This window comes from Clostridium sp., from assembly GCF_017888565.1.
Lineage (GTDB): Bacteria > Bacillota > Clostridia > Clostridiales > Clostridiaceae > Clostridium.
The window spans coordinates 1-49412 of the sequence record NZ_JAGHFX010000062.1; the positions used below are offsets into that span (position 1 = coordinate 1).

General features: G+C 27.1%; 35 protein-coding genes, 1 pseudogene and 1 other annotated feature. Of the genes and pseudogenes, 4 read left to right on the forward strand and 32 right to left on the reverse strand.

Going from position 1 to position 49412, the window contains the following annotated elements; all coding sequences use genetic code 11:
• Positions 1–283: 283 nt before the first annotated feature.
• The 3 genes from J7M87_RS12625 to J7M87_RS12635 form a co-directional block, all read right to left on the reverse strand.
• A complete protein-coding gene (locus J7M87_RS12625) occupies positions 284–1069 on the reverse strand; it encodes an HAD family hydrolase (RefSeq protein ID WP_291651402.1) in 786 nt (261 codons plus the stop codon).
• 27 nt (positions 1070–1096) lie between these two features.
• Positions 1097–1855 carry a DeoR/GlpR family DNA-binding transcription regulator gene (locus J7M87_RS12630; RefSeq protein WP_291651403.1) on the reverse strand — a complete coding sequence of 253 codons (759 nt, stop codon included), beginning with the start codon at positions 1853–1855 and terminating at the stop codon, positions 1097–1099.
• 271 nt (positions 1856–2126) lie between these two features.
• A complete protein-coding gene (locus J7M87_RS12635) occupies positions 2127–3008 on the reverse strand; it encodes a CPBP family intramembrane glutamic endopeptidase (RefSeq protein WP_291651404.1) in 882 nt (293 codons plus the stop codon).
• Positions 3009–3617: 609 nt separating this feature from the next.
• Here J7M87_RS12635 and J7M87_RS12640 point away from each other — a divergent pair.
• Positions 3618–5282: pseudogene (locus J7M87_RS12640) on the forward strand (glutamine--tRNA ligase/YqeY domain fusion protein).
• 320 nt (positions 5283–5602) lie between these two features.
• Positions 5603–6205 (forward strand): DUF445 family protein, encoded by a 603-nt coding sequence (locus tag J7M87_RS12645; protein ID WP_291651405.1) that lies wholly within the window; start codon positions 5603–5605, stop codon positions 6203–6205.
• 130 nt (positions 6206–6335) lie between these two features.
• Here J7M87_RS12645 and J7M87_RS12650 read toward each other — a convergent pair whose 3' ends face one another.
• The 8 genes from J7M87_RS12650 to J7M87_RS12685 all read right to left on the reverse strand — a co-directional run bounded on the left by J7M87_RS12650 (position 6336) and on the right by J7M87_RS12685 (position 19007).
• Positions 6336–7760, reverse strand: a complete 1425-nt coding sequence (locus J7M87_RS12650; RefSeq protein ID WP_291651406.1) for a DUF4179 domain-containing protein — start codon at positions 7758–7760, stop codon at positions 6336–6338.
• On the reverse strand, positions 7753–8325 hold the full coding sequence (locus tag J7M87_RS12655; protein ID WP_291651407.1) for a sigma-70 family RNA polymerase sigma factor: 573 nt from the start codon (positions 8323–8325) through the stop codon (positions 7753–7755). Before J7M87_RS12655 ends, J7M87_RS12650 begins: the two co-directional genes overlap by 8 nt.
• A 420-nt stretch (positions 8326–8745) precedes the next feature.
• Positions 8746–9804, reverse strand: coding sequence for a ribosome small subunit-dependent GTPase A (rsgA, locus tag J7M87_RS12660; protein ID WP_291651408.1), 1059 nt, complete (start codon positions 9802–9804; stop codon positions 8746–8748).
• 333 nt (positions 9805–10137) lie between these two features.
• The gene (locus J7M87_RS12665) at positions 10138–14991 is read right to left on the reverse strand and encodes a discoidin domain-containing protein (protein ID WP_291651409.1); all 4854 of its coding nucleotides are present in this window, start codon (positions 14989–14991) and stop codon (positions 10138–10140) included.
• A gap of 339 nt (positions 14992–15330) precedes the next feature.
• Complete coding sequence (locus J7M87_RS12670; protein WP_291651410.1) at positions 15331–15513, reverse strand: MarR family transcriptional regulator; 183 nt, start codon at positions 15511–15513, stop codon at positions 15331–15333.
• A gap of 440 nt (positions 15514–15953) precedes the next feature.
• Positions 15954–17615 carry a glutamate--tRNA ligase gene (gene gltX / locus J7M87_RS12675; protein WP_291651411.1) on the reverse strand — a complete coding sequence of 554 codons (1662 nt, stop codon included), beginning with the start codon at positions 17613–17615 and terminating at the stop codon, positions 15954–15956.
• Between the two features lie 61 nt (positions 17616–17676).
• Positions 17677–17909 (reverse strand) — a binding site (T-box leader).
• Between the two features lie 82 nt (positions 17910–17991).
• Positions 17992–18525: a permease gene (locus J7M87_RS12680; RefSeq protein ID WP_291651412.1), complete on the reverse strand. Its 534-nt coding sequence runs from the start codon at positions 18523–18525 to the stop codon at positions 17992–17994.
• Positions 18519–19007: a permease gene (locus J7M87_RS12685; RefSeq protein ID WP_291651413.1), complete on the reverse strand. Its 489-nt coding sequence runs from the start codon at positions 19005–19007 to the stop codon at positions 18519–18521. Before J7M87_RS12685 ends, J7M87_RS12680 begins: the two co-directional genes overlap by 7 nt.
• A gap of 283 nt (positions 19008–19290) precedes the next feature.
• Between J7M87_RS12685 and J7M87_RS12690 the strand changes: the two genes are divergently transcribed.
• Positions 19291–20478, forward strand: a complete 1188-nt coding sequence (locus tag J7M87_RS12690) for a glycoside hydrolase family 3 N-terminal domain-containing protein (protein ID WP_291651414.1) — start codon at positions 19291–19293, stop codon at positions 20476–20478.
• 166 nt (positions 20479–20644) lie between these two features.
• On the opposite strand, the gene J7M87_RS12695 is transcribed toward J7M87_RS12690, so the two are convergent.
• From J7M87_RS12695 to J7M87_RS12720, 6 genes are all read right to left on the reverse strand, one after another.
• Complete coding sequence (locus J7M87_RS12695; RefSeq protein ID WP_291651415.1) at positions 20645–21325, reverse strand: hypothetical protein; 681 nt, start codon at positions 21323–21325, stop codon at positions 20645–20647.
• Between the two features lie 144 nt (positions 21326–21469).
• Positions 21470–23323: a DUF4173 domain-containing protein gene (locus J7M87_RS12700; protein WP_291651416.1), complete on the reverse strand. Its 1854-nt coding sequence runs from the start codon at positions 23321–23323 to the stop codon at positions 21470–21472.
• Between the two features lie 16 nt (positions 23324–23339).
• Positions 23340–23546: a helix-turn-helix transcriptional regulator gene (locus tag J7M87_RS12705; protein WP_291651417.1), complete on the reverse strand. Its 207-nt coding sequence runs from the start codon at positions 23544–23546 to the stop codon at positions 23340–23342.
• A gap of 14 nt (positions 23547–23560) precedes the next feature.
• A complete protein-coding gene (locus J7M87_RS12710) occupies positions 23561–24055 on the reverse strand; it encodes a DUF2975 domain-containing protein (protein ID WP_291651418.1) in 495 nt (164 codons plus the stop codon).
• Positions 24056–24500: 445 nt separating this feature from the next.
• Positions 24501–25688 (reverse strand): pentapeptide repeat-containing protein, encoded by a 1188-nt coding sequence (locus J7M87_RS12715; protein WP_291651419.1) that lies wholly within the window; start codon positions 25686–25688, stop codon positions 24501–24503.
• Positions 25689–25767: 79 nt separating this feature from the next.
• Complete coding sequence (locus J7M87_RS12720; protein ID WP_291651420.1) at positions 25768–27162, reverse strand: PLP-dependent aminotransferase family protein; 1395 nt, start codon at positions 27160–27162, stop codon at positions 25768–25770.
• 395 nt (positions 27163–27557) lie between these two features.
• On the opposite strand from J7M87_RS12720, the gene alr reads away from it, so the two are divergent.
• Positions 27558–28715: an alanine racemase gene (gene alr / locus J7M87_RS12725; RefSeq protein WP_291651421.1), complete on the forward strand. Its 1158-nt coding sequence runs from the start codon at positions 27558–27560 to the stop codon at positions 28713–28715.
• Positions 28716–28810: 95 nt separating this feature from the next.
• On the opposite strand, the gene asnB is transcribed toward alr, so the two are convergent.
• The 15 genes from asnB to J7M87_RS12800 form a co-directional block, all read right to left on the reverse strand.
• Positions 28811–30649, reverse strand: a complete 1839-nt coding sequence (gene asnB / locus J7M87_RS12730; RefSeq protein ID WP_291651422.1) for an asparagine synthase (glutamine-hydrolyzing) — start codon at positions 30647–30649, stop codon at positions 28811–28813.
• 214 nt (positions 30650–30863) lie between these two features.
• A complete protein-coding gene (gene yidA / locus J7M87_RS12735) occupies positions 30864–31676 on the reverse strand; it encodes a sugar-phosphatase (RefSeq protein ID WP_291651423.1) in 813 nt (270 codons plus the stop codon).
• A gap of 100 nt (positions 31677–31776) precedes the next feature.
• Positions 31777–32046 (reverse strand): ATP cone domain-containing protein, encoded by a 270-nt coding sequence (locus tag J7M87_RS12740; RefSeq protein ID WP_291651424.1) that lies wholly within the window; start codon positions 32044–32046, stop codon positions 31777–31779.
• An 87-nt stretch (positions 32047–32133) separates the two neighbouring features.
• Entirely contained in the window at positions 32134–33915 is a 1782-nt protein-coding gene (locus tag J7M87_RS12745; RefSeq protein ID WP_291651425.1) for a bifunctional diguanylate cyclase/phosphodiesterase, read from the reverse strand.
• Between the two features lie 288 nt (positions 33916–34203).
• Entirely contained in the window at positions 34204–35649 is a 1446-nt protein-coding gene (locus tag J7M87_RS12750) for a DEAD/DEAH box helicase (protein WP_291651426.1), read from the reverse strand.
• Positions 35650–35942: 293 nt separating this feature from the next.
• Positions 35943–36545, reverse strand: a complete 603-nt coding sequence (locus J7M87_RS12755; protein ID WP_291651427.1) for an HAD family phosphatase — start codon at positions 36543–36545, stop codon at positions 35943–35945.
• 100 nt (positions 36546–36645) lie between these two features.
• Positions 36646–38307: a multicopper oxidase gene (locus J7M87_RS12760; RefSeq protein WP_291651428.1), complete on the reverse strand. Its 1662-nt coding sequence runs from the start codon at positions 38305–38307 to the stop codon at positions 36646–36648.
• Positions 38308–38390: 83 nt separating this feature from the next.
• A complete protein-coding gene (locus J7M87_RS12765) occupies positions 38391–38891 on the reverse strand; it encodes a DedA family protein (protein ID WP_291651429.1) in 501 nt (166 codons plus the stop codon).
• Between the two features lie 109 nt (positions 38892–39000).
• Positions 39001–40038 carry a M42 family metallopeptidase gene (locus tag J7M87_RS12770; RefSeq protein WP_291651430.1) on the reverse strand — a complete coding sequence of 346 codons (1038 nt, stop codon included), beginning with the start codon at positions 40036–40038 and terminating at the stop codon, positions 39001–39003.
• Positions 40039–40360: 322 nt separating this feature from the next.
• Complete coding sequence (locus J7M87_RS12775) at positions 40361–41758, reverse strand: glycoside hydrolase family 1 protein (RefSeq protein ID WP_291651431.1); 1398 nt, start codon at positions 41756–41758, stop codon at positions 40361–40363.
• Between the two features lie 223 nt (positions 41759–41981).
• Positions 41982–44291 carry a bifunctional glutamate--cysteine ligase GshA/glutathione synthetase GshB gene (gshAB, locus tag J7M87_RS12780; RefSeq protein ID WP_291651432.1) on the reverse strand — a complete coding sequence of 770 codons (2310 nt, stop codon included), beginning with the start codon at positions 44289–44291 and terminating at the stop codon, positions 41982–41984.
• A complete protein-coding gene (locus J7M87_RS12785) occupies positions 44275–45603 on the reverse strand; it encodes an MATE family efflux transporter (protein WP_291651433.1) in 1329 nt (442 codons plus the stop codon). Before J7M87_RS12785 ends, gshAB begins: the two co-directional genes overlap by 17 nt.
• Positions 45604–45623: 20 nt before the next feature.
• The gene (locus tag J7M87_RS12790) at positions 45624–45947 is read right to left on the reverse strand and encodes a metalloregulator ArsR/SmtB family transcription factor (RefSeq protein WP_291651434.1); all 324 of its coding nucleotides are present in this window, start codon (positions 45945–45947) and stop codon (positions 45624–45626) included.
• Between the two features lie 200 nt (positions 45948–46147).
• Positions 46148–46948 (reverse strand): RelA/SpoT domain-containing protein, encoded by an 801-nt coding sequence (locus tag J7M87_RS12795; RefSeq protein WP_291651435.1) that lies wholly within the window; start codon positions 46946–46948, stop codon positions 46148–46150.
• A gap of 46 nt (positions 46949–46994) precedes the next feature.
• On the reverse strand, positions 46995–49028 hold the full coding sequence (locus tag J7M87_RS12800) for a YgiQ family radical SAM protein (RefSeq protein ID WP_291651436.1): 2034 nt from the start codon (positions 49026–49028) through the stop codon (positions 46995–46997).
• Positions 49029–49412 lie beyond the last annotated feature (384 nt).

A 49412-nucleotide genomic window follows, 5' to 3' on the forward strand; every position in this document is an offset into this window, starting at 1 on the left:
AGATTTCAAAAAAGGTTAAAAAATATGGCTCCAATTAAATATCGAAGCCATTTTTGTAATTCACAATGATATATCCCTTTTAACAATGTCTACTTTTTAGGGGTCAGACCAAAACGCGAGCCCCTTTTAAACCATTGATTTTACTTACTTAAAGGCGTTTTCAAACTTAAATATAAGCTTTTGTCTATTATCTATATATGCCTAAAAAGGGAAGCTCGAATTAGAACTTCCCTTTTTATATGCTAATATCAAAATTAATTTTGATAAAGCCCCTGTGTAAATTTTATATACCTACAACTTCTTTTATAGCTTCTACTACGCCATTATCATTATTACTTCTTGCAATAAATCTTGATACTTTCTTTAAATCATCATGTGCATTTTCCATTGCAAAACTATAATAAGCACTACCCATCATTTCTAAATCATTAAGATAATCTCCAAATACCATTGTTTCTTTATAATCTATATCTAGCATATCTTGAATTTTATTTATTGCAACTCCTTTATTAACGCCTTTAGCAGTTATATCAAGCCAAATTTCTCCTGATACTGTGACTTGGAGCTTGTCTTTATATTCATTATAGTAATTATTGCTATTAAATTCAGATCCTGCAAAATCACATATTGTTACCTTTAATATATCATCTTCTACTTTAGTTAAATCATCAATTATTTCGTATCTCTCATAATATTTCTTTGTTTCTTTAACTAATCTCTCTTCGCTACTTTCTATATAAGCTGATTTTTTACCACACACTATCACATGAGCATTTTCAATAGTTCTACCTATTTTAATAAGTTCTATTGCAACATTTTTATCTAAAGCATTAACAAGAATTTCTTCACCTTTATATACTACAAAAGTTCCATTCTCAGCTATAAACATCATATTATCTTTTATTTTTTCAAATCTTTTTAATAAGTTATAATATTGTCTTCCACTTGCCGCTGCAAATATTATATCCTTTTTAACAAGCTTATGAAAAATATCAAAAAACTCCTTATTTATTTCATTATTCTCATTTAGCAATGTTCCATCCATATCTGATGCTATAAATTTTATCATCTGCTTGATCACTCCTAATTATTATATTTAATATATCACTTTTACATTATACTTTGATAAGCCATCGACTATACTTTCTTCTGGTTTCTTATCTGTAATTATATAATTAACATCTCCTAATTCACAGAATTTATATGATCCATCATTATAAAATTTATCATTAATAGTAATTAAATACTTCTTTTTACTCATCTTTATTATTGCTTCTTTTGTACTCACTTCATCCAGATTAAAGTTGCTAACAAAATTGTCTTCTATGTTAATTCCGCCAACTCCAATAAAAGCTTTATCAATTTTAAATTTTTTAATTTCATCAACGGTAAATGCTCCAACAGTTCCACCTGTTTTCTTATTATACATACCACCTAACTGTATTATATCAACATTAGGTATTGAATCAAATGCCATTGCAATTCTATTCATATTTGTTATTAAAGTTATATTCTTTGTAAATCCTGTCATCATTGTTGCAACTGTGTAATTAGTACTTGAAATATCCATAAATATTACATCATTTTCTTCAATTTCATCCATAACTAATCTTGCGATTTTTTCTTTTTCTTCTATATTACTTATTATTCTTGAAGTAGTGTTATCATTATGAATTATTTTTCTTTCTAAAATCGCACCACCATATGTTCTTTTTATATTTCCATATTGTTCAAGCTTACTTAAATCCTTACGAATCATACCTTCAGAAACATTAAATTTTTCACTTAAGTCCTTTACTCTTACTTTCCCATCTCTCTTAAGCATTTCTAATATATCTTCTAGCCTTTCTTCCATAAACAAAGAAATCACCCTCTTTACCCATAAAATTAATCACGCTTATTATTATTATTTATTATTACTTATTATCTTTTAGTATCATTTTATAACATTTATTATTATTATTCAAGGATAATAAATCGAATTTATAGTTTGTAAGAAAAAAAGACATATATAAATTTGTTTACTACGTGATCTCTACTCACAAATTGATCCTCTTACATAGTCATCCCAAAACTAAGACATAAAATTATAAAAGGAGTTATTTAAAAATAACTCCTAATAAACACTAATTTAAATTTCTATAATCATTAAAATTAATTGTATCACTTTCATAGCTAATATTTTTCTTATTAACAAAATAAAGTGATATTATTATCCCTATAGCTCCAACTATTACAAAACCTATAAGAATACTTGTTAATGATGGAACATTTTTCAAAATATATGGTGATAAAGTAGCTATACTATTATTAACCATATGCATTATTATAGCTGGCCATAGTGATTTTGTTTTATATGTTATATATCCAAACACTAAACCTAATAATGTAGCATAAGTACCTTGAATAAAATTACCATGGAAAATCCCAAAGAATAAAGCTTGAATAATTATTGTCCATAAAACCGATATATTTTTATTTAAAGTCTTAAATATAACACCTCTAAACATAAACTCTTCTGTAAATGGTGCTATTATACCTACTGTTAATAAAGCAATAAATATATTACCTTCACTTAATGGTGCTAGAAGATTTTCCATAATAGAAAAATGATCTTTAAATAATCCTGCTTCTTGAACTAGACTTAATGCACCAGCGTTAAATAACCATGCACTTATCCCTAAAGTTACCCCCATTAAAAGATTTATTTTAACAGTTTTAACTATTTGTAACTCTTCCTTAAAACTCTTCTTTCTTATCTTATATATTAATAAAAATACTAATACTGTTATTATTGACGATGCTAATAAAATATAGTTTGTTGCTCCTAGCATTTGATTAGTTATCTCATCAACATTTGGAGCATTTGTAGATATTTCATCTATGTTTTTAATTGCATATATAACTCCAACTAATATTCCTCCAATCATTGATACTATTAATTGAATTCCAAAGGTTACAAATAAATACCCAATTGCTGCAAAAAAACTTTTTAATTTTCCTTTCATTTTCCTACCCTCTTTCTAGTAAATAATATACCATATTTTCCCTAATATAATTATATATTACATTTGCTTATTTAACTATATATTTATAAAAAATAAAGATTTTGCATAAATTAAAAATCTTATTTTTATAATTTTATACTATTTTTAATACAGTTTTATTTATATATCTTATAAATTCTTTAACTTTTTGGTTAAATACTCATAAAAAACTCTTTTTTACCATACTTATATCTTTATTTTTTTTCATCCTTAGTTTAAAATTAGAAGTAAAACTAGCATATTATTATCTAGATATATACATAAATTTATTAAAATCACGAATATATAAGTTATAGTAAAGATTTAACTTTTTAATAAAATATCTGAGTAATTGATAAAATATAAATAAAGTTAATATTTAAGTAACTTATATAAAAATTACATACTATATATAGTTTCAATTTTTATGCCTTAATTAACTAAAAATATAAAATCTTTAATGCACTTATAATTTCAATTATTTTATTATTAATTGAAACATATATATGATAAATTGATTTAAAAGTAAAAAATAGTATATAACTAATATATAAGCAATAAAAAGATAAATTTATATAGGAGAGTATTCGTATGTCAAATGAAATTAATTCATCTAATTTTATAAGAAATATAATAATTGAAGATTTAGAAAACAAAAAACATAATGAGATTATAACTCGTTTTCCACCTGAGCCAAATGGGTATTTACACATAGGTCATGCTAAATCAATAGTTTTAAATTCAGGTCTTGCAAAAGAATTTAACGGAAAGTTCAACTTAAGATTTGATGATACAAATCCAACTAAAGAAGATACTGAATATGTTGAATCTATTAAAGAAGATGTTAAGTGGCTTGGCGGAGATTGGGATAGTATTTACTTTGCATCAAACTACTTTGATATAATGTATGATAAAGCAAAACTTTTAATAAGAAAAGGATTAGCTTATGTATGTGATTTAACAGCTGAAGAAATAAAAGAATATAGAGGAACTTTAACTGAACCTGGAAAAGAAAGTCCTTATAGAAATAGATCAGTTGATGAAAATCTTGATTTATTAGAAAGAATGAAAAAAGGTTAATTTAAAGATGGAGAAAAAGTATTTAGAGCTAAAATCGATATGACTTCTCCTAATATAAATATGAGAGATCCTATTATATATAGAATTGCACATGCTACTCATCATAATACTGGTGACAATTGGTGTATATATCCTATGTATGATTTTGCTCATCCACTTGAAGATGCAATAGAAGGTATAACTCATTCAATTTGTACTTTAGAATTTGAGGATCATAGACCTCTTTATGATTGGTTTGTAAGAGAATGTGAAATGGAAAGCACTCCAAGACAAATAGAATTTGCTAGACTTAACATTACTAACACTGTTATGAGTAAGAGAAAGCTTAAACAACTAGTAGATGAAAATATAGTTGATGGTTGGGATGATCCAAGAATGCCAACAGTATCTGGTTTAAGAAGAAAGGGCTATACTCCTGAAGCTATCAGAAACTTCTGTAGTGCAATTGGTGTTTCTAAAGCTAATTCAGTTGTAGATTCTCAAATGCTTGAGTATTTTATAAGAGAAGATTTACAACTTAAAGCTAATGCTGCTATGGCTGTTATGAAACCATTAAAGGTTGTTATCACTAACTATCCAGAAGGTCAAACAGAAATGCTACCAGTTCCAAACAATGCCAAAAACGAAGCTGCTGGTACAAGAGAAGTTCCATTCTCAAGAGAAATATATATAGAACAAGATGATTTTATGGAAGTACCTGTTAAAAAGTATTTTAGACTATTCCCTGGAAACGAAGTAAGATTAATCGGTGCTTATTTTATAAAATGTAATGATGTTATAAAAGATGAAAATGGTAATGTTGTAGAATTACATTGCACTTATGATCCTGAAACTAAGAGTGGATCTGGCTTCACTGGAAGAAAAGTTAAAGGAACTATTCACTGGGTAGATGCAAAAACTGCTAAGCCTGCTGAATTTAGACTTTATGAACCATTAATATTAGATGATGCTCCTGAAAATGAAGGTAAGCACTTCTTAGAACAAATAAATCCTAATTCATTAGAGGTACTACAAGGATATATTGAAGATACTACTGCTAATATAGCTAAACCACAAGATAAATTCCAATTAGTAAGAAATGGTTTCTTTAATGTAGATCCTAAGTACACTACTGATGATAAATTAGTATTTAATAGGATAGTATCTTTAAAGAGTTCATTTAAGATTAATAATTAAAGAATTAAAAAATTGTGGATATAATTCAGCCTAGATGAATTACTAGATTTTTAAAGAGTTGCATTGCAACTCTTTTTCTATTTTATATAAATTATATTTAAGTAGCTTCAAAATTATTTTTTCTATTTACAATTCTTTATTCTTAATTTTATGATCTCTATTTTCCTCATACAATTTTATACTAATTAGTCAATTTTCTATTGAAATAATTCTATATTCCCTATAAAATTATTTATGGATTTAAATACTCTTTATATTAAATCTAATGATAAATTTTTATAATATTATGCTATTACAGTTTACATAATTAGGAGGCACTTATGAATAATTTTATTACTATTTTAATATTAACAATTGTTGGCGGGCTTATTGGATGGATAACTAATATCTTGGCAATAAAGCTTTTGTTTAGACCAATTAAACCTATTAAGATTCCTATTTTAAATATTGAAATATTAGGATTAATTCCTAAAAGAAAAAACGAAATTGCTGCTAATATTGGTGAAGTAATTTCTAATGAATTACTTTCAATGGATGACATATTAGATCAAGCTTTAAATAATTCAAATGGAGAAAATTTTAATTCTTACATAACAGATAAAATTAAAAACATTATAAATGAAAAGCTTAATATTATTCCTATACCATTTAGAATGATGGCTACTCCCTATATTGATGAAATTTTAAATAAAGAAGTACCTAATGCAGTTGATGAAATTAGCGTTGATCTATTAGATAAGGCTAAAGAAAATGTTAATATTCAAGAAATTGTTGAAGAAAAAATTAATCAATTAGATTTAGAAAAATTAGAAGATATCATAATTAAGGTTGCTAAAAAGGAGCTAAAACATATTGAAATTTTAGGCCTTGTCCTTGGAGCTATTATTGGAGTACTTCAAGGTGTTTTAGTTATTTTCCTTTAATCTCTAAAAACAGCCTTTAAAACCATATAAATTTACGGATTATTACTAAATAATTCAATAAAAAAATACTGTATTACTTAGCGTTGTAATACAGTATTTTTATCTTAATGCTATTTTATATTAGTAGAATTTATTTATCTAAATTAATGGTTATCTTTTCATCTTCTAATATTTTATCTCCACTACTCATCTTAGTTATAAAGTACTCTTTATTTTTATCCAATGCTGGTAATGTTAGTGTAAAGTTATAGCCATCATCAATTCCGTTAAATTTAGTTTCTAGAATCTCTATATCCTTTGTGTCTTTATACCAATCTTCTTCTTGACCATTATTAGAGTTTTTATATTTATTGATTTTATCTTCATCCCAAATTTCAACTTCTAAATTCTCTAATCTATATATATATTTTTTAACTTTTACCTCTATTACAGTTTTATCTTCTTTGAATTCAATGTTTTTTATAATATATTCTTGTTCATCTCCTATTTTTATAGCTGTTTCACCATTTCTATTTATTTTCTCCATCATTAACTCTCTGCTATAATCACTTTTACTTATAACAGGTATAATAGTCATTGATTTTGTTTCTTCAGGAATACCTTCATATCTCCAATAATAATTACCTTTAACTCTTTCATCATTTACATTTTTCCCTCTACCAGATCCACCTATCATACTTAAAGGAAGCCCTTTATCATCCTGTATAAAAAACTTCAATGTATACTTCTCCCAAAAATTTTCTGAATTATTTTCAGTATCCTTTAAAAGTTCTATATCTGTATCTAAATAAATAATAGTGTTTAATTTTGATGTAATTAACTCATTAATCTTAAACATACTATCATCATATTTTATTTCTTTGTTTACTTTATATTCTTCTTTCCCCATATCCTTAGAATCTATAGAAAACTTAAATTTAAGCTTTTTAGGATAACTTCCTACCCAATTTCCATATAAATCATTAACTATAAATTCTATTTTCGCCTTATCTGATAATTCATTTTCTGTAAATGCATAAGATGCTAATCCAACATAAGTATTTTCATCTATGAACTCACCATCATTTTCTTCATTTTTATAATTTATATTTTTAAAACCACTTTTTATAATAGGAAATATTATAGGTTTATCATCAAATCCACTTTCTGACTTCAGCTCATATGCTATAGCAAGTTCAACTCCATCATAGTAAATATTTTTAATTGTCATTGTAATATCTTCATATTTTTTTGTTATATTTATATCCTTGGCTCCTTTTATATATTGATCTCCAACACCTATAGCATCATTTATACTTTTAAAAGTAGCGCCTATAATCGGTAGACTTTCTGCATATGCAGGCATAAATGTATTTAAAGTTAATATACCAACTATAATTATCGCTGCTACTTTGGATATATTTTTCAGCTTGCTTTTTTTCTTTATTTTTCTTTCAGGTAATTCATCTAAAGTTTTTAATATATTATTCTTCAATGTGTCTGGAATATCTATTTTAATATCATTTACTTTATCTTTAATAACTTTATTAAATTTATCATTTTCATAATTATTCATGATTATCACCCTCACTCATAATATTATAAATTTTTTCTCTACCTCTATTAAGCCTAGACTTTATAGTTCCTTTAGGAATTTTTAAGGCATTACTTATTTCTTCTATTGACATATCATCGAAATAAAATAACCACATAGTTATTCTTAAATCAGAACTCAATGAATCAATAGCCCTAATTAAATCTATATTTTTATATTTATCCTCATAAACCTCATTGTTAATTTGTGAATCTTCAATATAAGTAACCTTTTTATTTTTTCTTATTATATTATTACATTCATTTATCAAAATCCTTGTTAACCATGTTTTAAAAAACTCTTCATTTTTTAAACTCGAAATTTTTTCATAAGCTTTAAGTATAGTATTTTGAAAAGCATCCTCAATATCATATTCACTATTTAGCATGCCTCTAGCTACTATATATAAAGACTTTAAGTTCTCTTGAACTAATATATTAAATGCTTCCTTATCTCCCTCTATAGCTAATCTAACATTATTTTTCTTAAGCTTTCCATCTTTATATTTATTGAATACCCCTATAGGAATAATATTAGACATATTCATTATATTTCTCCTTCCCATCTAACATAGCTATGTTAACTTACCTTCACTTAATTAGACGCATATCTTAATTTAAAGGTTCCATTTATATTCTTTTATTTTATTTTATTAATTATTTTTGTTCGTTTACCTTATTTTCATAATTTTCATTAATCTACTTATAATAGAAAACTTATAATATCCTTTTTCAAGTTTAAGATTATAAGATAGTACTTTTCTAGGCATTCTAATTCATTATATCAAAAAAGATAGTACCCACTTTTTGCGTTTACTATCCTTTTACAACTTTATCTTATATCATATTTACTCTCTTTTATAATTAACTTAATCTATAGTTAATTTAAACAATAATTCATCTTCTATAATTTTTCCTGTATCTTTAAAATCAATTCTTTCATAAAGGCTTTGGGCAATATTATTCTTTTAATTATATTTCTTTCTTTTATCTTCAACTTTACTTCCATGCATATTTTTTAGTTTTTGCTTTTCTTGTTGCTTAGATTTTAATAAATTGTATTGCTCTTCTCTTTTTAGTTTTCTATATCTTTCTAGCCTTTCTGGATCTAAATTTCCAGTTTCTATAGCTTCTCTTACTGCACACTTAGGTTCATTTTTATGAGTACAATCTGAAAATTTACATTGCTTTTCTAAATCTTCAATATTACTAAAAGACTTATCTACATCTGAAGATATTAATCCAAGCTCCCTCATTCCAGGTGTATCAATTATTACTCCACCAGACTCTATAACAAATAGTTCTCTATGTGTTGTAGTATGTCGTCCCTTATCATTTTCACTAATTGAATTAGTTTTTAAAACTTCTTTATCCATTATCTTATTAATAAGAGTTGACTTCCCTACTCCTGATGATCCTATAAATGCTATTGTTACTCCAGTTTTTATATATTTTCTTATTTCATCATATCCGTCTTCATTAATGCTTGATGTTACTACTATATTTATTCCTATAGCTACCTCTTCTATTTGGCTTACCTTGTCATTTATGTCTTCATATAAATCTGATTTAGTCAATATTATGACTGGTGTAGCCATGCTATCCCAAGCTACTGCAATATATCTTTCTAACCTATTTATATTAAAATCATTATTTAATGACATACATATAAAAATAAAATCTATATTAGATGCAACTATTTGCTTATCATATCTATTTCCTGCAACTTTTCGTGAAAAATAACTTTTTCTGCTTAATATATTATGAATTATTGCATCTCCATTTCTATTATTTATCCTATCTAATAGTACCCAATCTCCTACAACAGGATAATCCAATATACTATTTGAAGAATATGATAACTTTCCTGATACCCTCGCAAGTATTTCTCCATCTTCTGTTATTACCTTATACATATCTTTGTATTGTACTGCTACTCTAGCAATATATAAATTACTATCATGCATACTTGCTTCGTTAATATATCTTTGATTTAATCCTAAATTTAATAAGTTATTATTATTCATTTTTCCTCCCAAGATCAAATATATTGGGAAGGATATTTAACTTACTATACTGTAGTCACCTTCCCATTAACAACAATATAGTTTTTATTACTTCTTACTAAACTCATCATAAAACATCACATCCTTTCAGATAATTAATGGTTAATTTTGTATATATACTATATTTATAATATACTAATTCTAATCCAATATCTACAATTATTTTACTTATATTTTATATACTAATCCCAAAATATATTTATCTAGTTATTAAATTCTTAGTAAATTTTATAATAAAAAAGACTTTGAAAATTATCTTTTCAAAGTCTTTTTATTAATCCTTAAACCTATTAGCTATCTCTTTCTTCTTAAAACTACACCTGTACCAGTAATTATTAAGGCTATTACTCCAACAGCCATTGATGAAGTTCCTCCTGTACTTGGTAATCTATTAGAATTATTATCATTTCCAGTACTACCACTTTCATCATCTTTATTGTCATCAACTTCTATTAATTCAAGATTATCTAAAGCTAATTCCAATTCTTTTACTGCTTTATCTACGTCATCTTGGTTAGCTTTCTCATTACTTAAAACATCTTTAGCTTCTTTTAGCTTATCATTAAGCACATCAACACTTTTCTTAGTATATTTAGATATGTCTATTGCTTCTGCCTTATTTATTGCTTCCTCAAGCTTAGACTTATCAACTTCAGAAACTTCTGGCCTATTAACTAGCTTTGATATTGCATCATTTAATTTGCTAATAGCTTCATTTACTTCTTCTTGGTTAGCTTTCTCATTATTTAAAATATCCTTAGCTTCTTTTAGCTTATCATTAAGCACATCAACACTTTCCTTAGTATATTTAGATATGTCTATTGCTTCTGCCTTATTTATTATTTCTTCAAGCTTAGACTTATCAACTTCAGAAACTTCCGGCTTATTAACTAGCTTTGATATTGCATCATTTAATTTGCTAATAGCTTCATTTACTTCTTCTTGTATAGCATCTTCATTTTCTAATACTACTTTTGCATTATCTAATGCAGTCTTAAAGATTTCCCATGATTCAGGTGTATATTCCTCTTCTAATCTATCTTTGTTTGCATTGTAAAGATTTTTAAGTTCTTCCTTATTAACTTCAACTTCTCCGTCTTTAGTAAAGTTAGCCGTTAATGATATATTTCCATCTACATTAAATGTGTATTCATTATTTTCAGAAACCTTATCTCCTGTAGAGCGATACCATCCATCAAATATATATCCTTTATTTGGAGTTGCAGTAACAGTAACTTCTTCCCCTTGCTTTGCTTCTTTTCCACCACTTACTGTTCCACCTTTAGTTGCATCAACATGTACAGTAAATGTTTGTTCTGGTCTATTTGCAATATCAAACTCTGATACTGCTACCCAACCATCATTTGATTCTTTAGCTACAAATTTAATATATTGTACTTCTTGCTCATCAAATGTAAATGTCTTTTTATTTGAATTTGCTTCAAAAGTTTTATTTTCAGCTACCATCTTCCATTCATCAGATTCTTTATTCTTAACATATAAATCTGCTTTAGTAACGTAACCACTAGCATTACCTAATCTAGGTGTAAATGAGAATTGATTAATTTTATATGGCTTACCTAAATTTAATTCTGCATAGAATGAATTTGTTCCATTTAATTTATCAGTTGCACCTTGCCAATTAGAATGCCAAATTGTATTTTGATTATTATCAAATGCATATTCTAATTTACCTTCTGTATCATTATAAATAGTTTCAGTATTAGTTTCACCACTCCAATTTTCCTTATGGTAAACATCTTCTACTTCTTTAGATTCTGAAACTTCTACATTATCAATAATCGCTTCAATAGCATTTGTTTTAGAACCTATTCTTTCTAAAGGCAATGCGAATGTAGCATTTGTAATATTTTCTTTTTTTACTATATCATTATGAATGTATTTCCCATTAGCATCACAAACAAATTCATCATTTACATATAATTTAGTTTTTTGTTGTTCTGTAACAATCTTAATATTTACAGTTTTACCAACTGGTAACTCATAATCAAAGTAGTAATTATATAATTCTCTTGTAAATCCTAACTTTCCATTTTCCATAACCCTTATGTCATGTGTTCCATATGGTGCATCTGCTTCGAATAATATATCTCCTGGCCTTGATGCTTTTTCTAATTTAATATCAAAAGATAATTCATTACCATTACCAAGCTTGTCAATAGGTGAGGTTACATAACTCTCTTTTGACTCTAAATTTAAAACCCCATTTTCTACTTTAGCAGTTCCTTCAATTAAATCCCTATCATTAGTTGAAGTATCTTCTAATCCCTCTTCAAAGTCATAGCTTTCATATACTTCTCCTTCTTTTTCTTCTTGATAGTATGGATTTACATTTGGGCCAATCCCCTTTTCTTTTGCTAGTGTGCTTAATTTCTCTGAACTTCCTTTTTCTTTCCCTGTTGCCGCCCACGTTTTTTCAGCATAGAATGGCATAGCATCAAAGAAACGCCAATACAAATCCGACTCACTTAATCCAGAAGCAGCTTTATCAATATTATCACTCCAAATTGCAAAAGCTGCACCAAGCATTTGCTCATCTCCGGAAGGAATGTATTTATATCCTGATCTTGTTTTTAAACGATTAACTTCAAATTCATTAAAGATACGATTAATATTTAATAAATCGCCATATGCATTTGCACGTCCCATACTTCCATTAGGCACCATATATCCAAAGTCATCAATAGTGTTAATCAATTTGTATCCCATATCATACATTTGTAATCCATCTGCCCAATCACTAGACCATAAATTCATCTCTACGTTTTCTATAGCTTCTTTATTAATTTCAGTTTTATTATCATCAATCCAAGTTAATCCACCCCACATACGTACAGTATTAGTTTCCTTAACATGAGGTACTAACTCATTTAAAAAGTTACGGTATGCTGTATAATCTGATAAGAATTCGTCTGCTCCAATATGCACTATAGTCTGTGAATCAAATGTTGGATTGCTTCCCTTTGTATAATCATCAAATATTTCCTTTATTTTATCCATAGTTTCTTTTTTAGATACATCCAAATGATCTATTAGCGGTCTATTAGCATTTAACGTAGAAACCTTATTTGTAACCATTAACTCTGGCCAAATCTTAGTAAAAGATGTAGCATGAGCTGGCACATCTATTTCTGGAACTATTTTCACTCCAAGCTCTCTTTCACTAGTAATAAAATTATTAAATTCCTCTTTAGAAATCCAGTAGTCTTTTGCTGTAGGCGATTCGCCCTTATCATTTGTCAATCCTGATTCTAAACGGAAAGCTTCATATGCCTTAAATGCTTCATTTTCATTTTCTAATTTTCCATACTGCTCTAAGAAAATATAATTATCAGATAAATGTACTTGTAAATCATTCATTTTGTAATATCTCATAGTTCTTGAAACATCTCTAATCATTTCCATTGAAACAGGTTTACGAGCTACATCAAATAAAAATCCACGAGTTTCAAATCTAGGATAATCTCTCATTATTCCTATATTAAATGAACTTTGATTTTGCTTATACATTTGTAATATAGTTTGCATTCCATACATATTACCTATACTACTTTGTGATTTTACAATAACTTTATCTGATTGGATGTCCATTGTATAGCCTTCATCACCTAATAAATGATCTGGAACTTCCTTTATAAAATTATATGCATTTGCTCTAGTATTACCCTTTTCTTTACTTAATTTTATTCCCGTAAAATCTTCGTAATCATTAATGAATTCGTCTACAACCACCTCTAAAGAATCATCATTGTAAACTACTGTATTTATCGTATTAATATCCAAAGTATTAGTACTATCTGAATACCACTCTGCAATTTCTGGAATAACAACAGGTTTTGAATTCATACCTTCTATTTGAGTATTCTCACCTTTTACAATAAACTCTAAATCACTAGTCTTTTTTGTTTTCTCTGTTGCCTCTTCAGTTACCTCAAAAGAAACTTTTACAACCTTATCTGTTAATGGTCTTACAATAGTTCCATCATCAGCAATAATTTGTTCAAAATCAGCACCATTTAATTTAACTGTATATCCTTCTGGCATTGAAGGCATTGGTAGCTTTTCAACATCATTTTCGATAGTTTGTCCAACTATTCCAGCAACTACACTATCTAATGATACTTCTTGTTTTTGCTCATTTGAGTAAGCCTCTAACTCTGTAATACTTATATTATTATATGAAGTACTATTTGCAACAAACTCACAAACTGTAATATCTTTAGCTATAATAGGATCATCTAGTAAAATAGATATATTGGTACTCCATCCCTTACCAGAACCTAATGAAGTATTTGCAAAATCCTTTTTGATATATTTTTCTTCTCCATTTTCATCTGTATACTTAATACTTAATTTTTCTACATTGGAATCATTAGGAGCTATATCACGATTTAATAAATTAATATTAATTTGTTTTACTTTTGTTAATTTAGGAAACTCTGCCTTTAACCATTGTGTAGAAGGGCTATCATAATTACTTGCCCAACGAGTATCCTTAGAACCATCATTAGCTTTTCCTGCATTTAATCTATCTAGGTTTTCTTCTACACTAGAAGCTGTCATAGTTGAACTACGTACATGATTGATATTTTCTCTTGATTCAACCTCTTTAACAATATCACTATATATTTCAACTTCATTTATTCCAATGTTTTTCCAGTCTATAGTTCCACCATTTGCATCTAAAATAGTTATCTTTACCTTTGAAGCCGTTTTCACCTCATCCAATATTATTTTTTCATTTTGTTTTGCTTTTTCTGTTTTTCTATAGACTTCTGTATATGTTTCGTCATTTTCCAATTCTATCTTATATCCTAAAATATTTTGATTTTCATCAGTTCGTTCAAAATGAATATTAATTTGTCTTATTTGTTCAGGTTTTTCTAAATCTATTTCTATCCATTCATTAGCAGCTTTATTTTGAGCTGTTCCCCAACGTGTTGTGATATCTCCATCTATAGCTTTTTGAGGCGATGTACTATCCACTTCAAAATTACTAGCTGTTACTTTTTTGTTAAGTGCTAAATTTTGATTTTCTATTGCTTGTACAGTTTTTGAGTTAACAGTAATAAAGTTTGCAACCATAGCAGTTGCTAATAAAATACTAATCAATTTTTTTCTTCTCATAATTTTTCCCCCTTTAATACTTTAAAATATACTCCTACCTCTATCCTCCTTTGTTACTTTAAATTTCTCTATATTAAGTATTAACCAGGATGTCATACAGAAATATAAATAAAAAAAGCTCACTTACAAAACTTGTAAGAAAGCTAATGCCCTATTGGTAACACGCAATACAAATTAGTTTATTTATATTCCTAATTTTATACCTACATTATACATTTTTAACTAATAATTGTAAACTTTTTTCAAAAAATTTTTTACTTTTATATCTTAACCCATTATATAATCAACTTTTCTATAAATAAAAAGGACTATTTAATTAAATAGTCCTTTTTAAATCTCTTAGTCATTCTTTATTTGCCAATAGCATCTTTTTGGAGAGTAAATCTTTTCTTCCTTTTTAAGTTTATCCATAACTTTTGAAACTTCTTTTTTGTCTATACCTGTTCCTTCTGAAACTGCAGTAGCATTTAATGGTTTATCATTTTTAGTGAAGAAATCTAAAACTACATCATAATTTTCCATATTTTCATCTCCTTTTATATTTATTAATATAATCTTACATAATAATGTATATTAATTTCAATAATTATTTTTACTTTATTAATTAATATTTAGTATCCATAATTGTGTAATATTATAAAACTAACTATCTATACTTCATTTCGGTTTTTCTAATAACAATTTATATGTTTTATAATAATATTTAAATTATATACGAATTAAAATACTTTTAATCTTCATTATTAAATTATTTTTATTTTTTTATATAATTAATTTTTATTTGATATACTAATTTAAATGTTATGAAAATAATTATGTAATCTTATAATTTCAAGAGTTCTAATAATATTTTCATATCAAATTTAGTCTATACAAAATATTCAAAAGGGGGTCGCGCTACGCGACTCCCTTTTATTATAATAAGGAATCAAAAATATCTTTATTCCTTTTCAAATATTCTACTATATATTTAAAAATGCTTCAAATCTATCTCTTACTTTCTCTTCACCTAATATCTGCATAATAGTATAAAGATCTGGAGTATTGCTTCTATGAGATAAAGCTGCTCTTACAGCTCCAGCTACATCAGATATCATTCCCTTAAAAGCATCTGGATTAGCTTTATATTCTTTTCTGTTTGCACAGTATCCAAGCTCTGCTCCAATAACCTTTAAGTCTTCAAACCAATTTTCTTGACTTCCTGCATTAAAGTTAAATTTATCTTTATATACTTTAATTATTTCTTTTGCATTTTCTAAGCTTAAAGTCTTTGGAAGTTCAACATTTTCTGCTGTTTCCTTATTGAATAATTCATCAAAGAAGTAATCTACTTTTCCTCTTACTTCATCCCATTTAGCAAAGTCTTTTCTTGGCTTTGGACCTTCTTTATCTATATTGAAGATCTCTTTTGACATATTTTCATTAGCTGTTACTAAATCATACATTTCTTTGTCAAATTCCTTAGCCCAAGTTGTATAGTAATCATACACTACATCTGCTTTCATTTTGCAAATAACTTCTTTACTTACATCATTTAGCTTAACTATATCAAATAATGCCCCTGATTTACTCATCTTATCTAAAGCAACTTTAAATTCATGATAATCTACAGTAGGATTCTCAGCTCTCCAATCTTCAAATGTAGAATTTATTATATTTAATAAATATTCTATTACTGATACCATTGGATATCCAACTTCTTTATAATATGAAACTGCTGCTTCAGCATCTTTTCTCTTTGATAATTTTCTCTTAGAACCATTATCATTTTTCATTATTGTTGGAATGTGAGCATAATTTGGTCTATCTAATCCTAATACGTCAAATAATTGAACATGTATTGGAAGTGATGATAACCATTCTTCTCCTCTAATAACATGAGTAGTTCTCATTAAAGCATCATCTACAACGTGTGCAAAATGATATGTTGGAAGTCCATCACCTTTGATAATAACTATATCTTGATTATTTTCTGGGAAACTTATGTCTCCTTTTATTAAATCATGGAACTCTACTCTATTTTCTATATTTCCTGGTGACTTGAATCTAATTATGAAGCTTTCACCATTATTTATTTTTTTCATAGCTTCTTCAGGATTTAAATTTCTATCCTTAGCAAATTCTCCATAATATCCTGGTGTTATTTTAGCTGCTGTTTGCTTTTCTCTAAGTTCTGCTAATTCTTCTGGTGTATCAAATGCTGGATATGCTAATCCTTTTTTAATTAAATCTTTAGCAAAAGCTCTATAAATATCAGCTCTTTCACTTTGTCTATATGGACCATATTCGCCTTTAAATGTTTTATCTCCAGTCATTCCTTCATTGAAGTCCATTCCAAAGTTATGCATTGTTTGAATTGTATCTGCTATAGCACCTTCAACTTCTCTTTTTTGATCAGTATCTTCTATTCTTAAAAAGAAAACTCCTTCAGTTTGACTTGCTAATCTTTCATTTATTAAAGCTGCAAAAACACCTCCAATATGTTGGAAACCGGTTGGTGATGGTGCATATCTAGAAACAACCGCACCTTCTTTTAAATTTCTTTTTGGATACTTTGCAATATAATCCTCTGGTGTCAAATCAACATTTGGAAATATTAATTCTGCTAATTTTTCAAAACTCATATTCATCTTCCTTCCGTAGTATAAAATATTATATAAATAAAAAAGCCCTTCATCCTATAAATATTAGGACGAAAGACAAAATTCCGCGTTACCACCTAAATTGATTAATTAAAAATTAATCCACTCATTCTCTTTAAGGGGAGAATCCCATAAACCTACTTGCAAATTTAAAACTTACTGTTTCAGTTTATAGCTCCAGAGCTTCCTTCAATAGAATCAAATTTTAAGCTTCCACCCACGCTTAAATCTCTGTAAGATGACTATCTATCTACTTTTCTCTTTCATAGCTTATTATGTATAGTTTATCATAAACATTATAACTATACATTTAGCATTTGTAAATAATTTTATACTATTCATTTTTTCACATTAATATTTAATCAATACTTTCACTATAAAGTCTATCTATCTCATCCTTCGGCATCAAAACTTGAACTAAATATCCCATTATTATTACTCCTGGTATATCAATTAAAAGCCTTGCTAAAGTGAATTTATATCCTAATGAGGAAAATTCAAACATTAATGTAGATATTTTAGTAACACACCAAGCATTCATGAATATTATTATATTGCTAAATTTAACACCTTTTTTAAGAAGAACTTTTGTAAATGGAAAAGCGGCATACATAGGTCCTGCTGCTATTGATCCTATTAATATTGCTAGAGAAACACCCTTTACTCCTGAATTGTCTCCCATGTATTTCATCATAGTTTCTCTTGGAATCCAGACATCCATAAGCCCAAGCATTATCATTATTGGAGGTACCACTTCAATCATTTGTCTAAAGCTTGAAAAAGCTATATTAAATGATCTTAGACCTAATTCTTTATTAAAAATTGTTACTATTACTGTTACTATAAGTAATATAATAAAAAAGGAATATCTTTTAACTAAAGCTTTTACCATATCATTGTCACCACCATTTCAACAAAATATGCTACTATGATTGAAAAAACAAAAGCTACTATGTTTCTATAAATAGCTGCTTTTTTACCTATATGCTTAGCTTCTAAAGGAATAGTAATTATACCTATTAAAGTAAGAGTTGATATAAGAGCTGCAACTTGAGCTATACCTGCACCACTTTTTAAAAGCATATCTCCAGTAGAAAATGCGACAAAAGTAGGCATCATTGCAATACTTCCTAAAACTGCAGACAAAAACACTCCAGTTATACCACTATTACCTCCAATTATATTAGATATAGTCTCTGGCTTTAATATTGCAAGGGTCAAACCAACAACTAAGATTATTCCTAAGAATTGAGGAAGTATATTCTCTATTGACTTACAGCCTTTTAACAATGCCATTTTAGTCTTTTTCTTATCCTTTTTATAAGATATTAAAAACAATATAACTACTGCTAAATAAAGTATTAAACTACTCATACTATTTCACTTCTAAAAATTTATTATCAATATTATTATATAAGCTAAAATTAATTAGGTGAGAATTTGATTTTTAATTAAATTTAAAATATAAATTCTATAAAGAGTTTTTTAAATTTATCAAATTATGTATAGATACATATAATATAGTTATAATTAATAATATATAAATTGCTAGAAAAGTAGCTTTAATTAAAAAATTATTGATTTGATATAGTTAAAATAAAGTTAAAATCATTACTACAATTTTATATAAAAACTTTAAAAGCATTGGAGACATACTATGAAAAAATTAATTTCAGTTATTTCTATCATTTTGTTATTTATAGCTTCTTTTATTGTAAGTTATAAATATTTTAATTCTAAAAAAACAAACGAAAGCACAAACGGAGAAGAAGTCTCTAATTCAATTATAGATAATAGTAATTCCAATAATAATTCAAAGGAAGTCCCTACTGAAAACATCAATTTAAAAAAGGCAACAGAATTATTGTCTACTATGACATTAGAAGAAAAAGTTGGACAAATGTTTTTTATTAGATGTAGAAAAGATAATGCACTCGAAGATTTACAAAATTATAAGGTTGGTGGATTTATTCTATTTGATAATAATATAAAGGACGAAACTAAGGAATCCTTAACTAAAACATTATCAAATTATCAAAGCAACTCAAAAATAAAACTTCTAATTGGAATAGATGAAGAAGGTGGTATTGTTAATAGATTAAGTTGGTATCCTGAATTTAGGGCTGTTCCTTTTTATTCTCCTCAAGAATTATATAATGAAGGTGGATATACATTAATAGCTAGCGATACTAAGGAAAAAGCAGAACTATTAAAAAGCATAGGAATTAATATGAATTTAGCACCAGTATGCGATGTATCAGTTGACCCAAATGATTTTATTTATCCTAGAACCTTCGGCATGGATGCTTCAAAAACATCTAAGTATATTGAAACAGTAGTTAACATTATGAATGAAAATAAAATAGGTTCTGCATTAAAACACTTCCCTGGCTATGGAAACAATGTAGATACTCATACCGGGATATCTATTGATGAAAGAAGCTATGAAAGCTTTCAAAATTCCGATTTTCTACCCTTTAAAGCTGGAATAGATGCTGGGGCTAGTAGTATATTAGTATCTCATAATATCGTAAAGTCTATGGATGCAAATCTTCCTGCATCACTTTCTCCGAATGTTAATAAAATCATTAGAGATGAATTAAATTTTGATGGAGTAATTATGACTGATGATTTACAAATGAGTGCTATAAAAGAATATATTGGTGATTCTACCTCCGCAGTATTAGCTATAATTGCTGGTAATGATTTAATAATAGCCTCTGATTTTGATCTACAAATACCATCAGTATTAGAAGCTATAAAAAATGGAGAAATTAAAGAAGAGCGTATAAATAAATCTGTATTAAGAATTCTTAAATTAAAATTTGATTTAGGAATAATATAAGATTATAAATCCATAATTTTAAAACTAATATTTCTGACCACATCACTAAAAGTCATAAATAAAAAATTGGCCATATGTAAGTTTGATTTTATCTCTCTTCTGAGTATAACACAAACTTATATATAGCCACTTAAAACTTAAGAAAAGAAAAATACTTTGTAAATATTTATTCTTCTTTACTATCATCTTTTAAAATTTCTTTATCTTTATAATTATCACTAACTTCTTTGTTAACTTTTCCTACTTCATATAAGATTCTATTTTCTATTCCGCTTATTCCTTTAGTCAATTTAGTGTATTGCTTATCAACAAAAGAGTTTTCTTTTCCAGTAGGTTTTAAGTATCCTCTTTCTACTTCCATTGCTGCTTTAGTTTTACCAAAATCATCTGCATTTCTCAATTTCTGCTTAGCTGAAATTAACCTCTTTAGACTATCTTCAACTATTATTCCATCAATATTATCATTAGAGTTTATTTTATTTTTTGAGTTAATACTTTCATCTTTTTTATTCTTTTCTTCTAACTTACGTTGTTTCTCCAAGGCTTCTTTTTCTTTCTCTATCAATTTCAGTTGTTGTATTTCGGCTTCTACTTCAGCAATTTTTTTATTTAACTCTTCAAGTTTCATTCTCTTTTCTTTAGGATCCATTTCAGTTTCTTGAAGTTCTATTTTTTGTTCTTTAAAATCCTCTTTTAATCGTTGCAAGTTTTTTATTATTTGATTTGAACCTTTTTCTATAGTTATACTTTTTTCCTCTTCAACTTTTTCTTTCTTTTGTCTTTCAGAAGCTTCTTTAAGCTTATTATATATTGGATTATCCCAATTATTTATTTTTTGAATCTGCATAAAGTCTCCCCCCTTAACTTTACTTAGATTATCGTTTCAGTTGGGAAATTCTTTATCATTTGTTCCTAATTTATACACTTCAAATAAACTTTTAATTCATTATATTTAAATAAAACTTATTACATTGAATTTAAAAATTACTTTTTATCTAAATATTCTACTATTAAAGTAGTTATATTCATACCAGTGTTTTGTAATAACCCTTTTATTATACCAATCATAATAATATTTGCTTTCTATTAAGCCTTTATCATAGCCTTCCTTTACTGCATCTTGAGCATCTAATGATAATCTAGTCAAATATCTATCATCCATTTCATGCTTAGTATTAATTATATTTATATTTTGTTTTGCTATATAGTTATCTATATTAATATAATTTAAACATAAATATATAGTTAATCCTACAATTGCTGTTGGCTTAAACAAATACTTTCCTCTCCATATGAACATAAGTAATATAATTAAAGAAATACATAAGAAAACTGTAAATGCTTGAACTAAAATTCTTAATCTAGTATATCCAAATTCATTTATATATAAGCTCATCTTATATATAGCAGAAGCTCCCATGTTCATAGTTAATACCGTTATTATGCTATATAAAGTATTTAAAGTATTTTTAATCCTTATACTATTGGCAGACGTTTTAAAATTCATTATTGTTATCATTGACAAATTTACTATTACTAATGCAACTAGTTGGAAGAACCCCGTTCTAGCATAATCAGCAAAATTAAATCCAGCTGGTAAAGACTTATTTAAATATAGATATGAAATTTGTATTTTAGTAAATACCAAATAAAGTATAGTTATTGAAATTAATATAGTAGTTATTGTTGTTGAATTAAAGTCCTTTTTTACTTTACTATTTTCTATATCTCTTACCTCTGTACAATTTAAACTATAGTATAAACCAAATACTAAAAACATTATTATTATTGCTATAAAGGCTTTTAATATAAAGTCATAAATGTTCTCTATATTAAGGTATCTCCATATATTTGCTAAGTAATAACTAAATATCTCATCTGCACCTGAAAGTAAGATAGCAAGTATTATAATCAGAGGTATTGATATAACTAATCCAATTAATACGGATTTAATATGCTCATTTTCTTTTTTAATGTTCCCTTTTTTTAATGTTTCTCTTAATACTGAAGGCATTTTAGTTGAATTTCCAAGGGAATGCCCTATAATTATTTCTAAAAATGATGTTCCAAAGCCTATTAACTTAAATTCAATATTTTTAAATGTTAATAATAGAAATCCTGAAAACAATGAAATTGGTATAACAAATAAATTTAATACTCTAAAGAATTCATTTGTAAAAATCCCATAGGTAAGCGATAAAAGTATACTAGCTACTACAAAGAAATATCCAAGAAAACTTTTATTTTTTATTCCTACAATTAACCTAAAAATTATTGTCATTAAAATTGTTAAAATAGCAACTGAAATACCTAAATATCCAAAAATAAACTTTGAAAATAATATCCCTACGCCTAAAGAGAAAGCTATAAGAATTAATGATTTATTAGTATCCATGTTTTGTTTTTCAATATCTATCTTAGAATTTCTTATTTTATATTTACTATCCATATTTATAAATTCTTTCAATGCTTCAACTGCAAATGATTCATACTTATTTGCACTACATTGAGTTACAACATTAGTAAGTAATTCAGTTTCTACTTTATTAATATTATTTGCCCATCTACATTCTTCTAAAACTAAATTTTCATCTATCAATTTAACTTCAGAATTTGTTGCATCAATAAACATTAAACTAACATCATAGTCTTCTATATGGATCTTCTTGTTATAATTAATTACTGGAGAATTTTCAAATTCTACTACTCCTTCTTTCCATCTCTCAATACATTCTTCTGGAGTTTCTTCATTTTTCATAACTATTATAGGTAATCGGTTTTTTGATCGTTTTAATAAAAGGATTTTTTCTCCTTTCATTAAAACTAAAGCTACAGTATTGACCATATTTACTCCACCTCCATTATTCATTTACATATTCTAATATATCCCCTGGTTGACAATTAAGTTCTCTACAAATAGCTTCTAAAGTAGAAAATCTAATTGCTTTTGCTTTATTATTTTTTAATATAGAAAGGTTAGCATTAGTAATACCCACTCTTTCTGCTAACTCATTTAATGAAATCTTTCTTTTTGCCATCATAACATCTAAATTTACGATTATTCCCATATTATTCTCCTTCATCATATAGTTAAATCATTTTCTTCTTTGAATGTAACTGCCTTATCAAAAACCCTTGCTAATATAAATATAAAGGCTGATGCAAATAAAAATATAAATACTTCCATATCCGTATGAATACCCATATTATCAACATATATAAATTTAAACTCTTTAAAATTTGAATTTATAAATAAATTAATAAAATAACATAAAGCTATTACTAATGATGCTAATGATATTCTCTTGAAGGCAATTGCATTTGATCTGACAAATGGATCCCCAATTATTAATGTCTTTATTATTCCTTTAAGCTGAAATACTATATAAAATAAACTGCTAATACCAATAATTAACAATACTATAACTAACCCCTTATTTATGACAATATCTTGTATTCCTCTTTTATATAACGTTGTATAGAATACTCCAGCAGTAAGAGCTACTCCAAACAATATAGTAATATTAAGAATAATTGATAATACCTTAGATAAATTCTTTTCGTCTTTTAAATTCATAATAATCTCTCCTTTTCTAATAAATATAGTATCATTCTCCAAATCGTTTTTCAAGCTTTTTTTATCGAAAAACAATATATTGCATCTTATATTATTATTTAGTTGTGAATATCTTTAAATTTAATAGACATACTATTTTATAAAAATGATCTTTAATTTGTGCGTATAAACTGTATTTAAATATATAGATAAAACTATATTAAATAAAAAATATTTATCAACTTTATAAGTTATGTAACTGAAAATGTTAGAAGGTTAATATTAGAAAAATTAGATAATAATTTAGTTTGTTAATTTAAAACTAAAAGAGGTGTATAAAACACCTCTTCTTATTTATATATTTTACTTATTCCAAGTTAAGTAGTTACTTTAAATTTATTTCTAGTACCTACCTAGCTTTTATGTTTTATAATATCCATTACAATAACTTTATCAATATTTATATTTATCTTACTATCTTTTTAACTAATGCTCCAGTTCCTATTCCCATCATTAATACTCCTAATAACATCTCTATATTACTTAACATATATGAAATTGGAGCTGGTTGAGCTTCATTAAGTCCTACTGCTGCAAACATACCTACACTTAAATTCAAACTTTCGTTATAATCCCTTAAAAATTCTCTAAATGTATGACCCTTTTCTAAAAATGAATATCTAACAATTTGTTCATCTACCTTTATTCCAAAAATCAAATACAAAATTGAAAATACGAATATTACAAAAAGTGAAAAATATGCTGCATATAATGGTCTTTCTCCATATCCACAAGTTACAAACCCTAAAAAAGACATTATTCTTGGGATAGGTTTTAAAACCTTTCTTTGTGTTTTTCTACATAAAAAATAATACTCTCCAAAATTATTAACTAAATTATTTTCCTTAAACTTATCTGCTATATTTTCATATACTGTGTATATTCCTTCATATTCATCTCTATTTTTCTTTCTTAATTTTATTTTATCTATAAATGTTTTTTCATCTAACTTACTTTTATATTTATCCCTAAATTCCAAGTCTTCTATATATGAATTTACTATTTTAGCACCAGATAAATCAGTATCTGTTATTATTATTTTCTTTAAATCACAGTTAAATATCATTCCACTTGTCATATCATTTAATTCAAAATTAGTATTTTTTAAATTGCACTTATTAAAAATTATATGTCCTATATCACAGTTTAAGAATTTTGCATATACATTACATTCATTAAATTCACATGATAAATTATCTTCCTTATTTAGATTAGGTGTTGTATCACTTTCTTGCTTAATAAAAATACATTCATCAAAAATTGCACCGCCACCTATGAAATCACAATTTATAAAATAACATCCTATAAACTTACATCCTTTAAATTTTATATTGGAAAATTTACAATTTATAAATTTAGCACAAATTATATCTATATAACTTATCTCTTGAAACTCATCTTCACTTTTAGGATGCCCCCCACCTAAGACACTATCCTTAAACTCTTTAAAACTATATTTTTCATTTGGAGTATACTTACTAGATGAATTTTTATCTTGCTTAATTTGATTAAATAATCTTTCATTATTTTCAGTTCTATTTTCGAATTGTATTTTAGCTTTATATACTTCTTCTTTAAAATTAATATAAGACATAATACATGCTCCTTACAAATGAGTATTTTATTTATATTTATTATTATGTCTATATATTATTTTATTAATTCCTTATTTACTACAGTTTCCACGCTTCCTTTAATAATATTACAGATTCCTCTATTTCTTTATGATTTAAGCTTGCATACCCTAAAAAAACTGTATTTGTATCAGCTTTAATATTAAAATATGAATTAGATAAGCCTAATATCTTTATTTCTTTTTCCTCTGCTTTTTTTATTAGCTCACCTTCTGTCATTCCATTATTAACCTTTAATAATAAATGTAACCCCGAATTAGTCCCTATTATTTCAGTTCCTTTAAGATATTTTTTTATTAATGACACTAAAAGTTCTCTTTTTTTCCTATATATATTTCTCATTTTGTTTAGATGTCTCTCAAAATATCCTTCTTCCATAAATCTGAATAAAGCTTGTTGATCCATTCTTGAAACTGTACAACTAAGAAAGCTAAAGTTTTCTCTATATATTTTAATTAATTCATCAGGTAAAACCATATATCCTATTCTAATTGAAGGCGCAAAGCATTTAGAAAAAGTACCTAAATATATAACCTTTCCCATAGTATCTAAACTCTGAAGTGATGGTATTGGCTTACCTTCAAATCTAAACTCACTATCGTAATCATCTTCAATTATATATCTATTACGTCTTTCATTTGCCCAAGATAAAAGTTGCATTCTTCTACTTATTGGCATTATAGCTCCTGTAGGAAATTGATGAGATGGTGTTATATGAATTATTTCTACATTACTCTTGTTAAGATTCTCTATACTTATACCCCTATCATCTATATTTATAGGATTAGCTTCAATATTATGGGTCTTTAATATCTTTCTTATTTTATAATATCCTGGCTCTTCCATACCATAACTCTTATCACTACCTAAAATATTTATTAATATTTGAACCAAATACTCTGTTCCTGCTCCAATAACTATATTATCTGCACTTGAGTTTACTCCCCTAGAGAATCTTAAATAATTAGAAATAGCTTCTCTTAAATTTCTATCTCCTTGAGAATGTCCTATTTGCAACAAATTTTTATTTTCCTCATTTATTATATCTTTATTTATTTTTCTCCATGTTGCATAAGGAAAGCTTTCTAAATCTACTCTACTTGAAAAAAATTCATATTTATACTTTTTTCTAACTACTTTTTTATTATCATCTTTATCATTAATTTGACTAATATTTATTACGCCTTGAAGCTCTGATACATAATACCCTTTTTTAGGTTTTGATATTATATATCCTTCAGTGATAAGTTGTTCATATGCTGATTCTATTGTGTTTTGACTAATTTCTAAATGCTTAGAAAGCTTTCTCTTTGATGGTAGTTTACTATTAGACTCTAATCTACCACTTTGAATTTCCTTTTTTATAAAATTGTATAATTGTATATATAAAGGAACATTACTATTTGGGTCTAAATTAATATTAATAAATTCCATAATACACCCCCGTAAAAAGTTAATAGTGAATGAGTTAAAAATTAAAAAATTGAGGATTTTTTACACCTTCTTAGCTATTCTAATATTTCACTATCCATTTTATTCTTAGCCATAATTCTCATACGTGAATTATGTCATTAACTTTTTCATTCTTTCATTTATTTATTTTTTATATTCTAATGTTCATTTTAACTCTAGCTTTTAAGGATAAATATAAGTTGACAAAGATAAATAGAATATGCGGAATAAGCATATCTAGTTATCGTAATCTTTATATTATCATCAAAACTGGCATCATTAAATTAATCTAAACTGACACTTATCAAAGATTCAGTTTATGTATATAATAGTATCAGTGGTATTACTAATAAGTCAATGATAGCGAGGATTTAGATATGAATTTATTACATCCAATTTGGGCAGAAATTAATTTAAATAATTTAATATATAACATAAATCAAATCAAGGAGAAATCTATTAATAGTGAAATAATTGGAGTCGTAAAAGCAAATGCATATGGTCATGGTGCAGTAGAAATATCAAAGGTACTACTTAATCATGGCATTAATAGACTTGCGGTTGCTAATATAGTTGAAGCAATTGAACTTAGAGAAAATGAAATTAAAGCTCCTATAATGCTACTTGGAATCAGTGAAGATTATGCAATAGATGCATTACTTGAATATAATGTTGAGCCAACAATATCTACTTATGAATTTGCTATAAATCTTAATAATAAAGCAAAAGCTTTAGATAAGACTATTAATATTCATATAGCTATAGATTCTGGAATGGGTAGAATTGGCTTTAGAAAAAATGATAAAAGCTTAGAAGATATAATAAATATTTCTAAATTAAGTAATCTTAAAATTGAAAGTATTTTTTCTCATTTTTCTACTGCTGATTGTAAGGATAAAAGTTATTCTTTAAGACAACTTGATATTTATAATACTTTCTTAGATAAGCTTCAAGAAGCCGATGTTTATGTTAATAAAAAGAATTTATCTAATAGTGCTGCTATAATTGATTTACCAGAAAGCCATTATGATTGTGTGAGACCAGGAATAATTCAATATGGTTATTATCCTTCAGATGAAGTTGATAAAGATCACTTTGATATAAAGCCAGTTTTAACATGGAAAACTAAAATCATTCATATAAAAGAAGTTGAGGAAAATGAATATATAGGTTATGGCCAAACTTTTAAAACTAGTAGAAAAACTATAGTTGCAACATTACCAGTTGGTTATGCAGATGGTTATTCTAGAGGGCTTTCAAATAAAGGAAAAGTCATTATAAACGGTCAACTAGCCCCTATTATAGGTAATGTTTGTATGGATCAATTTATGGTTGATATTACTGACATAGAAAATGTTCACCTTGGAAATGAAGTTATATTACTAGGCTCTGATGGAAATGTTAAATTTGATGCAGATGATATTGCTAAATTAACAAATACAATAAGCTACGAAGTACTTTGTCTTATTGGTAGAAGAGCTCCAAGAATATATATAAAAGATTATAAAACTATAGGAATTAGATATTTAATGTAAAAATTGGACAGTATTTAGTTTTATTTTTACCTAAAACCAACTACTGTCCAAAGTGTTATTTTAAAATATTTATCTTAATATAGATCATCATAGAACTATATTAACTTTACATTATATGATTTCAACCAATTATTCACTTGTATTAAATATGCTATCATTTGTGGTCCAGTCATTAATTGCCCATACCAAGGTGTCTTATATGATGCACCTTGCGTATCAACTATTTCTTTTACCTTTGTTTTATCTATTATATCTAAAATAGGTGAAGATTTATCATTCAATATTTTAGTCATTTTATTACAAACCATCTCTGTATATATTGGATTATGAGTCTTAGGATATGGACTCTTCTTTCTATATATTATAGATTCAGGTAATATTCCTTCTAATGATTTTCTTAACAAACCTTTTTCCCTACCCTCTAATAATTTTATATTTGATGGTATATTAAATGCATATTCTACTAATCTATAATCCGCAAAAGGAACTCTAACTTCTAAACTATTTGCCATACTCATTCTATCTTTTCTATTTAATAAATTAACCATAAACCATCTTAAATTTAAGTAAAATAGTTCCCTCATTCTATGCTCTAACTTACTTTCTCCACTCAAATGAGGAACTTCTTTTAAAGTGTCATTATAAGCAGTTTGTGCAACTTCTTCTATCTTTAAATTCTTTAAATCTGGACTTAATATTGCTTTTCTTTCGCCTATAAATCTAGACCAAGGGAAGGTATTAGAATTTATCATCTCTTCATTTGTAAACCATGGATATCCTCCAAATAATTCATCAGCACATTCTCCAGATAAGGCTATAACAAAATCTTTTTTAACTTCTTTACAAAATAAATATAAAGACGAATCCACATCTGCCATTCCTGGTAAGTCTCTTCCAAACACTGCATCATCTAATGCATTTACTAAATCTCTATGATTTAATACAACAGTTCTATGGTCACTACCAATATACTCAGCCATTATCTCTGCAAAATGTTGGTCAGATGTTGGTTGGAATAATGATGATTTAAAGTACTTCTCATTATCTTCATAATCTATTGAATAAGTTGTAAGTGTTTTATTTCTCTTCTTATATTCCTTTGCAGCTATTGCTGATATAGCTGAGGAATCTAAACCACCTGATAAGAAAGTACAAAGTGGAACATCCCCAACTAATTGTCTATCAATTGCATCAATAAGTAAACTTCTGACATGTTCTACTGCTTCTTCTTCATTTTCATTAAATTCTTCAGCTTTTAATTCCCAATACATATCTTTCTTAATTCCATCTTCATTTACAATTATATATTGTGCCGGTTTAACTTCTTCAATATTTTTATATACTGTTGTTCCTGGTATTACCGCTGGTCCAAGTGCAAATAATTCTGTTAAACCATCTTTGTCTACTACTGGTTCCACATATGGATGCTTAAATAAAGCTTTTATTTCTGAACCAAATATAAATGTGCCATTTTTCATTGTATAAAATAATGGCTTAACTCCCATAACATCTCTTGCAAGTACAACTCTCTTTTCATTTTCATCATAAATTGCAAATGCAAATATTCCATTAAATTTTTTAATACAATCCAATCCCCATCTAATGTATGAAGTAAGTAATACCTCAGTGTCTGAATACCCTTCAAAAATATATCCATCATTTATTAATTCTTTTCTTAAATCTTCGGTATTATATAGTTCTCCATTATACACAAGTACATATTCTTTTCCATTAACAACCTTTTTCATAGGCTGCTTTCCACCCTCTGGATCAACTACAATAAGTCTTCTATGTCCAAACATTATATTATTGGATATATAAGTACCTTCGGCATTCGGTCCCCTGTGAATTAGTGTATCTGTCATAGCCTTTAAGGTTCCAATATTCTCTTTAATGTTTTCCTTAAAATTCACAAATCCTGTTATTCCACACATAATCATCCTTCTTTCTGTATTTGTCTATTATATATAGTTATATGATTATGTTTTACAATAGTTCGTTAAAAATACGGCTAAAGAATGAAAAAATTAAGGGAATAATTCAGTAACGCTGAATTGTAAAAACAAAAAGTTTCTTGGGGTAAAATCCCAAGAAACTTTTATTTCATAATCTAGCTAATTCTAGATTATTTTAACTCTTTTTTCATTATTAATTATTCTCTAGTATGAACTTTTCTATTACTTTGGCAACTCCATCATTTTCATTTGTGTCTGTAATATAATCTGCAATTTCCTTTATTTCATCAAATGCATTGCCCATAGCTACTCCAAGTCCTGCGTATTCTAGCATATGAATATCATTTCCTGCATCACCTAATGTTATTATCTCTTTTCTCTTTATTCCTAAATGTTTTGCTAATAATTCTACGCCTACGCCTTTATTAGCATCTTTATTTAAGAATTCTAAGAAGTATGGTGTACTTCTTACAACAGTATATTTTTCATACACTTCTTTTGGTAATTTTTCTATAGCTGGTCCTAATATTTCCGGCTCATCTATCATCATAATTTTTATCATAACTTCATCATCTGCTATAGAATCTATATTCATTTCATGAATTTCTATGTCATTAATTTGAGCCTCTACTTCTGTATATTTGCTATTTTTAGGAGTAATTAATCCTTTCTTCTCCCAGAAAGCATGAATATTTACACCTAATTCATCACTTAATTTCTTTAAATAATGTAAATCAGCACCACTTAATGCTACTTTATTTATTGCTTCTTTACTTTTTGTTTTTTGAACTAAAGCTCCATTATAGCTAAGTACATAATCTCTTTCTGTTAACATATCTAATTCTTCTAAATATCTTAAAACACCTTCTATTGGTCTTCCTGTTGCTAAAACTACTGTAACATCCTTATCTCTTGCTGCGTGGATAGCTTTCTTAGTTCTTTCAGATATACTTTTATCTTCTCTAAGTAAAGTCCCATCCATATCCATAGCTACTAACTTATACATTCTTAATCCTCCGTTTATAATTAAAGTTAGTTAAATTATATCATAACAATAACTATAAATGAATTTATTATATTCATCTTAAGTTGTTCTCTATTAAATTTTATTTATCAAATTCAACATAAGCCCTTAATATATTATTAAAACCATCTCTTTTTAAGATTTCAAAAATCGCACCTATTACTTCATAACTAGAAGTCACTAAAGTATCTTTTCTAATTTTTAATAGTAATTTTTCAACATCATCTACTAGTATATTTAAATCTGATTCGTTTAACATTGACTCAGAATCGCCTGCCGCATTTTCTATACTAGTCTTAACTTTTCTAATATTAAATTCTTCAAGCCTTCCATCTTTTTTTATTATATTCATAAAAAACCCCTCTTTCTATAATATGAATTTATTTTAACTTCATTAAAACTTAATTTAATTTGTTACTGCTACTTCTTTAAAACAAGTTTATATATTATTAAAATTTAATATAAAATTATAAAAATCATTTAAATTCAAAGGTTTACTTATATAATACCCTTGTATTTTATCACACTCTATACTTGTAAGTAGTACGAGTTGATTTTTTATTTCAACTCCTTCACAAACCACATCTAAATCTAAAGTATGTGATAAGTTAATTAATGTTTTAATAATAGCAAATGTTTTTTTATCATTTTCTATACTCATCAGTAAACTTCTATCTATTTTTAGAGTATCTAATGGTAAAGTTTTAACATAATTAAAAGAAGAATATCCTACACCAAAGTCATCTAAAGCTATACTAAATCCAAGTTTTCTTAATTGATTTAATACATTTACAGTAGACTCAATATTATCTATTATTTCATCTTCTGTAATTTCTATCTTTATAAAATTAGGATTTACATTACATTCATTTACTATACTCATAACTCTATCTAAAAAGTTATTTTGATTTAAAGCAGCATATGATATATTTACTGAGACTTTAAAATCCTCTTCAGTTAAACTTCTCATTTTTTTACAAAATTCACATGATTCTTTTAGTACAAATTCATCTATCCTAATTATATCATCATTTTTTTTAGCTAATGGTATAAACTTTATAGGTGAAATTATTCCAGTAGGACTAATCCATCTACTTAAAGCTTCAGCTCCTACTATCTTTTTAGATTTAACATCATATATTGGTTGGTAGTATACTTCAAATTCATTATTGTCTATAGCCATGTTCAGTCTACTTTCGAGATTTAAATCTTCTAACATTTCTTCTGAAAATATCTTATATGTATTTCCACCTTCTTGCTTTCCTTGATACATAGATATATCTGCATACTTTAATAAAGTAAATACATCTTCAGCATGATCTGGATAAGAACTTATTCCTATGCTTGCTTTTAAAGTAAAATTGTATCTATTAAATTGAATGTTTTTATTTAATAGCCTTAATATATCTTTTGATAAGTTGTTTATACTATATAAATCACTTTCTCCTCTTTTAACTACTATAAATTCATCTCCACCTAATCTACCAATTGTTATATCATCAGCGTATAACTCAGTTAATCTAGCAGCTATAACTCTTAAAATTTCATCTCCTGTATTATGTCCTAAAGTATCATTTATTTTTTTAAAATCATCAAGATCAATGAAATAAATGCTGAACTTTTCATCTCTACTAATTAGCTTTATTAAATATTGAAGTAAATTATGCCTATTTAATAAATTTGTTAAGGTATCATAATTAGCTAAATAAGTCATATTCTCAGCATATTTTTTTATTTCTGTAACATCGTTTACTATTATTGAAAAATACCCCTCATTAAGTGAGTATATCGATACGACACCCCACTTATCATCCACTATGTTTATCTCCTGTGCAATACACTCTGATTTTGAGTCCTTTATTCTTGCTAGAATTTCTAATATTTTCTTTCCATATACAGAAAAATTTTGATATATATCAGATAATTTATTATTTATTATTTCTTCTTGTGAAAGACCTAATAACTCTGCCCCAGCAAAGTTGACATCTATAATAACTCCATCTATATACTCCCCTTCATTATTCATGATTGCTTTTAAATGAAAGAATGAATTAGACATTGCATTTAATATATTTGTATAATTTTTTTCTTCTTGCTGCAAATAAATTTCTGTATTTGCAAGCTTATTTAATACTATATTGATTTCTTCATCCAGCTTACTTATTTCATCCTCTTCTGAATCATTATTATTTTTATCTGTTGCTCTTATCAATTTTCTCATAGATTTCTCTATTAATTTTAATCTTTTTATTATATTTTTATTGATAAATAAATAAATCCACAGACTCATCATGACTATTAAAGATATTAATAAAATTACTATTAATCTATAATTTATAATAATTTCTACCGAATTACCTTTTGATTTATAGGATATAAATATAAAAATCGCACTAATAACAATAGATATTGCCAATGTAGAATAGAACAACAGTGCTGATATTTTTTTTGAAAGCTTCAATTTGGCTCACCATCCCATATTTACATAACCATCAAAAATTATAACACCTTATCTTTTAGCTTTGCTTAATTTAGCAACTTTTCCTTTTAATTTTATTTCATTATATTTTTTTAATATTAAATTACCTTTACCATTTAGAATATCAACAAAGGAATGCCCATCTTTAACATCTATTATTCCAATATCCTCTCCTGTTAATTCTTCTAAATTACTAAATGCACCTACTATATCTATATTTCTTATTTTTTTCTTTTTCCCTGCTGTTATATGTATCTTAGTAACTTCGTTATGAACATTCTTCTTAATATTTGTTTTGTTACCATAATCATTTTTTTGATTCTCGAAAAACTCTTTTCTTCCCTCTATAATCTCTTCATATTCTGGAAGATTGATTTCTTCTATATGATAATTAATATATTCTTCAATTTCATCTAGGAATCTTTTTTCCCCTTTAGACACTAAAGATATTGCAAGTCCTTTTTTATCTCCTCTTCCGCTTCTTCCTATTCTATGTACATAACTTTCTTTTTCCATTGGAACTTCATAATTAAATACATTAGTTATATGACTTATATGGATTCCCCTAGCTGCAACATCAGTAGCTACAAGTACTTTAAATTCCTTATTTTTAAAACTCTCCATAGTTCCTAATCTATCTTTTTGATCCATATCTCCATGTAATTCCTTAACACTAATTTTTTCTTTCTTTAATTGAAAACTTAAATTTCTCACTGAGTCTTTAGTGTTACAGAAAATTATTGCTGATTCGTCTGTAAATGCATAAAGCGATTTTAATAAATATTTAAACTTTTCTTCTTTATCTACATTTAAATATTTTTCAGAAATTTTATCTCTGTTAAATACCTTTGATTTTATATTAAGTACAGTTGGATCATTCATGTAGTTTGAATATAATCCCTCTATCTCCTTTGGAATTGTAGCTGAAAATAATGCTGTATTTTTTGATTGTGGTAGCTTATCTAATACATCTGTAATTTGATCTATAAATCCCATATTTAGCATTTTATCAGCTTCATCTATTATTACAAAATCTATGTCTTTTGTATTTAGGTTTCCTCTTTCTATATGATCTATAACTCTCCCAGGAGTTCCACATACTATATGTACTCTTTGCTTCAATTCTCTTATTTGCTCATTAAACGGCTGTTTTCCAAAAATAGCTGCACACCTAACCTTTTTCAATCTTCCTATATTTGATATATCTTCTTTTACTTGAATTGCAAGTTCTCTTGTTGGGACTAATATTAAAGCTTTCACCTTATTTTCTTCTATATTCACTAATTCGCATAAGGGAATACCAAAGCTTGCTGTTTTTCCACTTCCTGTTTGAGATTTTACTACTAAATCCTTTTTATCTAATATATATGGAATAACTTCTTGTTGAACTTCAGATGGCTTTTCAAATCCTAAATTCTTTAACGCCTTAAGAATTTCTTCACTCAAATTCATCTTCTCAAATTTATCTATATTCATCAAAATACCTCACTTTTTTAATACTGTTATTTAAATATATTTCCTAATAAACCTATTTAATGTTATTAAATAGTATTATTTATTTTACCCTATAGCACCAATTTTAACAATGCTCGTTATTTATAATAAGATAATTTGAAAGCATTCTTATAAAAAAGTAAGTACATATAATTTTGATTATTTCATTACTTTTATCATATCAACCGTAAAATTATATAATTACTTTAAACTAAAGAAATAAAAAATAGAAACTATATTTAAAATAACTTTAAATATAGTTTCTATCTCTTACCTTAAATATTTATATTCAAATTCTTCAAATCATTTCTTAGCTTTTTTGGAGTTTCAAATAACAAAGTATTAATACTAAGTTTCTCTGCTCCTTCTATGTTTAATTTTGTATCATCAATAAATATAGATTCTTCTGCTTTTAAATTATATCTTTTTAAGATTAGCTTATATATTTCTTCTTCTGGCTTAATAAGTTTTTCTTGGTAAGATACTACTCCACCATCAAATAGCTCAAAAAAATTATTTTTCCTTTTCACCTCTTTAAAAGCTAAATCATGAAAATTAGATAAATAAAATATCTTATAGCTACTATTCTTTAAATCTTTTAGAATTTCTATAGTTTCTTCAATAGGTTTTAATATTTCATACCAATCTTCAAAAACTAATTTAACATCATCTCCGTACTTAGTATTTCTCTCAATTATTTTATTAATTGCTTCATTTTCTGTTATAGTACCTCTATCTAACATAACCCATTCTTCACTTTGAAAAATTTCTCTATATAAATCCTCTATTTTTTCCTCTGTTATCTTTTCTCTTAAATATTCTTTTGGATTAAAACTTAATAATACATTCCCAATATCAAAAATTATATTCTTATACATAAACTCTCCCCATTATTTTATAAAAAGGAGCTGTCGCACCATTTTAAATTAAATAGCTTCTGCGACAGCCTCTATAATTATCTTAGATACAATTATTATATCATTTTATACAATTACATTCTACAACTTTTAAAGGTCTCATCATTTCATGATCTTCATGTTCTAAGAAATGACAATGCCATACATAATTACCTGCATAACCTTTGAATTGCATTATAATTCTAGTTACTTTCCCTGCCTCAGAATCTACTGTATCTTTGAATCCTCTTTCATAATCATGAGGCTCTTCTTTAGGTCCAGTATAAATTAATTCGCCTGTATTATTATAAGCATCAACATCAAAAGGCCTTCTCCAAAGAATCTTAAATTGCACTAAATGGATATGAATTGGATGAGGTACAGGCATTGGGTTTATTAAATTCCATATTTCAATACTATCTAGTTCAGGTTTCTCAGTAACAGGATCACTCCAAGTCATATTATCAATCATAAGCATCGGTCTACCATAACGATCAGTCATAGCTCCAAAGGATACTTTTCTTCTTTTTCTTACTAAATTTTTATTTAGTGGATGTGCTATTCTAAGAGTACTTGGAACAACACTTGTATCTTCACCTTGTAATGGTTCTACAACATTAAATCTCATAATTATATTAGTTCCTGATATATCTGCTGCAGCATCATCATTCATTAGAATTATTCTTTCTCCAACATGTTGTGAAAAATCTATTACTATATCAATTCTTTCAGCTGGCATTAACTTAAATGATGTTAGGTTAACAGGTTCTTCTAATAATCCCCCATCAGTACCTATTTGAATAAATTCTGCTCCATTAGATAATCTCATAATATATTCACGTCTATTCGAAGCATTTAATATTCTAAATCTATATTTACGAGGTTCAACATCTAAATAAGGCCATACTTTACCATTAACTACTATTGTATCTCCAAAGAATCCAGGTACTATTGATGGAGATACACTAACTGGAAATGGTGGATCTACTGGATAAAATAACTCTCCATCCTCTTTAAAGGATTTGTCTTGTACTAAAAGAGGAACTTCATATTTCCCCTTAGGCAAATTTAATCTTTCTTCTAATAAATCTCTAAGAATATAAAAACCTGCAAGACCTGCATATACATTTAACCTTGTTTGACCCATTGCATGATCATGATACCATAGTGTAGTCCCTGATTGATAATTTGTATATTTGTAGGTCTTTCTAGTAAACTCAGGTCCTTTAATTTTAAATCCATTAGTGAACCAAGCTTCTGGATGTCCATCACTACTACTTTCAACCTTTGCTCCATGCAAATGAACAACAGTTTTACCTTCTGGGTCATCTACTGTTCCGTGCAATGTTTTATCATAAGGTAAGAAATGCTTATCAGGCAATTCATTATCCCACAACACATTAGTAGCTATATTCTTAAATGCCTCTATAGTTGGACCAGGATATAATCCATTATATCCCCATATCTTGGTTGGTGGAAAATATGATGAGAAATAATGTTCTGCTTCTTTCATAGAAATTTTATAATATTTTTCATTATCTTCGTATTTAATATCATCTTTTTTTATAGGCTTTGCTATTTCTGGAATTGGTAATTTATCTATGAACTTTGGAATTGTAAAAGGATCAGACGGATTAACTATAAAACATATATTATCATTACAACACTTTACTTCTACTTTATCTTCTGAGTTTTTTTCTAGCTCACTTTTCGAAGTTTTTTCATTTGGTTCACTTAAAACCATACATATCACTCCTTAAGCTAATTTATAATATAATATATTCACTCTTATGTAAAATGTTCTTTTTATAGTTACTTTATATTTATTTAAATAAACCAACTTCCAAAGGCATATCCTGCATATATAAATACTGCGTTCCATATTGCTATACCAATAGTTGAATAAATAGAGAACTTTATTATATTCATTCTAAACATTCCAGCAACAAAAGGAATTAAGGTTCTTCCTACTGGAATTAATCTAGTTATTAAAACTCCCTTATCTCCATAATTTTCTATGTAAAGACATACCTTATCAATAGATTTCCGAGACTTTGGAAATCTATTGTATACCTTAGTTAATATTGGCTTCCCAAACCAATAAGATATGCCAAATAAAACATAACTCGCTAATGCACCTGCTAAAACAGATATTGCTAATGCTACAAAAAAGTTAATTCCTGACTTTGCTACAGCTATTCCTATAGCTGGCATTACTATAGCGGCTCCTAATCCCGGAAAATTTAAGTATTCTAAAAATATAATTATAAATAAAAATATTAAGCCATATCTTGCAAAATACTCTATTATTATTTGAATATTGTCCATTTCATCTACACTCCAAGCTATATATGTTGATGACTTTTATTTTACCCTATCTTTCTTAAAATTAAATATTATTTTCCTTAATTTTTACTTAATTATACTTTTATATTATTTAGTTCATTAGATATGCTATAAGTAACTTTATTGTATTTTCTAATCCTTCATAGTGCGTTCTTTCCATTCCATGTGATGCATGAACCCCTGGTCCTATAAGTGCTCCCCTTATATCATTTCCACCTCTTAATGCAGCCCCCACATCTGACCCATACATTGGATAAATATCTATAGCATATTTTATATTGTTTGCTTTAGCTAGCTCTACAAGTGAAGTTACCATATTATAGTCATAAGGTCCACCAGAGTCCTTCGCACAAATTGATACATCATATTCAGTGCAACTTAAATCATCTCCAATACACCCCATATCTACTGCTATCATTTCAGTTATATCATTTGGAATATATGAAGCTCCGTGGCCAACTTCCTCATATATAGAAATAAATAATTTTGTTGTGTACTTAGGTGTTATTTTTTCTCTATTAAATACTTCTAATAATCCCATTAATGCAGCTACACTGCCCTTATCATCAATAAATCTTGATTTTATAAATCCACTCTCAGTTATTGTTGTTTTAGTATCTATAAAAATAAAATCTCCAGGACATATTCCAAGGTCTTCTACATCCTTCCTTGAAAGTACTCTTTCATCAATTCTAACTTCCATATTTTCTGGATCACGCTTCTTTTCCTTGCTATCTGGATAAACATGAGCTGCTGGACTTGTACTTAAAAATGTTCCTGTATATATTCTTCCATCTCTAGTTCTTATCTTACAATATTCACTATCTAAAGTTGGTGGAATTGGACCTCCAAGCAAAGTGAACTTTAGTGTTCCATTATTAGTAATAGATCTAACCATTGCTCCTAATGTATCTACATGAGCTGCAAGTCCTATAACTTTATCATTACTTTTCCCTGGTATTGTTATTATTCCACATCCCTTGTTTGTTGTTTCAAGCTTGTATCCAAAACTATTTGAAATTTCCTCAATAACCTTAATAATATCGAAACAAAATCCTGTTGGACTATCAAATTCCAATATCCTTTTAGCAGTATTTAATACGTATTCTTTATTAATACTATATTGCATCATTATCACTCCTCATTTCTTTTACCTCACTGAAATCTCGACTTTAGACTTTAGCGATATAAGTAAAATAAATATTCTTTATCAACTTATTTTACTATATTTTCTTATGGTATTTCCATATTTATATAATATTTATACATGCTTTCTATCTCTGATATTACCATAAATTTGTATAATATTATTCTTTAATATATCTATAAAGAATAATTAGTATGCAAAACTATTCTAACAAATCAATTAATAGCTTAACCCTAATTCTCTTTGTACCATTAATCCTTATGTAATTACAAAGGGAATACCTAGACGGTATCCCCCTTATAAATTAAAAGCCATTATTATCAGATACTTCCTTAATCCATCTTCCTGACTTCTTTATTGATTTTTTTAATGTCTTTAAGTCTAACGCAATATATCCATATCTATTCTTATATGCATTGCTCCAAGACCAGCAATCTATAGGTGTCCATGAATGGAATCCAAAACAATTTGCTCCTTCTTCTATTCCTTTATGAAGATATTCTAAATGTTCCTTAAAGAAATCTATTCTATAATCATCTTCAATAGTTCCATTTTCATTAATATATATTTCTTCACCTTCAACACCCATACCATTTTCTGATATATACCATGGAATATTGTTATAGTTATCCCTTATGTTTATTGCTATATCATACATAGCTTTAGGATATATTTCCCATCCTCTATATGGATTCATTCTCTTATTTGGCATATCATAATAATCAAAATATTTATCTGGCATCCATCCATTACTTCCATCAAACTTTGATTCTTTTGCCATTACTCTTCTTGGTTGATAGTAATTTACACCTAGAAAATCTATTGTATTTTCCTTTATTATTTCTAATTCTTCTTCAGTTGAATCCCATAACACATTATCTTTAGTTAATATATCAACTAAAATTTCTGGGAATTCTCCTTTTACAGCCGGATCTAAGAATGAATTATTAAACATGCTATCTGCAATTTTAGCAGCTCTTAAATCCTCTTCGCTATTGCTTCTTGGATATGCAGGAGTTAAATTTAATATGATTCCAATTTTTCCTCCTTCTTTATAACATCCTAGCTCTCTATATTTTTTAATTGCTTTTGCAGAAGCTAAGTTTAGATTATATAAAACTTGCATTGCTTTTTTTCCATCTACAATCTTAGGATAATGGAACTGATATAAATATTCCCCTTCAACTACAACTATTGGTTCGTTAAAGGTTGTCCAATGTTTTACTCTATCTGAAAATAAATTAAATGCTGTTTCTGCAAATTTAACAAATAAATCAACTACATGCTTTGATTCCCAACCACCATATTTATTATATAACTCTACAGGTATATCAAAGTGATGAAGATTCATTACTGGAATCATTCCATTCTTTATAGTTTCATCTATTACATCATTATAAAATCTTACTGCATCATCATCAGGTTCACCTGTTTCTAAATCCTTTATAAGCCTAGTCCATTGAATAGATGTTCTAAAACTATTTAAACCTATTTCTTTAAGCATTGCTAAATCTTCTTTATAGCTGTTATAAAAATTTGATGTTACTGATGGACCTACTTTATCAAAAAAAGCTTCTGGTTCAACTTCGTACCAGTAATCGAATACACTTTTATGAGGTTTGTTAAAATCTCCTTCAGATTGTGGTCCTGAAGTTGCAGATCCCCACCAAAAGTTTTTAGGAAAATTATATTTTATTGTCATGACTATTCCTCCTATAAATATCTTAATTGCCTATATTATTTCTTCAAATATAAAACATTTCACAACACTATTATATATATTATTAAAATACTTGTCTATACTTTTAATTTAAACATTATATCTTTTGTTAATTATTAATATCGAACTTTAATATCTTTTATATAATAAATAAAAGAACTTCTCTTCAACAATTTAGTTAAGAAAAGTTCTTTTTATTTGCTATCTATTTATTTAATAATTCAAGAGTATTTAATATTTCTTTTGCAATTTCTCTTTCTTTTCCTTTATAAGGATATGAATGTATATGAATAGCAGGATTGAAATTAAGTTCAATTATTGCATAGTTTGTGTCTTCATCATTATAATCTTCTAACATCATATCAACTCCACAAATAGTTGCCCCAACAGCCCTTGAAGATTCTACAGCTATATCTTTAAATTTTTGTGGTATTAAATCTGTATAATCTATACTATCTCCACCTGTGCTAATATTTGAGTTCTCTCTTAGATATACAATTTCACCTTCATCGGGAATATAATCAAAGTCTTTACCTTCTTGTTTTAAGAATAACTTAGCATGATCATCTAAATTTATTTTTTCTAATGGAGTTTTATATCCTTTTCCTCTAAGTGAACTTTTATTTTTTTCTTCAACAAGTTCTCTAATTGTACTTTTGCCATTTCCAATAACATTTGCTGGTACTCTATGAAGGATTCCATGTACCTTATCTCCTATTACTAAAAATCTATATTCTTTTCCTTTAATAAATTCTTCAACTAAAACTGTATTGTCATTAGCAAAAGCTATTTCAAAAGCTTCTTTAATATCTTCTTCCTTTGCTCCATCTTTAAATATTGATATACCAATTCCAAAATTAGTTGATTTCGGTTTTACTACTATAGGTTTAGCAATGAATTTATTAATATTTTCCATAGCATCTTCTAAAGTAAAGAATTCAAAGCCACTAGGAACTTTTATATTATTTTTATTTAAAATTTCTTTTGTAACAACTTTATTTTCCATCATTAAAACTGCTATATAGCTATCTTTAGAAGTTTTAGTTGCTTGCTTTACATATTCAATATGATTCCCCTTCTTTAATGAAATAAAGTTTTCACTTCTATCTATTACGTCAACCTTTATTCCTCTTTTCATGGCTTCCTTCATTAATATTTGAGTTGAAAGCTCTAAATCTTCAAAACCTTCTAATTTAAATCTATTTTTATAAGCCTCTTCATGATATGCCTTAGCTAATTTTAAATGACTTTCTATAAATCCTTCTTCTTTTACCATTTCAGAAATTCTAGCAGCATAAGTTAATTTAGGATCTAATACTTTTTCTATCATATTATTTATTATTTCTTCTTTTCCTAAACATAGCTCATTATTCATATCTTTAATTTCATTTAATATTTGCATAGCCCAATCATTTTTTGATATAGTTTTGCCATCTTTATATAATGTTACATCCATTTGACCATACATAGAAATTATATTTTGATTATTTTGAGCTTCCTCTTGCCAGTTCTTATAATCACTTTCTTCCTTAATAAGCAAGTATATAGTAAATATATTTATAAAGTTCAAATCATCTAATGATATACCAGCTTTATTAAATGGATTTATATCTATACTTCTTATCTCAAGGTAATTTATCCCCTCATCTAACAATGAATCTAAAAATCTAGTGTTATCCATTGCTTTTAATCTTATTTGCGTATATAACTCTTTATGACTATCTATAAGTCTATCATCTATAAATCTATATACACTTGAAACGTAATCTTTAACTGAAGTATATTCTGGATATAAATCTATAGGATTCTTGTACCCACATTCACTATTTCTATAAGATATAGCTCCATCATTAGTAAAACTATCAGTTGCTATCTTATTTAAATCTACTACACATTTTTCTCCAAATGTCTTATGCATAATAGTTGTTCCACCTAGAAGGTATATAAGTAACCATCTGTATCTTAAATAATTTCTAACTACCTTTAAATAAATATTATCTCTAAAGTCTCTATACTTTTCTTCCTTCCCAAGAATTTTATATAAATCTTTTATTAACTCTTCATTAAAAGAAAAATTATAATGTATTCCAGATATTAATTGTTTTTTCCCACCATACTTTTTTAAAAGTTTCTTTCTATAGTCACTTGCCCCTTTGCCAGTATCGCACTTACCATAATCTGCAACAGGAATTAAATCATCATCTGGAATATCACATGGCATAGATTGTGGCCAAAGATATTCATCTTTAAGTTCCAGTGCTGTAATATCATAAAGAGAATTTAAAAAGCTATAAACCTCTTCTAAAGTATTTAAAGTTGGTGTTATAAGCTCAATTTGACTTTCTGAAAAATCAGTGGTTATATATGGATGACTTATCTTACATTCAAATACTTCTGGATGCTTAGTTAAAGCTAATTCACCATTTTCATTTACTCTCAATGTCTCACGCTCTACTCCAAAATTTCCTCTTAATAATTTATTTCTATATTCAAGTGATTTAATCACATCTAACATCTTTATACTCCTTCCATATCCTAAATTTATAAATCAAATAGGCTGTCGAACCTTTTAAAATACTTGATATCGATATTCCCCACCATATTCCACTTACCCCTATGTATTTTGTAAGCACTAATGCTAGTGGTATTCTAAGTATAGTAAAAATTATACTTATAAACGCTGGTATTTTAGGCACTCCAAGCCCTGTAAAAACACCGTTAGATATCATTTCTATAGTTGCAAATATTTGTGAAAACCCTATTATTCTTAAATAATCACTTGCAATTACAATAGTATTATTTTCTCTAATAAATATCTTTACTAATACTTCTGGGACAAATATAAATGCTATACTTACAAATAGAGCATATATTATACCTATTCCTATTGCTGTATTATAACCTTTGTTTATTCTATCATACCTCTTAGCTCCATAATTTTGACCGACAAACCCAGAAATAGCTCCATTTAGCCCACCAACAATCATATAAACTATAGATTCTATTTGTAGACCTATTTTTTGAGCTGCTATTGCATCTGAGCCAAATCCTCCTATTATTCTAGCTAAAATAATATTTACTAAAGTGAATAATACTCTTTGAAAAGACATAGGAAGTCCTAAAAGAGTTATTTCTTTAATCTTCTTATAATCCAATCCATTTCTAAAATTAATACTAAATAAGTTCCTTGCCTTTATCATAAATAATATAAACATAATTCCATTTGCTATTAATGTTCCAAGTGCAGCACCTGTAACCCCTAGATCCATAACATATATAAATAGGGGGTCTAGAATCATATTTATGACTACCCCTACTGCACTTATATTAAGAGCGCTTTTGTTAACACCAAAACTATTAAAAATTCTGATATATAACGTATTGAAAAAAGAAAAGAAAAGCATTGGTGAACTTATAGCTAAATAAACATATGATTGTTTTTCAACTATAGTATTACCTAAATTTAAAAACTGTATAAAGTTCTTTCCAAAAAAGATCAATACTAAACAATATATTAAGCTAACAACTCCGTTTAATATTATTCCATTAGATATATACTCTTCTACCGCCTTATTATCTTTTTTCCCTATAGAGTGTGCAACCTTTATTCCTGTCCCTATAACAACAAATGCATTAATTGAATATCCAAGTCCAATAAAAAAGCTAGAAGATCCTATACTTGCTACTGCATCACTACCTAGTCCCCCTACCCATAACATATCTATTAAGTTATAAGTAAATTGTAATAGGGAACTACCTATTATAGGTATTGCTAAAGTAATTAATACCTTTAACACATTACCTTTAGTTAAATCAACTTTTTTCATATTTCTCTCCATATTAAAAATTATTCATTCTTATCAATGCACTTTGAACTACATATACATCTTTGATTATTAGTTAAAATACTATTCAAAAATCTCATAAGCTCATCACATAACTCTATATCTAAACTATAATACATCCATGTACCTTCTTTTCTACATTTCACTATTCCACAATCCATCAAAACCTTCATATGATGGGATAATGTTGGCTGGGTAAAATGAAAATTTTCTAAGATTATACAAGCACATTTTTCCCCTGTAGATAACATATCTACTATCTTAATTCTATTTATTTCACCTAGTGCTTTAAATATTTTTATATTCTTCTCATAGTTTTTAATCATTACACCCTCCTTACATAGATAACTATCTATATATAGTTTATAAAATATATAGATAGTTATCTATTTATAACACATTTAAATATAGATCATTATCTATGTTTAGTCAATACATAAATTGTATTATTTTACGGATATAATTGCGAAGATAAATAGATATGTTCCATAAGCTAGATGGCTGTGAAAAAATGAACCTTGATTTCTCAAGGTTCTAAACTTTTTAATCTTTCTATTTCTTCTTGCTGTTTTTTTATTACATTTAAAAATTCTTCTTCTTTATTAAACCATTCTTTACTTAAATCATTTATCAAAGAAGCCATCTCATCGGCACTTCCTGCAATTCTATTAAATAAAAGAAGATTTGACTTTAGTATTTCTGGTATTTCTACGTGAGAATATCTAAGTCTATGATCTATTTCTCCATATCCTTCTTCAAATATGGTTCTTACTTGAATTTCTGCTATAACTTTTTCGTTAGTTGGATAAAATTCTACTAAGTAATGAACTGACCTATATCCCGATATTCTTGATCTAACTTCAATATCTAGTTCTTCGAACTTTTTAGTATTGTCTCCTTCTCTAACATTTGCAGTAACCTCAATAACCTTCCAAGTCTTAGTGATAAATTCATGAATATCCTGCCACTGATCTTTAAATATGTGTATAACCCTAATTCCAATTAAATCATTTATTTCATTTTTATAATTATCTAAAGTAAATTGAAAGTCTTCACCATATTTTAATTTTCTATCTTCAGTTTTTCTTATAATTTTTTCAATTAATCTATCTGGGTTCTTTATTCTTGATTTAACTGAGTGAATCATTGGCTGAGAACGTAAAATATTAGATATAAAATCTGCTTGATTCTCATAAGAAACTTCATAATCTACGAAATCATTATAAATATCCTTTAAAGCTTCTACGTCTATATTATTTTCCTTTATGATCTCTTCTACCTGTGGATATTTTAATATGAATTCATCTATTCTAAAACTCTTTTTCATTTAATTATTCCCCTTTGGCTATAGGATTGTTATAGTAGTTTAATTTTTATCTTCCTTTTCTACTATTGCTCTTGCTATTTCTTGACTTTGATCCTTTACCTTTAAAATCTCCAAATTTTTCTTTTGATGCACCTTTACTATTTGTAGCCTTTGAATTTGATTTACTATTCATTCTTGAAGATGACTTTGAAGAAGATTTTGACTTAGAGCCTTGTTTACCTCTATTAGAGTTTCCCCTTGCTATTGCTTCTTCTTTTTTTATCTTTGCCATATATCTATCAGCTTTTGATTTTATTAAACACTTAGGTCCATTTCCTATTAAGTCTTCTCTTCCTGCTTTAACTAAAGCATCATGAACTAAATTATAGTTTTTAGGATTTTTAAATTGAAGAAGTGCTCTTTGCATAGCTTTTTCTTCTCTTGTCTTTGGAACATATACTTCTTTACCAGTTATAGGATCTACTCCTGTATAGAACATAGCAGTTGATAATGTTCCCGGTGTTGGATAGAAGTCTTGAACTTGCTCTGGTTGATATTTTGTATCTCTTAAGTATTCCGCTAATTCTATTGCTTCATTTAATCCACTACCTGGATGACTTGACATTAGGTATGGAATTAAATATTGTTCCTTACCTAATTGCTTATTAATCTTAAAGAACTTTTCTCTAAATCTATCATAAGTATCACCTGAAGGCTTACCCATATATTTTAAAGTGTTAGCCGCAACGTGTTCTGGAGCAACTTTTAATTGTCCACTAACATGGTGTTCAACAAGTTCTCTAAAGAAAGTATCATTTTTATCTGCCATTATGTAGTCGTATCTTAATCCTGAACGAACAAAGGCCTTTTTTACTTTAGGAAGCTTTCTTATTTTTCTTAGTAGTCCTAAGAACTCACTATGATCTACTATTAAGTTTTTACATGGCTTTGGAGTTAAACATTGTTTACTCTTACATGCACCAATAGTAAGCTGTGTTTTACAAGCTGGCTTTCTAAAGTTTGCAGTTGGGCCTCCAACATCATGTATATATCCCTTAAAATCCTTAAGATTAGTTATTTCAACAGCTTCATCTAATATAGATGCTTCACTTCTACTTTGAACTGCTCTTCCTTGATGGAATGTAATTGCACAAAATGAACAGTTACCAAAACATCCTCTTGAACTTACTAAACTAAACTTAACCTCTTCTAAAGCTGCAATTCCACCAAATTCATCATATATAGGATGAGATTCCTTAGTATATGGAAGTGCATAAACTTTGTCTAATTCTTCTCTTGTAAGAGGCATTTCTGGTGTATTACAAACTACATATCTATCTCCATGCTTTTGCACAAGCACTTTTCCCCTTACAGGATCTTGTTCTTCATATTGTATTTTAAAAGCTTCAGCATATTTCATTTTATCTTTTGTAACTTCTTCTCTTGAAGGTAATAACTTATAATCACCATAAATTTCATCTAATGAATCTATAGTATATGTAGTTCCATTTACATGCCTTATGTACTTTGCTTCAAATCCATCATTTAAAGCATTTGCAACTTCTACAATTTGCTTTTCACTCATTCCATATGTTATAAGATCTGCTCCACTATCTATAAGTATTGAATTTCTTACATTATTATCCCAATAATCATAGTGAGCTAATCTTCTTAAACTTGCTTCTAATCCCCCTATAACAATATTTATATTTTTATAGGCTTCTCTTATTTTATTACAATAAACTATTGTGGCTCTATCTGGTCTTGCTCCCATTTTTCCACCAGGAGTATAAAGATCTTTTTCCCTTCTTCTCTTGCTTACAGTATAGTGGTTAACCATGGGGTCCATATTCCCACCATTGACTAAGAAGGCAAGCCTTGGTCTTCCAAGCTTCATAAAATCGTCTGTACTATGCCAATCTGGCTGTGGGATTATACCAACTTTATATCCTGCATCTTCTAATACTCTTGAAATAATTGCTGTTCCAAAACTATGGTGATCTATATAGGCATCACCTGTTACTATAATGAAATCACATTGTTCCCATCCACGTTCTTGCATATCTTCTTTACTTATTGGTAAAAATCTGTTATTTGACATTTAAACACCCACTTTTTTAAAATTGACAATTGATACTTGAAATCTTCGTATTAATCCCCTAAATATCAATATTAACATCACGTCTAATGATTATAACATTTTAAAGCAATTAAATCATTTATTTTTTTTTAAATTCTTATTAACAGAAACTTTTGTAAGAAATTTTGAAATTTTTAGCTTCTTATATATTTAAATAACAGATAAAAACCCAACATAAAAACTCTTAAAAAGCAGTAAATTCAAGGCTTTAAAAGGACCTAACGAAATGGTCTTACCCCCATTATGTAGACAGTCAATAAAAGGTCGTGTACAATCTACATAATGGGGTGATTTTTTATGTCAATAAAGCACAAAGCTTATAGTGCAGAATTTAAAATAAATGCA

What these genes read in the sequence shown, in the direction of transcription:
- J7M87_RS12625 (WP_291651402.1), bottom strand. Translation starts at nt 1,069, where the DNA reads ATGATAAAATTTATAGCATCAGATATGGATGGAACATTGCTAAATGAG.
- J7M87_RS12630 (WP_291651403.1), bottom strand. Translation starts at nt 1,855, where the DNA reads ATGGAAGAAAGGCTAGAAGATATATTAGAAATGCTTAAGAGAGATGGG.
- J7M87_RS12635 (WP_291651404.1), bottom strand. Translation starts at nt 3,008, where the DNA reads ATGAAAGGAAAATTAAAAAGTTTTTTTGCAGCAATTGGGTATTTATTT.
- J7M87_RS12645 (WP_291651405.1), top strand. Translation starts at nt 5,603, where the DNA reads ATGAATAATTTTATTACTATTTTAATATTAACAATTGTTGGCGGGCTT.
- J7M87_RS12650 (WP_291651406.1), bottom strand. Translation starts at nt 7,760, where the DNA reads ATGAATAATTATGAAAATGATAAATTTAATAAAGTTATTAAAGATAAA.
- J7M87_RS12655 (WP_291651407.1), bottom strand. Translation starts at nt 8,325, where the DNA reads ATGAATATGTCTAATATTATTCCTATAGGGGTATTCAATAAATATAAA.
- rsgA (WP_291651408.1), bottom strand. Translation starts at nt 9,804, where the DNA reads ATGAATAATAATAACTTATTAAATTTAGGATTAAATCAAAGATATATT.
- J7M87_RS12665 (WP_291651409.1), bottom strand. Translation starts at nt 14,991, where the DNA reads ATGAGAAGAAAAAAATTGATTAGTATTTTATTAGCAACTGCTATGGTT.
- J7M87_RS12670 (WP_291651410.1), bottom strand. Translation starts at nt 15,513, where the DNA reads ATGGAAAATTATGATGTAGTTTTAGATTTCTTCACTAAAAATGATAAA.
- gltX (WP_291651411.1), bottom strand. Translation starts at nt 17,615, where the DNA reads ATGAGTTTTGAAAAATTAGCAGAATTAATATTTCCAAATGTTGATTTG.
- J7M87_RS12680 (WP_291651412.1), bottom strand. Translation starts at nt 18,525, where the DNA reads ATGGTAAAAGCTTTAGTTAAAAGATATTCCTTTTTTATTATATTACTT.
- J7M87_RS12685 (WP_291651413.1), bottom strand. Translation starts at nt 19,007, where the DNA reads ATGAGTAGTTTAATACTTTATTTAGCAGTAGTTATATTGTTTTTAATA.
- J7M87_RS12690 (WP_291651414.1), top strand. Translation starts at nt 19,291, where the DNA reads ATGAAAAAATTAATTTCAGTTATTTCTATCATTTTGTTATTTATAGCT.
- J7M87_RS12695 (WP_291651415.1), bottom strand. Translation starts at nt 21,325, where the DNA reads ATGCAGATTCAAAAAATAAATAATTGGGATAATCCAATATATAATAAG.
- J7M87_RS12700 (WP_291651416.1), bottom strand. Translation starts at nt 23,323, where the DNA reads ATGGTCAATACTGTAGCTTTAGTTTTAATGAAAGGAGAAAAAATCCTT.
- J7M87_RS12705 (WP_291651417.1), bottom strand. Translation starts at nt 23,546, where the DNA reads ATGGGAATAATCGTAAATTTAGATGTTATGATGGCAAAAAGAAAGATT.
- J7M87_RS12710 (WP_291651418.1), bottom strand. Translation starts at nt 24,055, where the DNA reads ATGAATTTAAAAGACGAAAAGAATTTATCTAAGGTATTATCAATTATT.
- J7M87_RS12715 (WP_291651419.1), bottom strand. Translation starts at nt 25,688, where the DNA reads ATGTCTTATATTAATTTTAAAGAAGAAGTATATAAAGCTAAAATACAA.
- J7M87_RS12720 (WP_291651420.1), bottom strand. Translation starts at nt 27,162, where the DNA reads ATGGAATTTATTAATATTAATTTAGACCCAAATAGTAATGTTCCTTTA.
- alr (WP_291651421.1), top strand. Translation starts at nt 27,558, where the DNA reads ATGAATTTATTACATCCAATTTGGGCAGAAATTAATTTAAATAATTTA.
- asnB (WP_291651422.1), bottom strand. Translation starts at nt 30,649, where the DNA reads ATGTGTGGAATAACAGGATTTGTGAATTTTAAGGAAAACATTAAAGAG.
- yidA (WP_291651423.1), bottom strand. Translation starts at nt 31,676, where the DNA reads ATGTATAAGTTAGTAGCTATGGATATGGATGGGACTTTACTTAGAGAA.
- J7M87_RS12740 (WP_291651424.1), bottom strand. Translation starts at nt 32,046, where the DNA reads ATGAATATAATAAAAAAAGATGGAAGGCTTGAAGAATTTAATATTAGA.
- J7M87_RS12745 (WP_291651425.1), bottom strand. Translation starts at nt 33,915, where the DNA reads ATGAGAAAATTGATAAGAGCAACAGATAAAAATAATAATGATTCAGAA.
- J7M87_RS12750 (WP_291651426.1), bottom strand. Translation starts at nt 35,649, where the DNA reads ATGAATATAGATAAATTTGAGAAGATGAATTTGAGTGAAGAAATTCTT.
- J7M87_RS12755 (WP_291651427.1), bottom strand. Translation starts at nt 36,545, where the DNA reads ATGTATAAGAATATAATTTTTGATATTGGGAATGTATTATTAAGTTTT.
- J7M87_RS12760 (WP_291651428.1), bottom strand. Translation starts at nt 38,307, where the DNA reads ATGGTTTTAAGTGAACCAAATGAAAAAACTTCGAAAAGTGAGCTAGAA.
- J7M87_RS12765 (WP_291651429.1), bottom strand. Translation starts at nt 38,891, where the DNA reads ATGGACAATATTCAAATAATAATAGAGTATTTTGCAAGATATGGCTTA.
- J7M87_RS12770 (WP_291651430.1), bottom strand. Translation starts at nt 40,038, where the DNA reads ATGCAATATAGTATTAATAAAGAATACGTATTAAATACTGCTAAAAGG.
- J7M87_RS12775 (WP_291651431.1), bottom strand. Translation starts at nt 41,758, where the DNA reads ATGACAATAAAATATAATTTTCCTAAAAACTTTTGGTGGGGATCTGCA.
- gshAB (WP_291651432.1), bottom strand. Translation starts at nt 44,291, where the DNA reads ATGTTAGATGTGATTAAATCACTTGAATATAGAAATAAATTATTAAGA.
- J7M87_RS12785 (WP_291651433.1), bottom strand. Translation starts at nt 45,603, where the DNA reads ATGAAAAAAGTTGATTTAACTAAAGGTAATGTGTTAAAGGTATTAATT.
- J7M87_RS12790 (WP_291651434.1), bottom strand. Translation starts at nt 45,947, where the DNA reads ATGATTAAAAACTATGAGAAGAATATAAAAATATTTAAAGCACTAGGT.
- J7M87_RS12795 (WP_291651435.1), bottom strand. Translation starts at nt 46,948, where the DNA reads ATGAAAAAGAGTTTTAGAATAGATGAATTCATATTAAAATATCCACAG.
- J7M87_RS12800 (WP_291651436.1), bottom strand. Translation starts at nt 49,028, where the DNA reads ATGTCAAATAACAGATTTTTACCAATAAGTAAAGAAGATATGCAAGAA.